Here is a 56,814-nt window from a genome sequence, read left to right as displayed (position 1 = left end):
TTGTCGATGGCCAGGTCGACGTCGGTGAAGATCTCCAGGGAGCCGTAGGACTTCGACAGACCCTCCGCCATGAGCGGGGTCTTGCCGCAGGGCGAGGGCTCCGGGAAGCGCAGCTTGGCGACCTTGTCGGAGACGCGTACCGCCTCCAGCCCGGCGAGCAGCCGGTCGGCACGCTTGGCCATGTTCTGCGCGGCGACCGTCTTGGTGGCCTTGGCGCGCATCTTGTCGGCCTGCGAGTGCAGGGCGGCGGCCTTCTTCTCGGCGTTCTGCCGCTCGCGCTTGCGGCGCTTCTCGTCGGCCTCGCGCTGCTGCTGGTAGAGCTTCCAGCCCATGTTGTAGACGTCGATCTGCGCGCGGTTGGCGTCCAGGTAGAACACCTTGTTGACGACGGTCTCCACGAGGTCGGCGTCGTGGGAGATCACGATGAAGCCGCCGCGGTACGTCTTCAGGTAGTCGCGCAGCCAGACGATCGAGTCGGCGTCGAGGTGGTTCGTGGGCTCGTCGAGCAGGAGCGTGTCCGCGTCGGAGAACAGGATGCGGGCCAGCTCGATACGGCGCCGCTGACCGCCGGAGAGCGTGTGCAGGGGCTGGCCGAGCACCCGGTCGGGCAGGTTGAGCGCGGCGGCGATGGTGGCGGCCTCGGCCTCGGCGGAGTAACCGCCCTTGGTGAGGAACTCGGTCTCCTGGCGCTCGTACTGGCGCATGGCCTTGTCGCGGGTGGCGCCGCTGCCGTTGGCGATGCGCTGTTCGTTCTCCCGCATCTTGCGGATCAGGGTGTCCAGGCCGCGCGCGGAGAGGATGCGATCGCTGGCGAGCACGTCCAGGTCGCCGGTGCGGGGGTCCTGCGGGAGGTAGCCGACCTCGCCGGAGCGAGTGACGGTGCCGCCGGCGGGCTGTCCCTCACCGGCCAGGACCTTGGTCAGGGTGGTCTTGCCGGCGCCGTTACGGCCGACCAGACCGATGCGGTCGCCCTTGGCGATGCGGAAGGTCGCGGACTCGATGAGGACACGGGCACCGGCGCGCAGCTCGATACCGGAGGCGGAGATCACGGTCAGACTCCAGAGCGGGGTCGTAGGCGGAAGGGGCGGCTGAGGACGTTCCCGCCGTCTAATGCGCGAGGAGAATGGCCATGGGCCAAGTCTAACGGGGCGATGCAAGCGCTTTTCCGGTGCGCGGGTGTGTTCGGCGCCACGAAGGGCGTCCCCCGTTCGGCCGCTCGCCCGGCGCCCCCGCGCGGGCTGCGGGCGAGGATGGGCGCCAGGGGGTCCACACGCGCGGAGAGCGGGGCCCATGCAGTTCGACGACGATGCCGATCTGGACACCTCCGAGGTGCAGGACGTGCGCGGCAGCCGGATTCCGGGCGGGCGCGCGACCGTGGGCGGGGGCCTCGCCGCGCTGATCGCACTCCTCCTGGGGCTGTTCTTCGGCGTCGGCCCCGACAACCTGGGGTTGTCGTCGGGCGGTGACGCGCCGGCGGCGACCGCGTCCTCGCTGGCCCAGGTGCAGTCGTCCTGCCGTACCGGACAGGACGCGAACACCAAGGAGGACTGCCGCATCGTGGCGGTGGTCAACAGCGTGCAGGACTTCTGGGCGCAGGAGTTCCAGCGGCGCAGCGGGACCTACACCCGCTCCCCCACGGTCTTCTTCAGCGGGCAGGTCGCCACCGCGTGCGGGACGGCGACCTCGGCGGTGGGGCCGTTCTACTGTCCCGGCGACCGGAAGGTCTATCTGGACTTGGGCTTCTTCGACGAGCTGCGGACGAAGTTCGGCTCCAGTGGCGGCCCGTTCGCGCAGGCGTATGTCGTGGCCCACGAGTACGGGCACCACGTGCAGGACCTGATGGGCACGCTGAGCAGGTCGCAGGACGGACGGACCGGCGCGAACAGCAACGCGGTGAAGGTGGAGCTACAGGCGGACTGCTACGCGGGGGTCTGGGCGCATCACGCGACGACCACGAAGGACGAGTCGACCGGACGGCCGCTGATCACCAGCCTCACGGAGGCCGACATCCGCGACGGCCTGGACGCGGCGGCGGCCGTGGGCGACGACCGGATCCAGGAGCGGTTCCAGGGCCGGGTCACGCCGGAGACCTGGACGCACGGATCGGCGGCGCAGCGCCAGCAGTGGTTCCACCAGGGTTACCAGACCGGGGACATGGCGCGGTGCGACACCTTCCGCTGACGGCCGGGAGGCCGGTGCGCGGGGCGTTGTCAGTGGCGGGTGCAAGACTCGTCGAAGCGGTCAAAGCAGCAGAAAAAAGCGAAAGCATCCGACGCACAAGGAAATGCACACGACACACAAGGAAGTGATCGGCATGGCAGGCAAGGACAGCGGGCGTCCCAGCATCTACCCGTCCCTGCTGTACACGGACGCGAAGGCGGCGATCCGGCAGCTCACGGAGGCCTTCGGCTTCACCGAACTCGCGGTGTACGAGGGCGAGGACGGCTCGGTGACGCACGCCGAGCTGGTGCAGGGCAACGGCGCGGTGATGCTCGGCTCCAAGGGCCGCGGCGGCCGTTTCGACGAGGCGATGAAGAGCGCGGGACCCGTCGGGGTGTACCTCGTCGTGGACGACGTCGACGCCCACCACCGACGGGCCGTGGAGCACGGCGCGGAGATCCTGACGCCCCCGACGGACCAGGACTACGGATCCCGGGACTACGTGGCCCGGGACATCGAGGGCAACATCTGGAGCTTCGGTACCTACGCCCCGGAGATACCGGGGCCGGCAGGCGCCTGACCCCTCCTAGCTGCCCCCTGTGTGCACCTGGAAGGCGGCCCGGCGCACGGCCTTGGCCAGCGCCGGGTCGGGGTGGGCCGCGGCGAGCGCGACCAGGACCTGCACGGTGCGCGGGTGGCCCACGGCACGCACCTCGTCGAGGAGCATGGGGACGGTCGGCTGGATCGCGGACTCCAGGTGGCGCACGAGCAGCGGGGCCTCACCGTGGTCGGCGACCGCGGCGGCGGTGTCGACCCACATCCAGGTGGCCTCTTCACGGGTGAGGACCTCGTGGGCGTCCTCCGGGTCGATCCCGTCGTGCTCCGCCAGCCACAGCAGGGCGTACGGCCGCAGTGTCGCCTCGTCCACCGCCGCGCGGACGTCGGGCTCGGCGGGGGCGCCGACGACGCGCAGCGCCTCGAAGGCGAGGCCGCGCAGCAGGGCGTCCTCACCGCGGGCGGCGTCGATCAGCTGGCCGACCGCGCTGCCCACGGTGCGGGCGGCGAGCCAGGCGCGGTACTCGGCGCGGGCGGCGTTCGGGCGGAGCTGGGAGCAGCCGCGGAGCATGTTCTCGGCGGACTGCTCGATGTTCCCGGCGGGGCTCTGCGCGGCCACGCAGATCTGCTCCAGCTTGACCCAGACCGCCCAGCTGCCGAGCGGGGTGAGGGTGGCCTGGGCGTCGCCGTAGGTGAGGGCACCGACGGAGGCGAGGGCGTGCAGGGCCCAGTCGAGGAGGGGGTCGAGAGGGGCATCGGCGGCGGCCGGCGGCTGCTGGACCGGCTCGGGCTGCGGGCCGTAGGGGATCTCGCAGCGCTCGGTGCGCAGTTCGGTGACGCGCTGTTCGAGGAGGTCGAGGAGCTGGGCGACGGGGACGGGCCCGGCGGACAGCTGGAGGAAGGAGAGCACCTGAGGCATGGCCGAGACGACCTCGGCGACGGCTGAGGGCTCGTGCTCCCGGGGTTCCGGGTGGGCGAGCGACCAGGCGTCGAAGAGGGCGACCCAGCCGCGCAGTACGGCGCTGTCGTCGCGGTCCCAGGCGCGCAGCCGCCAGCCGGGGCGGGCGCTGTCGCCGTGCACCTCGACGAGGCCGGCGAGGCGGGCGGTGTCCCAGTCGGCGCGGACCTGGGCCGGGGTCAGACCCAGGTCCTCGGCCGCGAGTTCGGCGGTCGCTTCGGAGAGGGTGCCTTTGCCGTCGGGGCTCGCGCCGTCACGGCCGGGTCGTAGTGCGGCGTCGGCCCAGTGGGCGACGCGGGCCGCTCCGGCGAGGCCGGAGCGTGCCATTCTGGCCAGTTCCGCGGGGGCCGGTGTGCCCTCCGGAGGGCGGGGTGCGGGGCGGCGCGAGCGCCGCTGGTTCATCGCTCGGGGGGCGGCGGCCAGGGGTCGCGGGCGGACGAGTCGAAGCCTGGAGTCGCGCGGGATACGGGACGTCACGGGTGCAGTCTTCCGGTTGACGGTCCGAAAACCCAAACGGAATGTCACGGCGGGCGACGGGGAGGGCCAAGGGAGGGGGTCCCGCGGGCTGCTGGGGGCCTGGTTCAGGCCAGTGGTACAGGGCTAAACGGAAGGTCGGAGGGGGGTGGGCCGGTGAGTGGGCCGGGGTCACATCAGCGGAGTCAGGAAGCGGCGCAGGATCTCCTCGTAGGTTGCCGGGTCGGCGTTCCACATGGCGCTGTGCGGGGCCCGGGCGACCGGCTGGAGGGTGATCAGGTCGGGGCGGCGGGCGGCGAGGCGGCGGGAGAGGGACCAGGGGGCGACGGTGTCGTCGGGTCCGTGGAAGATCAGGGTCGGGACGGTGAGCCGGGCGGGGTCGGCGGCCTCGGCGATGCGGTCGCCGTGCAGACCGGTGCGGCCCTGGGCGGCGCGGACCGCGAGCGGCAGCAGCGCGCCCGGGGTGTGCCGGGCGGTGGCGAGGGCGCGCAGCGTCGTCTCCCAGTCGAGCACCGGCGAGTCCAGCACCAGTCCGGAGACGCGGTCGCGCATCCCGGAGTGGGCGGCGGCGCGCAGCGCCATGGTGGCGCCGGTGGACCAGCCGTACAGGACGACGTGCTCGGCGCCGTAGCGCACGGCGTAGCGGATCGCGGCGTCCAGGTCGCGCCACTCGGTCTCGCCGAGATGGCCCAGGCCGTCGGGGTTGCGGGGTGCGCCGAGGTCGCCGCGGTAGGAGGGGGCGAGGACCGGGAAGCGGTTGCGGTGCAGGAACTCCATGACGTTCAGGGTGAGTTCGCGGGTGGCGGCCAGGCCGTGCACCGCGATCACCCAGGTGCCGCGCGCTCCGGGTACGAACCAGGCGGGCAGCGAGCCGAGTTCGCCGGGGATGTCGATGTCGGCGTGGTCGAGGCCGAGGGCGGCGCTCGGGTTGCCGATGTGGACGTTGGGGGTGAGCCACACCTTGTCGCGGGGGTGCAGGGTGCCGTGGGTGACGCGTTCGAGGCGGCGTACGACGGTGTCGGCGGAGTGGGACGCCGTGTCGATGACTGGGCCGACGACCGCGTGGGAGCCGTCACCGGCGAGGCCGTAGGTGCCGGGGCGCAGGGAGGCCAGGTCGCGGGTGAGGGTGATCTGTCCGGCGGCGGTGGCGTGCACCGTGAGCCGGGGTTCGGTCGGCAGGGGGCGGCCGGGCGGCGCCTTGAGTGCGGCGTCGCTGGCGTACCGGCCGGCGGCGACGCCCACCGCACCGGCCGCGAGGGCCACGGAGACGGCCGCGGCCGTCGCTTTGACTGTGCGCACGGCTCCAGTGTCCCGGCGGACCGGGCTACCGGCCAGCGGGAGGAGGCGCCCGGTGGACACGAGCCCTGGAGGAACCAGGGCGGGGCGGGAGCAGCCGCGTCGGCCGTCCCGGTTCGGTCGGCCCCGCCGACCCCGCCAGCCCGTCGACCGACCTCAGCCCACCACCCCCGGTCAGCGCACCCGACCCCGCCAACCCAGCCGCCTCGCCGACCCGCCGCCCCACCGCCCCGCCAACCCCACCGCCCCGTCAACCAACCTCAGCCCACCACCCCCGGCCAGCGCACCCCACTCACCCCGCGCACCCCACTCACCCCACTCACCCCGCTCACCCCGCTCACCCCACTCCCGTCACCCCCGCCGCTGCCCGTACCCCCGCAACCGCTCCCCCGCCTCAGCGACCTGCTCCCCCGACAGCAGCGTCGGCGACAGCCCCGGTACCGACGACGCCGTCAGCCACAGGCGGCACATCCACTCCAGCTGGGCCGTGCGGTCGAACGCCTGGTCCAGGGAGTCGCCGTAGGCGATCGTGCCGTGGTTCTGGAGGAGGCAGGCGGAGCGGTCGGCGAGGGCGTGGAGCATGTTCTCCGCCAACTCCTCGGTGCCGTATGTCGCATACGGGGCAACCCGGACCGGGCCGCCGAGGGCGCCGGACATGTAGTGGACCGAGGGGAGTTCGGGGACGAGGGTCGAGACGGCCGTCGCGTGGACGGCATGGGTGTGGACGACGGCCTGGGCGTCGGTGCTGCGGTAGACGGCGAGATGCATGGGCAGTTCGCTCGTCGGGAGGAGGGTGCCGAGGACCTGTCGGCCGTCGAGGTCGACGCCGACCGTGTCGTCGGGTGTCAGCCGGTCGTAGCGGACACCTGAGGGTGTGACCAGGACGATGTCGCCGACGCGCGCCGAGACGTTCCCGGAGGTGCCGACCACCAGGCCGTCGGACACCGTCCGGCGGGCCGTCACGACGAGTTCGTCCCAGGCGTCCGCCTCCTCGGCGTGCACCCGCCGCCGCCACGGCTCCCCCACAGCCCGTGCGTCCTCCCGGGCATCCGGCCCGCCCCGCTTGCCCCGCTCGTCCCGCCGCCGCTCAGCCATGCCGCGATCCTGCCAGCCGGTTCCCCAACACGCGCTCGGGCCGGGGCACTTTAAGCCGGAAGCCACACATCCGAAAGAGTACATATAGGCATGCAACACCCACTCAAGCCGCTTGGCTGGAGACCGATCGGCGTCGACAGATCTTCCAATAGCCTCTGGGGGATTTGTCGTGCACGTCGCCATTCCCGGGGGAAACATGGCCCGTGATCGCAAACCGCCCCGCCACCGCGCCCGCCTCACCGCGGTCTCCATGACCGCCCTGGCCGTCGCCGGAGTCGCACTCGTCGAGATCCCGGCCTCGGCCGCGCGCCCGGTCGCGGACCCCGCCAAGGGCCACGACGTCTCCTCGCACCAGAAGAACGTCGACTGGCCGAGCGCGAAGGCGAAGGGCGCCACGTTCGTCTACGTCAAGGCGACCGAGTCCACCGACTACGTCAACCCGTACTTCGCCCAGCAGTACGACGGCGCCCGCACCGCGGGCATCATCCGGGGCGCGTACCACTTCGCACTTCCGAACAAGTCGTCGGGCGCGACCCAGGCCGCGTACTTCGTGGCGCACGGCGGCGGCTGGAAGGCGGACGGCTGGACGCTGCCGCCGGCGCTCGACATCGAATACAACCCGTACAACGGGAGGCACGGCTGCTACGGCCTGAGCAAGGCGAAGATGGTCGGCTGGATCAAGGCCTTCAGCGCCGAGGTGAAGCGCGAGACCGGCCGCCGTCCGGTGATCTACACGACCGCCCACTGGTGGAACACCTGCACGGGTGGCAGCACCGCGCTGGCCTCGACACACGCGCTGTGGATCGCCCGCCACGAGTCGGCGGACGCGGGCTCGCTGCCCGCCGGCTGGTCGTACTGGACCTTCTGGCAGTACGGCAACAGCGGGAGCCTGCCGGGTGATCAGAATCTCTTCAACGGGACGACGAGCCAACTGAAGAAGTTCGCCCGGGGTTACTAGCCCGTACGGACACCCCAGAGACCCTCCTAGTTCACTTTCCGTTCATCCAGGTTGCCTACGGTCAACGCGCCAATGACCTCGAACGATTGCCTGGGTAAATGGAAAGCTTCTCGCTGATTCTCGCGATTGTGGTGATCACCGCACTCGCGTTCGATTTCACGAACGGTTTCCACGACACCGCCAACGCGATGGCCACCACCATCTCGACCGGTGCACTCAAGCCCAAGGTCGCGGTGGCCATGTCGGCCACCCTCAACCTGGTGGGCGCTCTTCTCTCCGTGGAGGTCGCCAACACGATCTCCAAGGGCCTGGTCGACGAGAGCGGCATCCGTCCCGAGGTCATCTTCGCCGCCCTGGTCGGCGCGATCCTCTGGAACCTGGTGACCTGGCTCGTCGGCCTGCCGTCCAGTTCCTCGCACGCCCTCATGGGCGGTCTGATCGGCGCCACCATCGCCTCGGCCGGCACCGGCGCGGTCCACGGCGACGTCCTGGTCACCAAGGTGCTGCTGCCCGCGGTCGCCGCCCCGATGGTCGCGGGCGTCGCGGCGCTGCTCGCCACCAGGTTCTCGTACGCACTGAGCAGGAACGCGGAGGGCGCGAACGGCAAGGCCGCCGACAAGGGCTTCCGTGTCGGCCAGATCGCCTCGGCGGGCCTGGTCTCGCTGGCCCACGGCACGAACGACGCGCAGAAGACGATGGGCATCATCACCCTCGCGCTGATCGCCGGCGGTTCCATCGCCCCCGACTCGGACCCGCCCACCTGGGTCATCCTCTCCGCGGGCCTCGCCATCGCGATGGGCACCTACATCGGTGGCTGGCGCATCATCCGCACCATGGGCAAGGGCCTGACCGACCTCCGGCCGCAGCAGGGCTTCGCCGCCCAGACCAGCGCCGCCGCGGTCATCCTGGCCTCCTCGCACATCGGCTTCTCCCTCTCCACCACGCACGCCGTCTCCGGCTCGGTGATGGGCGCGGGCCTGGGCCGCAAGGGCGGGGTCGTCCGCTGGTCGACCGCGACCCGGATGTTCGTCGCCTGGGGTCTGACGCTGCCGGCCGCCGCGCTGGTCGGCGCGCTCGCCGAGTCCGTGACCGACCTCGGCGACTGGGGCACCGCGCTGGTGGCCGTCTTCCTGGTCGCCTCCAGCACCGCGATCTGGCTGCTCTCCCGCCGCCAGGTGGTCGACGCCTCGAACGTCAACGAGTTCGAGGAGCCGGCCGGCGTGGTCACCACCGCGATCGCCGCCGTCACCCCGCCGCCCCCGTCGGTCGCCCTCTCCGAGGGCCTCACGGCGACGATCCCCTCGCCGCCCACCGCCGTGAAGTCCGACCCGGCGACCCCGGCGCCCCCGCCGGCCGCCGCCGTCTGAGCCGGACACCCGGTCCCCCGGCCCCCCGGTCACTCAAGGAAGCAGGAACATGGACATCGACTGGGCAGCCCTCGGCTCCGTCTTCGGCGTCAGCCTCGTGGCCACCGTGGCCCTGGTGGCCGTCTTCACCCTCGGCATCACCGCCCTCTCCCGCCGCGAACGGGCCACCGCCCAGGGCGACTCCGCGCCCCTCGCCCTGACCGGCGCGTACGCCTGCTTCGCGGCCTGCGCGGCGGCGGTGGCGTACGGGATCTACATCATCGTGGCCTGACCTGCCGTCAGCACCGACCGTGCCCCCTGGACATCACGTCCGGGGGGCACGGTTTTGTATTGCCGTCCCGACCCTTGGTCATCCTTGCTATGGTCTGCGTCACATTGGAACGTACCGAATCGACATGTGTCATACTGAGTACTACTCGACCGACAATCATCTATACGGATAGCAGCCAAAGAACGGGTATCTATCCGCCGCTGTCGCTTCGATGCCTTCCGATCCGCCCATGCATCGAGCAGCACGGAAGAAGGAAAGCCATGGCCAGGGAAGTCGATCCGAGCCTCAACCGCCGCAGGCTCCGCATCGAGCTACGCCGAGCCCGTGAAGCAGTCGGCTTGACCCAGCGCGACGCAGCCGAGGCCGTGGAATGGTCGTTGTCCAAGATCATCCGAATCGAGGCGGGCACCGTCAGCGTGTCCGTCACCGACCTGCGCGCACTGCTCCAGCAGTACGAGGTCACCGACGAGACCCTGATCGCCGAGCTGGAGGAGGCGGCACGCGGATCGAAGGGCCAGTCGTGGTGGGCGCCGTACGCCGACCTGGTCAGCCCGCAGTACGCCCAGTACCTGGGATACGAGAGTTCCGCGACCACTGTCCAGGCGTTCAACCCGCTGGTCGTACCCGCCCTGTTGCAGACAGAGGACTACGCCTCGGCGCTGATGAAGGGCCAGGCCGTCGAGTCCCAGGTCCGCCGGGCGGTCGAGCTCAGGACCGCCCGTCAGGAACGCATCTTCGAGCAACCCGACGGTCCACGGACCTACTTCATCGCCGACGAGTCCACGCTCCGTCGGTATGTCGGCGGTCCCTCCGTGATGCGGCGCCAACTGGAGCACGTCAAGGCGATGGCCCACCACCCCCAGGTGAGCCTGCAAGTCCTTCCGTTCACGGCGGGCTCCTTCTTCGGCACAACCGCGCCTTTCGTGCTCCTCGCGTTCAAGGACGACGACGACCTGCTCTACATCGAGGGCAGTACCGGCAGCGTGGCCAGCCGTGACGACCTCGAACTCATCGCCCGTTACCAGGAGAGCTACGCGGAGATCAGCAGCGCCGCGTACGAAGGTGATCAGGTCATCGAACTGATCGACGAGATCATCACAGGCATGCGTTCCAGCTGAGCCCGGGACGACGACGTCATCGGGCGGTGTCAAGGAGGGCCTATGTGGGTCTTCGACAGGTTTCGCGAGGGGTTGCGGTGGCACGACGCCGCGAGAGCCCTTCCCGGGACCGAAGAGCCACCTTCCGGCGCAGCCGAAGACCCCGAGGGCACCGAGCCGCCCGCTGACGACGTCGCCCTGCGGTCGGCCGCGATGCGCGACACCGGATGGACCCACAACCTGGCCCGTATCGAGGAGACCCGGGTCCAGCAGGACATACAGAAGGAACGCGCGGCCACCGACCAGCGGATCAGGCAGCGCACAGCGGGCTGGCTGCTGGGGTCGGGCACCGCTCTGCTCTTCCTGATCGCCGGCGTCCCGGTCGCGAAGGCCGTTCAGGGCCAGGCCGTCACGACCCTGGGCGTCTGGACGCTGCTGCTGCTTCTGGTGCTCGGGGCGGGCGTCGTGGTGGGCATCTTCTTCCTCATCGGCCGTCTGCTCCGGGACGGTGCGCAGCACACGGCGGACGGCCGGGTCAGCGACGCCACTGCCTGGTCAGATCCGCCGCGACTTCCCGATCAGCGGGCGGCTCCCGCCGGCTCTCCCGCACCCGGGGTCGATACCCAAGAGTCCGGAGGCGGTCGGTGAGTGGTGCGCTGCCCCACCACAGGCCGGCCGCCGCCGCCAGCACCAGCGTGACGCTCGCCCAGACCACCGCTCTTGTGTCGCGTCCCGGCGCCAGGAGCGCGGCCAGGGCCCCGCCCGCCACCGCTACCGCTCCCGACGTCAGACACACCAGTACCACCACGGCCGTCTCACGCCTCTTCGGATCCCTGGTGGAACGCCGGACCCGTGGTGACGAGACGCCTCTGGTCCACCCACCGTGCATCTGCCCACCCCTCCCGTCACACGGGACGACCTGTCAGAGGTCGTCCCGGCCCCGCGACACCAGCCGCTCCAGGAAAGCCGCCCAGGCCGTACGACCGACGGTCAGCCCGAGCCCCTGGCGCCGCTTCGAGTCACGGACTCGTACGGTTTCCGCGTCAACCGCCCACTCCACGCACTCCCCCGAAATTGACGTGGAGTAGCTGCTCTTGCACCAGTGCAGGTGCACCTGTCCCGGCTCGTTCGACTGTGTACGCCACGTGGATGGATACCCATCGACCACACCGACCTCCCCTACCGAGTGTCAGCGCCTCGACGTCGACCGGTCTCCGCGCAGCAGCGTATCGCTCCGCTGAGGGGCCGCGAAGGTGGCTCGTGACCGTCGCTCGAAACAGGGGGCGCCCGATCGCATCAGCTCTCGCCCCCGTCACGAAGTCACCCCACGTCGTTCCTCGGCGCTCTCCAATTGTCCTGACCGCTCGCTCTGTTCGCCGGTCCGCTGTGCGGCTCTCCCCGGTCTCTTTCCCACTCCACCGAGTGGGGACGCGTCATGCCCCGCGACATCCCTCCCCTATGAGCCTCGGCACACTCCTCCGCCCCAGGTCAACAGCAAGTTGACGCCCCTTCCAACACCGTGGTGGACTGCCGGAGCCATGTACGGCGGCAGGAGAGGAAGCCGGTGCGAATCCGGCGCGGTCCCGCCACTGTCACCGGGGTAGACAACCCCGGGAGCCAGGAACTCTCACCGCCGGTCTCGTCGAACCAGGGCGTGGACACCCTGAGTGAGGACATATCGCCATGCTCGGCTGCCGTTCGAGGTCCCGTACCAGCACAGTGCCCGACTCAGCGATCGGCTGACCCGATGCGTGCCGATCGCGTCTTCGCGTACGGCGCCGCCGCCGGCCTTCTCGGTGACCACCTGCTCGGCGATCCCCGCCGCGGGCATCCGGTCGCCGCGTTCGGCCGTGCCGCCGGTGCCGTGGAACAGCTGCTGTGGCGCGACCACCGAGGCTGGGGCGCCCTGCACACCGCCGTGTGCGTGGGCGGCACCGTCTCCCTGGCCGCCGTAGCCACTTCGGCCCTACGACCCTCCCGTACGGCCTCTGCCGCCCTCACCGCCGCCGCCACCTGGGCGGTCGTCGGCGGGACCTCCCTCGCGCGCGAGGCCGGGGTCATCGGGCGGGCGCTGGAGGCCGGTGACATCGAGGCCGCGCGGGCGCGCCTCCCGCACCTCTGCGGACGCGACCCGCAGGCCCTCGACGCCGACGGGATCGCCCGGGCGGTCGTCGAGTCCGTCGCCGAGAACACCTCCGACGCGGTGGTGGGCGCCCTGGTGTGGGGCGGCATCGCCGGTGTCCCGGGTCTGCTCGGCTTCCGCGCGGTGAACACCCTGGACGCCATGGTCGGCCACAAGTCGGCCAAGTACCGCCGCTACGGCTGGGCTTCGGCCCGCCTCGACGACGTGGCCGGCTGGCCGGGCGCCCGCCTCACCGCCGTCCTCGCCACCGTCGCGGGCGACGACCCGCGCGGAGCGGTACGCGCCTGGCGCACCGACGCCCCCAAGCACCCGAGCCCCAACGCCGGTCCCGTGGAAGCCGCTTTCGCGGGCGCCCTCGGCGTGCGACTGGGCGGCACGCTCTCCTACGGCGGCCGGGTCGAGCACCGGCCCGTACTCAACGGCGCCGGACGCGCCGTAGCCGTACCGGACATCGACCGTGCCGTACGACTGTCCCGGCGCGTCGGCTGGCTCGCGCTCGGAGTCAGTGTCGCCGGGCGGCTGTTGCTGCCGAAGGGACGGAAGTCATGAGCGGCGGCGGGCTGTTGGTCGCGGGCACCACCTCGGACGCCGGGAAGAGTGTCGTGACCGCCGGGATCTGCCGGTGGCTGGTGCGGCAGGGCGTGAAGGTGGCGCCCTTCAAGGCCCAGAACATGTCCCTGAATTCGTTCGTGACGCGCGAGGGCGCCGAGATCGGCCGGGCGCAGGCCATGCAGGCGCAGGCCTGCCGCATCGAGCCGACCGCGCTGATGAACCCCGTTCTCCTCAAGCCCGGCGGCGACCGCACCAGCCAAGTCGTCCTGATGGGCAGGCCAGTTGGCGAGATGAGCGCGCGCGGGTTCTTCGGGGGGTCTGGGGGGTCGTCCCCCGGGGAAGGGCTGCACGGCGGGCGACAAGAGGCGCTGCTCGGCACGGTGTTGGACTGTCTCGCCGAGTTGCGGGGCACGTATGACGCGGTGATCTGCGAGGGCGCGGGTTCGCCCGCCGAGATCAATCTGCGGCGGACCGACATCGTGAACATGGGCATCGCGCGCAACGCGCAACTGCCCGTTCTCGTCGTCGGCGACATCGACCGCGGGGGTGTCTTCGCCTCCTTCTTCGGGACGGTGGCGCTGCTCAGCCCTGAGGATCAGGCCCTCGTCGCCGGGTTCCTCGTCAACAAGTTCCGGGGCGATGTGTCGCTCCTGGAACCGGGGTTGGACATGCTGCACGGCCTGACCGGGCGGCGGACGTACGGCGTGCTGCCGTTCCAGCACGGGCTGGGGATCGACGAGGAGGACGGGCTGCGCATCTCGTTGCGCGGCACCGTGCGCGAGTCGAACACCGCGCCGCCGGTCGGCGAGGACGTGCTGCGGGTCGCGGTCTGCGCGATTCCCCTCATGTCCAACTTCACCGACGTGGACGCGCTGGCCGCCGAACCGGGCGTCGTGGTGCGGTTCGTGGACCGGCCGGAGGAACTGGCCGACGCCGACCTCGTCGTGATCCCCGGGACCCGGGGGACGGTGCAGGCGCTGGAGTGGCTGCGGGAGCGGGGACTCGCGGCCGCCCTCGTCCGCAGAGCCTCGGAGGAACGGCCGATCCTCGGCGTCTGCGGCGGCTTCCAGATCCTCGGCGAGCACATCGACGACGAGATCGAGAGCCGACGGGGCTCGGTCGACGGACTCGGAGTACTCCCCCTGCGCGTGCGCTTCGCGCGCGAGAAGACCCTCACCCGGCCGGTGGGCGAAGCCCTAGGCGAGCCGGTCGAGGGGTACGAGATCCACCACGGGGTTGCCGAAGTCCTGGGCGGAGAAGCCTTCTTGGACGGCTGCCGGGTCGGCCAGACCTGGGGCACGCACTGGCACGGCTCGCTGGAGTCGGACGGGTTCCGGCGGGCGTTCCTGCGCGAGGTGGCCGCCGCCGCGGGGCGCCGGTTCGTACCGGCCGCCGACACCTCGTTCGCCGCGCTGCGCGAGGAGCAGCTCGACCGGCTCGGCGACCTCATCGAACAGCACGCGGACACGGACGCGCTGTGGCGGCTCATCGAGTCCGGCGCGCCACAAGGACTGCCTTTCATTCCACCGGGAGCGCCCGCATGAGCACAGTGTTGTTGTTGTCGACCGCCGACACGGATCTGCTGGCGGCCCGCGCCTCCGGCGCCGGGTACCGGATCGGCAACCCGTCCCGCGTGGACGCCACCGACGAGTTGCCCGCGCTCATCGCGGCCTCGGACATCGCCGTCGTACGACTGCTCGGTGGCAAGCGGGCCTGGGAGGACGGGCTCGCCGTGCTCAAGGCCTCGGGCATCCCGACCGTGCTGCTCGGCGGAGAGACCGTCCCCGACGCGGAGTTGATGGCCGAGTCGTCGGTACCGGCCGGTGTCGTCGCCGAGGCGCTCAGGTACCTCGTCGAGGGCGGGCCGGACAACCTGACCGAACTCGCCCGCTTCCTCTCCGACACCGTGCTGCTCACGGGCGAGGGCTTCGAGGCGCCACAGCAGATGCCCGAGTACGGCGTCCACGGCGAACCCGAACTCGACACGGTCCGCCCGACGGTCGCCGTGCTCTTCTACCGCGCCCACGAACTGAGCGGAAACACCGCCTTCGTGGACACCCTGTGCGAGGCGATCGAGGCGAAGGGCGCCAACGCCCTTGCCGTGTACTGCGGTTCACTGCGCGGCGCCGCATCAGGTGTGTACGAGCTCCTCGACGGAGCGGACGCCCTGATCACCACCGTCCTCGCGGCCGGCGGCACGCACGCCTCGGAGGCGTCCGCGGGCGGCGAGGAAGGGGCATGGGACGTCGAGGCGCTCAGCATCCTCAACATCCCTGTCCTGCAAGGGCTTTGCCTCACCACTTCACAGGCTGCGTGGGAGGCGTCCGACGCCGCGCTCTCCCCCATGGACGCGGCGATGCAGGTCGCGATCCCCGAGTTCGACGGGCGGCTGATCACGGTCCCGTTCTCCTTCAAGGAGCAGGGACCGGACGATGTCGCGGTCTACGTCGCCGACCCCGAGCGGGCCGCGCGGGTCGCCGGAATCGCCGTACGGCACGCGAAGTTGAAGCACAAGCCGAACGCCGAGAAGAAGCTCGCGCTCGTCTTCACCGCCTACCCGACCAAGCACTCGCGCGTCGGCAACGCGGTCGGCCTTGACACCCCCGCCTCGGCGATCCGGGTGCTGGACGCGCTGCGGGACGCCGGTTACGGGGTCGACGGACACCCGGACAACGGGGACGAGTTGATCCACCGGCTCATCAACGCCGGTGGCCACGACGTGGAGTGGCTGACGGAGGAGCAGTTGGCCGCCGCGCCCGCGCGGGTGCCGCTCGCCGACTACCAGGCGTGGTTCGACAAGCTCGAACCGTCCCTCAGGCAGGGCATGTTGGACGCGTGGGGCGAGCCGCCGGGCAATCTCTACGTCGACGGCGACGACATCGTGCTGGCGTCCCTCCAGTTCGGGAACGTCGTCGTGATGATCCAGCCGCCGCGCGGCTTCGGCGAGAACCCGATCGCGATCTACCACGACCCCGACATGCCCCCGTCGCACCACTACATGGCCGCGTACCGCTGGCTGGACAACAGCTTCGGCGCGGACGCGATCGTCCACATGGGCAAGCACGGCACCATGGAATGGCTGCCCGGCAAGGGACTTGGGCTGAGCGGCGGCTGCGCGCCGGACGCCGTCCTCGGCGAACTCCCCCTGATCTACCCGTTCATCGTGAACGACCCGGGCGAGGGCACCCAGGCCAAGCGGCGCGGCCACGCCACGGTCGTCGACCACCTGGTGCCGCCGATGGCGCGTGCCGACACGTACGGCGACCTGGCGAAGCTGGAGCAACTCCTCGACGAGTACGCCCTGGTGTCCGACCTGGACCCGACGAAGGCACCGGCCGTGCGCGCGCAGATCTGGACGCTGGTGAAGGCGGCCGAGCTGCATCACGACCTGCATGTGGACGACCAGCCGGACGACGCGGCGTTCGACGAGTTCGTGATGCACATCGACGGCTATCTGTGCGAGATCAAGGACGTGCAGATCCGCGACGGTCTGCACATCCTCGGCGGCGGGCCGGTCGGCGAGGCACGCGTGAACCTCGTACTGGCCGTGCTGCGCGCCTCGCAGGTGTGGGGCGGACAGGCCAACGCGCTGCCCGGGCTGCGGGCCTCGCTGGCCGAGCATTTCGGGCTGGTCGAGAAGGAGTTGCTGGCCGAGCCGGGCGCGCCGGTGAAGGTCCCGGTGGAGCTGAGCGAGTTGGTCGAGGGACCGGCGCGTTCGGCGGCCGACGCGATCGACCTGCTGGAGCAGCTGTGCCGCCGGTTCGCGGAGGGCATGGAGTCCCAGGAGTGGGAGGTCACGGCCGTCCCGGCACTGGTCCGTGCCGTCATCGGAACCGAACTCCCGGCCGCCGTCGCGGTGTTGGAGTTCGCCTGCGACGAGGTGGTCCCCCGCCTCGCCCGCACCACCGACGAGATCGACCACATCCTCAAGGCGCTGGACGGCGGTTACGTCCCGGCGGGGCCCTCGGGCTCCCCGACCCGCGGTCTGGTCAACGTCCTGCCGACCGGCCGGAACTTCTACTCCGTCGACCCCAAGGCCATTCCGTCCAGGCTGAGTTGGGAGGTCGGGCAGTCCCTCGCGGACTCGCTCGTGCAGCGCTACCTCCAGGACAACGGCGAGTTCCCCAAGTCCGTCGGCCTCACGGTGTGGGGCACGTCCGCGATGCGCACCCAGGGCGACGACATCGCCGAGATCCTCGCGCTGCTGGGCTGCCGTCCGGTCTGGGACGACGCCTCGCGCCGGGTGACCGGCTTCGAGGTGGTCCCCGTAACGGAGTTGGGCCGCCCGCGCATCGACGTCACGGTGCGCATCTCCGGCTTCTTCCGGGACGCGTTCCCGCACGTCGTCGCACTGATCGACGACGCGGTACGGGCCGTGGCCGACCTGCCGGAACCGCCCGAGTCCAACTACGTCCGCGCACACGCCGACGAGGACACCGCCGAGCACGGCGACCGCCGTCGCGCCACGGCCCGTATCTTCGGCTCCAAGCCGGGCGCGTACGGCGCCGGTCTGCTGCCGCTGATCGACGCCCGCAACTGGCGCAGCGACGCGGACCTCGCCGAGGTGTACGCGGTGTGGGGCGGATACGCCTACGGTCGCGGCCTCGACGGGCGAGCGGCGCGCGGGGACATGGAGACGGCGTTCAAGCGAATTGCCGTGGCCGCCAAGAACGTTGACACCCGTGAGCACGATCTCGTCGACGCCGACGACTACTTCCAGTACCACGGCGGCATGGTCGCGATGGTCCGCCACCTGACGGGCACGAGCCCCGAGGCGTACGTCGGCGACTCCGCCACCCCGGACCAGGTGAAGACGCGCACTCTGGGCGAGGAGACGCACCGCGTCTTCCGCGCCCGGGTGGTCAACCCCCGCTGGATGGCGGCGATGCGGCGGCACGGCTATAAGGGCGCCTTCGAGATGGCGGCGACCGTCGACTACCTCTTCGGCTACGACGCGACGGCCGGGGTCGTGGACGACTGGATGTACGAGAAGCTCAGCGCCGAGTACGTCTTCGACCCGGAAAACCGCGACTTCATGAAGAAGTCCAACCCCTGGGCGCTGCGCGGCATCACGGAACGGCTCCTCGAAGCCGCCGAGCGCGGTCTGTGGGCCGAGCCGGACGCGGACACGCTGGAGCGACTGCGGGCCACCTATCTGGAGCTCGAAGGCGACCTGGAGGGCGACGACCAGTGACAACTCCCTTTCCGTTCACGGCCGTTGTCGGCCAGGACGATCTGCGGCTCGCGCTGCTGCTGAACGCCGTGTCGCCGGCGGTCGGCGGTGTGCTGGTGCGCGGCGAGAAGGGCACCGCCAAGTCGACGGCCGTACGCGCGCTTTCGGCGCTGCTGCCGGAGGTCGCCGTCGTGGCCGGGTGCCGTTTCTCCTGCGACCCCGCCGCCCCCGACCCGGCCTGCCCGGACGGCCCGCACGAGACCGGACCCGGCACCCAACGCCCGGCCCGCATGGTCGAGTTGCCGGTCGGCGCCTCCGAGGACCGGCTCGTCGGCGCGCTCGACATCGAGCGGGCACTCGCCGAGGGCGTCAAGGCCTTCGAGCCGGGTCTGCTGGCCGACGCGCACCGGGGGATCCTGTACGTCGACGAGGTCAATCTCCTTCACGACCACCTCGTGGACCTCCTGCTGGACGCCGCCGCGATGGGCGCGTCCTACGTCGAACGCGAGGGCGTCTCCGTCCGGCACGCCGCCCGCTTCCTCCTCGTCGGCACGATGAACCCCGAAGAGGGCGAACTGCGGCCCCAGTTGCTCGACCGGTTCGGGCTGACCGTCGAGGTGGCCGCCTCGCGGGAACCCGACCAGCGGGTCGAGGTCGTACGGCGCAGGCTCGCCTACGACGACGATCCGGCCGGTTTCACCGAGCGCTGGGCGGACGAGGAGTCCTCCGTACGGGCCCAAATCATCGCCGCGCGTGCCCTGTTGCCGTCCGTGCGGCTGGGCGACGGGGCGCTGCGACAGATCGCGGCGACCTGTGCCGCCTTCGAGGTCGACGGTATGCGCGCCGACATCGTGATGGCGCGTACGGCGACCGCGCTGGCCGCCTGGGCCGGACGGACCGACGTGCTCGCCGAGGACGTGCGGCAGGCCGCGCTGCTCGCGCTGCCGCACCGCAGGCGGCGAAATCCCTTCGACGCGCCGGGACTTGACGAGAACAAGCTCGACGACACGTTGGAGGAGTTCGCCGAGCAGGAGCCCGAGGACGACGGCCCCGGGCCGGACGGTCCCGATGACTCCGGTGGGGGTGGCGGGCAGCCGCCGGCCTCAGACTCCGACGGCCCGCAGGGCGGCGACACCGGCGCACAGCCGGAAGCCGGCGAGGGCGGGGAACCGCAGCCTTCCGGCGCGGGCTCCGGTGAGCAGCAGCCCGTACGCGCCTCCGAACCCTTCCGCACCAAGGCGTTGAGCGTGCCGGGGATCGGTGAGGGTGCCGCCGGGCGGCGTTCGCGGGCGCGGACCGAGCACGGGCGGACCACCGGGTCCCGGCGGCCTCAAGGGGCGCTCACCAAGCTGCACTTGGCGGCGACCGTACAGGCGGCGGCGCCGCATCAGCTGGCGCGCGGTCGGGCCGGGCGCGGGCTGGTCGTGCGCCGGGACGATCTGCGGCAGGCGACGCGGGAAGGGCGTGAGGGCAACCTCGTGCTGTTCGTCGTGGACGCCTCCGGGTCGATGGCGGCCCGGCAGCGGATGAGCGCGGTGAAGGGGGCTGTGCTGTCGCTGCTGCTGGACGCGTATCAACGGCGGGACAAGGTAGGGCTGGTGACCTTCCGGGGGTCGGCCGCGGATGTGGCCCTCCCTCCCACCTCCTCCGTGGACGCCGCCGCCGTACGGCTGGAGTCGTTGCCGACCGGTGGGCGGACACCGCTCGCGGCCGGGCTGCTCAAGGCGCGTGACGTGCTGCGGGTGGAGCGGCTGCGGGATCCGGCCCGGCGGGCGCTGGTGGTCGTGGTGACCGACGGGCGGGCCACCGGTGGTCCCGAGCCGGTCGCGCTGGCCGGGCGGGCGGCGCGGTTGTTCGCGGCGGACGGGGTCGCCTCCGTGGTCGTGGACTGCGAGTCGGGGCCCGTACGGCTGGGCCTGGCAAGGCAGTTGGCCGGTGAGCTGGACGGCACGGCGGTGACGCTCGACGAGTTGCGGGCCGACTCCATCGCCGGGCTGGTCAAGGACGTACAGAGGAGGGCCGCGTAATGCCGCAGGGGCAGCCAAGTGTCGTACCGGACGACGGTTTGACGACTCGTCAGCGGCGGAATCGGCCGCTGGTGATCGTGCACACCGGCATCGGCAAGGGCAAGTCCACCGCCGCGTTCGGGCTGGCGTTGCGCGCCTGGAACCAGGGGTGGCCGATCGGGGTGTTCCAGTTCGTCAAGTCGGCGAAGTGGAAGGTCGGGGAGGAGAACGCCCTCCGGGTGCTGGGCGCTTCCGGCGAGGGCGGGTCCGTCGACTGGCACAAGATGGGCGAGGGCTGGTCGTGGGTCCAGCGCGACTCCCAGATGGACAACGAGGAGAAGGCCCGCGAGGGCTGGGAGCAGGTCAAGCGGGACCTCGCCGCCGAGACGTACCAGCTGTACGTGCTGGACGAGTTCGCGTACCCGATGCACTGGGGCTGGGTCGACACCGATGAGGTCGTGTCCGTGCTGCGGGACCGGCCCGGGACCCAGCATGTCGTGATCACCGGTCGGAACGCGCCCGAGAAGCTGGTCGACTTCGCCGATCTCGTGACCGACATGTCGAAGGTCAAGCACCCGATGGACACGGGGCAGAAGGGGCAGAGGGGCATCGAGTGGTGAATCCGTGACGACTTCCTCGACCTCCGCGTCCTCCGTCCCTCGGCTGGTCATTGCCGCGCCCTCGTCGGGCAGCGGCAAGACCACCGTCGCCACGGGGCTGATGGCCGCGTTCGCCGCACGGGGGCTCGCCGTGTCCCCGCACAAGGTCGGGCCGGACTACATCGACCCCGGGTACCACGCGCTCGCCACCGGGCGCGTGGGGCGGAACCTCGACGCGTACCTGTGCGGACCGGAGTTGATCGGTCCGCTGTTCGCGCACGGGGCGCGCGGGTGTGAACTCGCCGTCGTCGAGGGCGTGATGGGGATGTACGACGGGGCCGCGGGCGAAGGGGAGTTGGCGTCGACGGCCCAGGTGGCGAAGCTGCTGCGGGCGCCGGTCGTGCTGGTCGTCGACGCGTCCGCGCAGTCCCGGTCCGTCGCCGCGCTGGTGCACGGGTTCGCGTCCTGGGATCCGGAGGTGCGGGTCGGGGGCGTGATCCTCAACAAGGTCGCGTCGGACCGCCACGAGGCGCTGCTGCGCGAGGCGTTGGACTCGGCCGGGGTGCCGGTGCTCGGTGTGCTGCGCCGGGCACCGCAAGTGGACACGCCGTCCCGGCACTTGGGGCTGGTACCGGTGGCGGAACGGCAATCGGCCGCCGTTGAAGCCGTCGCCGCGATGGCGGCGCAGGTACGCGAAGGATGCGACCTGGAGGCCCTGTTCGCCCTGGCACGCAGCGCGGGCGCGTTGACGGGCGAAGCGTGGGAAGCCCCGGTCGCCGGCACGACAGAGCGTGAAGTCGTCGCGGTCGCCGGAGGCCCCGCCTTCACCTTCTCCTACGCCGAGCACACCGAACTGCTCACCGCGGCCGGTGCCGAAGTCGTCGTATTCGATCCTCTCCGCGATGAACAACTCCCGGACGGGACACGCGGGTTGGTCATCGGAGGCGGGTTCCCCGAGGTGTACGCCGCGGAGTTGTCCGCCAACGAGCCGTTGAGGAAGGCCGTCTCAGCGCTCGCCGAGAGTGGCGCTCCCGTGGCCGCCGAATGCGCCGGACTGCTGTATCTGTGCCGGGAGTTGGACGGTCGGCCGATGTGCGGGGTGCTGGATGCCACCGCGCGGATGAGCGAACGGCTGACCCTGGGGTATCGGGACGCCGTCGCGCTGAGCGACAGTGTGCTGGCCGTGGCCGGGACGCGGATGCGCGGGCACGAGTTCCACCGGACCGTCGTCGAGCCCGGCTCGGGGGCGGCTCCCGCCTGGGGGGTGCGCGCCCCTGACCGGCGGGTCGAAGGTTTCGTACAACAGGGTGTGCACGCGAGTTATCTGCACACGCACTGGGCGGCCGAGCCCGGTGTGGCCCGTCGGTTCGTGGAGAGGTGCCGGACGTCATGAGCAGCAGCAGGTTGATCGGAGTCGGGGTGGGTCCCGGCGATCCGGAGCTGGTGACCGTCAAGGGCGTCAACGCTCTGCGCGCCGCCGATGTCGTCGTCGTACCTGTGATGGATACGGGTGAGCGGGGGCGCGCCGAGGCCACCGTGCTGCACTACGTACCCCAGGAGAAGGTCCTCCGGGTCGTGTTCGCGCTCAACGAGCGGACCGACCGGGCCCGGCGCGAGGCCGCCTGGGATGCCGCCGGGGCGAAGGTCGCCGAGCTGCTCGCCGCGCACGACGTCGTCGCGTTCGCGACCATCGGGGACCCGAACGTCTACTCCACCTTCACGTATCTCGCCCTGACCATCGGGGAGTTGGTGCCGGGGACGGTCGTCGAGACCGTGCCCGGGATCACCGCGATGCAGGATCTCGCCGCGCGTTCCGGGGCCGTACTCACCGAAGGGACCGAACCCCTCACCCTCGTGCCGGTGACGGCCGGGTCCGCCGTGCTCAAGGACGCGCTGGCGGGGCCGGGGACGGTCGTGGCGTACAAGTTCGGGCGGCAGGCGGCGGAGGTCGCCGAGGCGCTGCGGGAGACCGGGCGGATCGAGGACGCGGTGTGGGGGTCGGCGCTCGGGCTGCCCGAGGAGTCGATCCGGCCGGCCGCCGAACTGGACGGGGAGCCGTTGCCGTACCTGTCGACGCTGATCGCACCCGCGCGGCGCGAGGGCGGGCGGGGCGGGAAGTTGTGACCGGTCGTAGAGGACGTGGACATGGACGTGGCTCAGGCCGCGAGGCCTACCACCAGCCAGATGAACGCCGCTCCGGCGACCGTGCACAGCAGGGTCGCGGGGGCGGGGTGTTCGTGGTGGGCCTCGGGGAGGATCTCGGCGGCGGCGAGATAGAGGAGCACGCCGCCGAAGAAGCCGAGATAGCCGCCGAGCAGCCCCTGGGGGATGGTGAGGAACGCCGTCGAGGCGGCGCCTGCCACCGGGGCCGCCGCGTCCGCGAACAGCATCGCGATGGCCTTGCGGCGGGCGTTGCCGTACAGGCTCGTGATCGTGTACGTGTTGAAGCCGTCCGCGAAGTCATGGGCGATGACCGCGAGCGCGACCGCCGTGCCCATACCGCCGCCCACCTGGAACGCGGCGCCGATCGCGACCCCGTCCATGAAGCTGTGGCCGACCATCGCGGCGGCGGCCGTGAGGCCCACCTCGGGCGCGCGGCCGTTGTGCTCCTCGGCGCCGTGGGAGGCCTGGCGGGCGGCGAGCAGCCGTTCGACCAGATGGGCCACGAGGAAGCCGGCCACGAAGAGCAGCAGCGCGGCCGGTACGCCGAAGACCTCGCGGCCCGCCGCGCGCAGCGCCTCCGGCAGCAGATCGAGGCCCACGACACCCAGCATCAGGCCGCCGGCCAGGCCCAGGACGAGATGGCGACGGTCGGTCACCCGCTGTGCCGTCCAGCCGCCGGCCAGCGTCATCAGGAACGCGCCGAGCGCGACGAAGACCGCCATAGTCCCCTTGCTATCCGATCAACCCCTGTTCGCGCACATCCTGGGCCACTCCACCCCCACGTGCACTGACGTTCCCGTTCTATTTATTCCGTTTGAGAGGATCCGACCCCATGGCCGCTGCCGATACCGCCGCCGCCCCCACCGGCAAGGTGACCTTCGTCGGTGCCGGTCCCGGCGCCGCCGATCTGCTGACGTTCCGTGCCGCGCGCGCCATCGCCGAGGCCGACGTCGTGATCTGGGCGGCCAGCCTGGTGCAGGCGGAGGTCCTCGACCACGCGCGCGAGGGCGCCGAGATCCTGGACTCGGCGACGATGTCCCTGGAGGACGTCGTCGCCGTGTACGAGCGGGCGGTGACGGAAGGGCTGCGTGTCGCGCGCATCCACTCCGGCGACCCGGCCCTCTGGGGCGGCACGCAGGAGCAGCTCGACCGGTGTGCCGCGATCGGCATCGAGACCGAGATCGTGCCCGGTGTCTCCGCGTTCTCCGCCGTGGCCGCCCTCGCGCAGCGCGAGCTGACGATCCCCGAGGTCGCGCAGTCCGTCGTCCTCACCCGGCTCGGCGGCGGCAAGACACCGATGCCGCCCGGCGAGGAGGTGCGGGAGTTCGCGCGCCACGGCACGACCATGGCGATCTTCCTGTCGGCCGCCCGCAGCGGGCAGTTGGTGCGGGAGCTGCTGGAAGGTGGCTATCCGACGGACACCCCGGTCGTCGTCGCCTACCAGGCGACCTGGCCGGAGGAACTGATCGTCAAGTGCACGATCGCCACGCTGGAGGAGACGGTCAAGGAGCACAAGCTCTGGAAGCACACCCTCTTCCTGGTCGGCCCGGCCCTCGACGCCCACGGCACCCGCTCGCACCTCTACCACCCGGGCCACTTCCACGGCTACCGCAAGGCCGACCCGGAGGCCCGCAGGGAGCTGCGCTCGCGGGGTGCGAGCACATGATCACGGTCGTCGGTACGGGGACGGGCGCACGGGTTCCGGACGAGGTCCTGTCCGGCGCCCGCCTCGTCGTCGGCGGCCGGCGCCATCTGGCCTCCGCCACCGTCCCGGAGGACGCCGAACAGATCGTCCTCGGCCCGCTCGCGCCCGCCCTCGACACCATCGAGGCGTACATCGGGAAGGGCGAGCCGGTCGTGGTGCTGGCCTCGGGGGATCCCGGGTTCTTCGGGATCGTCCGGGCGCTGGCGGAACGCTTCGGCGCCGCTGCCCTCGACGTCCGCCCCGGTGTCTCCTCCGTCGCCACCGCCTTCGCCCGAACCGGCCTGACCTGGGACGACGCCGTCGTGGTCAGCGCGCACGGCCGCGATCTCCGTACGGCGGTCAACGCGTGCCGCGCGCATCCCAAGGTGGCCGTGCTGACCGGGCCGGGGGCCGGACCCGCCGAACTCGGCGCCGCCCTCACCCACCGCACCACCGGCCGCGTCCTCGTCGTCGCGTCCGCGCTCGGCTCCGGGGAGGAGCGGGTGGAACGGGTCACGCCCGCCGAGGCCGCCGTCCGCGACTGGGGTACGACGGTGAGTGTGGTCCTGTGTCTGGACGAGACCCGCGTTCTCAGTGCCGTGCGTACGGTCGCCGGTACCGCCGTAGGTCCCGCCCAATGGGCCCTGGACGAGCGGGAGTTCGAGCACCGGGACTCGATGATCACCAAGTTCGAGGTTCGGGCGCTGGCGCTGGCCCGGCTCGGGCCGCGGCTCGGTGAACTGGTCTGGGACATCGGCGCGGGCTCCGGCTCCGTGGCCGTCGAGTGCGCGCGGCTCGGCGCCGCCGTCACCGCCGTCGAGAAGACCCGGGACGGTGTCGAGCGGATCCGTGCCAACGCCGAGGCGCACGGCGTCGACGTGCACACCGTGCACGGGGCCGCGCCGACCGTGCTGTCCGATCTCGACGACCCCGACGCCGTGTTCATCGGCGGCGGCGGGCGCGAACTGCCCGCCATCGTCACCGCGTGCGCGCGCCGGGCCCGGCGGACCGTGGTCGTCGCGATGGCCGCGCTGGACCGGGTACCGGCGGTGCGCGAGGCACTCGGCGGTGCCGGGTTCGCGGTCGACGGCGTGTTGTTGCAGTCGTCCCGGCTCGCGCCGCTGCCGGGTGATGTGACCCGGCTGGCGGCGACCAATCCCGTTTTTCTGCTGTGGGGCGTCCGGCCTCCGGCATCTGTCGAAGGAGTTGCTCAGTGATCGGCCTCATCTCCGCCACCGCGGCGGGAGCGACGGCGCGCGACCGGCTGGCCGCCGCGTGGCCGGACCGTACGCGCGTGTACGAGGGTCCCGTCGGGGACGCCGTCCGGGCCGCGTTCGCGGAGTGCGAGCAGCTCGTCTGTTTCCTCGCAACGGGGGCCGTAGTACGGCTGATCGCCCCGCTGTTGGACGACAAGCGGACCGACCCCGGGGTCGTGTGCGTCGACGAGGGCGGCCGGTACGCCGTGTCGCTCGTCGGCGGGCACGGTGGCGGGGCCAATGAACTCGCGGTGGAGGTGGGCGAGTTGCTGGCCGCGCAGCCCGTCGTCACCACGGCCACGGACGCGGTCGGTGTGCCCGGCCTGGACACGCTCGGGTTCCCCGTGGAGGGGGATGTCGCGGGCGTCTCGCGGGCACTGCTCGACGGCGAACCGGTCGCCCTGGAAGCCGAGTTGGCGTGGCCGCTGCCGCCGCTGAAGGTGTCCGCCAACGGCTCCTACGTCATCAGGGTCACCGATCGCGCCCTCGTCACGCCCGCCGAGCGGGAGGTCGTACTCCGGCCGCCGTCGCTCGTCGTCGGGGTCGGCGCGTCCAAGGGTGCTCCGGTGGACGAGGTGGTGGCGCTCATCGAGGGCGCGGTGCGTGATGCGGGGCTTTCGTTGAAGTCCCTCGCCGAACTCGCCACCGTGGACGCCAAGTCGGACGAGCCCGGCATCGTCGAGGCGGCGCGGCGACTCGGTGTTCCTCTGGTGACCTACTCCGCCGAGGAGTTGGCGGCCGTGGAGGTGCCCAACCCCTCCGAGGCACCCCTCGCGGCCGTCGGCACACCGTCGGTGGCGGAGGCCGCGGCTCTCGCGCTGGGCGGCGAACTCCTCGTCCCCAAGCGGAAGTCGGTACGCGCCGACGGGCGGCCCGCGATGGCGACCTGTGCGGTCGTACGGCGGCTCGCGCGCGGTCGGCTCGCGGTGGTCGGGCTCGGGCCCGGCGCCCGGGACCTGCTCACGCCGCGCGCCAAGGCCGAACTCCGGCGCGCCGCCGTGCTGGTGGGGCTCGACCAGTACGTCGACCAGATCCGCGATCTGCTGCGGCCCGGGACGCTGGTCCTGGAGTCGGGGCTCGGCGCCGAGGAGGAGCGGGCCCGTACGGCCGTGGCCGAGGCGCGGAAGGGGCAGGCGGTCGCGCTGATCGGCAGCGGGGACGCCGGTGTGTACGCGATGGCCTCGCCCGCGCTCGCGGAGGCGTCGGACGACATCGACGTGGTCGGAGTCCCGGGCGTGACCGCCGCGTTGGCCGCCGCCGCGATCCTCGGGGCGCCGCTCGGCCACGACCATGTGTCGATCAGCCTCTCCGATCTGCACACTCCGTGGGAGATCATCGAGCGCCGGGTGCGGGCCGCGGCCGAGGCGGACATCGTGGTGACGTTCTACAACCCCCGCAGCCGGGGCCGTGATTGGCAGCTCCCGAAGGCCCTCGCGATCCTCGCCGAGCACCGGGAACCGGGCACGCCGGTCGGTGTCGTACGGAACGCCTCGCGGCCGGACGGATCCAGCCGACTGACGACACTGGCGGCGCTGGATCCGGCGACGGTCGACATGATGACTGTGGTGACCGTGGGCAACACGGCCACCCGGGACATCGCCGGACGCATGGTGACACCGCGCGGGTACCGCTGGCAGGAGGTGGCCGAATGATCCCCGTGGACCGGGTGGTTCATCCGATCGAGGTGGAGTCCTACCGGCGGATGCGCGCCCGCCTGGACACCTCGCACCTTCCGCCCCTGACCCGCACGGTCGTGGAGCGGGTCGTCCACTCCGCCGCCGATCTCGCGTACGCGTCCGATCTCGTCCTGGACGAGGGCGAGTTGGCGAAGGCGCACGGCGCGCTGCACGCGGGGGCGCCGGTGGTGGTGGACGTGGCAATGGTCGCGGCCGGTATCACCCGGCTCAAGACCGTGTGCCGACTCGCGGACGCCAAGTCCGGTCCCGGGCTCACGCGTTCGGCGCACGCGATCCGGCTCGCCTACGAGGAGGTCGGGCCCGGCGCCCTGTGGGTGATCGGCAACGCGCCGACCGCCCTTGAGGAGTTGCTAACCCTGGACGCCTCCCCCGCACTCGTCATCGGGCTGCCCGTCGGCTTCGTCGGCGCCGTCGAGTCCAAGGCCGCGTTGCGCGAGAGCGGGCTGCCCGCCGTGAGCAACGTGTCCGAGAAGGGCGGTTCGGCGGTCGCCGCGGCTGCCCTCAACGCCCTGCTCTACCACCCCGTTTCACATCTCAAGGAGAAATCGTGACCACCCCGCCGCCCGCCCTGCTCATCGCCGGACACGGCACCCGGGACGAGGCCGGAGCCGAGGCGTTCCGGTCCTTCGTACGGGAGTTGGGCCGCCGTCACCCCGAACTGCCCGTCGCGGGCGGGTTCATCGAGCTGTCGCCGCCGCCGCTGGGCGACGCGGTGACCGAGCTGGTGGAGCGCGGGGTGCGCCGGTTCGCCGCCGTACCGCTGATGCTGGTGTCCGCCGGGCACGCCAAGGGGGACATCCCGGCGGCGCTGGCCCGGGAGAAGGAGCGGCACGCGGGGATCTCCTACACGTACGGCCGTCCGCTGGGCCCGCACCCGTCGCTGCTGAAGGTGCTGGAGCGGCGGCTCGACGAGGCGCTCGGCGAGTCGGCGCGGACGCCCGAGGACCGGGCCGATGTGACCGTGCTGCTCGTGGGGCGCGGGTCGACGGACCCGGACGCCAACGCCGAGGTGCACAAGGCGGCGCGGCTGCTGTGGGAGGGGCGCGGCTACGCGGGCGTGGAACCGGCGTTCGTGTCGCTGGCGGCGCCGGACGTGCCGAGCGGTCTCGACCGGTGTGTGAAGCTGGGCGCGCGGCGGATAGTCGTGCTGCCGTACTTCCTGTTCACGGGCATCCTGCCGGAGCGGGTACGGCAGCAGACGGAGGGCTGGGCGGCGGCGCACCCGGAGACCGAGGTACGGTCGGCCGAAGTCATCGGTCCGGAGCCGGAGTTGCTCGACCTGGTGATGGAACGGTACCGGGAGGCGGTCAAGGGTGATCTGCGGATGAACTGCGACTCGTGTGTGTACCGCATCGCGCTGCCCGGTTTCGAGGACAAGGTGGGGCAGCCGCAGCAGCCGCACTTCCACCCCGACGACGACGGTCACGACCACGACGGTCACCATCACGGGCATCACCATCACGGTGGGCACGCCCATGCACACTGACAGAGCCCACGATCCCGCCCGCGACACCCATGATCTCCGTCATCACGGCGACGCCGAAGTCCGGGACGACGGCGCCCAGTTGACCGACTTCGCGGTGAACGTCCGCACGGACACGCCCCCCGCGTGGCTGCGCGAGCGCATAGCCGCCTCACTGACCGGTCTCGCCGCCTACCCCGACGGGCGGGCGGCGCGGGCGGCGGTCGCGGCGCGGCACGGGCTGCCGGTGGACCGGGTGCTGCTGACGGCGGGCGCGGCCGAGGCGTTCGTGCTGCTCGCCCGCGCGCTGAAGGTCCGTCAGCCGGTGGTCGTGCACCCGCAGTTCACGGAGCCGGAGGCGGCGCTGCGGGACGCGGGGCACGCGGTGGAGCGGGTGCTGCTGCGGGAGGCGGACGGTTTCCGGCTGACCCCGGGGGCCGTTCCCGAGGGCGCTGACCTGGTGCTGATCGGCAACCCGACGAACCCCACGTCCGTCCTCCACCCCGCGGCTTCGATCGCCCGACTCGCCCGCCCGGGGCGGACGTTGGTGGTGGACGAGGCGTTCATGGACGCGGTGCCGGGTGAGCGCGAGGCGCTCGCGGGCCGGACCGACATCCCCGGCCTGGTGGTGTTGCGCAGCCTCACCAAGACATGGGGTCTGGCGGGACTGCGGATCGGCTACGTCCTGGCCGCCCCCGAGACGATCGCCGAACTCGAACGGGCCCAGCCCCTGTGGCCGGTGTCCACGCCCGCGCTCGCCGCGGCGGAGGCGTGCATGGAGTCACCGGCCCTCGCGGAGGCCGCCCACGCGGCCCACCGCGTCGCCGCCGACCGGGCCCATCTCGTCGCCGGGCTCACCGAGTTCGCCCCCGACGGCCTCCAGGTCATGGAACCGGCCGAGGGCTCCTTCGTCCTCGTCCGTGTCCCCAACGCGGTTGCCGTACGCCGACATCTGCGCGACCTGGGCTTCGCGGTCCGCCGCGGGGACACGTTTCCGGGGCTGGGCGAGGAGTGGCTCCGCCTGGCGGTACGGGACCGGACGACGGTCAACAGGTTCTTGCAGGCGCTGGACCAGGCGGTGACGTTGTCGGGGAAGTGACAGGTGGGTGGGTGGGAAAGGTAGTTGGCTCAGCCACGACGGCGGCGCGCCATGGCCACCGTCCCCCCGCCGAGCGCCAGCAACAGCACCGCTCCACCCGCGACATACGGCGTCATGGAGCTGCCCCCCGTCTCGGCCAGCCCAGCCTCCACCGGAGCGCCCTGCGGCCTCACGTCGGGGGCCGGGTCGGCGGACGGCGTCGAGGCGACCTCGGGTGCCTCACACGTCGCCCCCGCCAGCGTCAACGTCCCCTCCACATCGGCCACGTTCAGCTTCAACGGGTTGACGGACACCTTGAGTTCAAGCGCGGTGGCCGCGGCTGTACGGGACGTGGTCGAGGTCTTGGACAGGTCGAGCCGCACCGACCCGACCCCCGGCACCTGAACCTCCGTAGGACCACTGGCGGTCACCGTGACCCGCTTGCCGAGCACTGTCACGGAACCCGGCAGATGCGACGTGGCGACCGGCGCCTTCCCCGCCTCGCACGTCGCCTTGGACGTGACCGCGTCGACCTCGATGAGCGAGAGCAACGGCAACCCGGGGACGTGGAGCCGGACATGGGCGAGGTTGGTGTACCCCTCGGCCTTCGTCGCGGACACCGTCGCCTTCGCCGTGGCGACGTCCGCGCCGAGCACACTGAACGGCTGTCCGCTGTTCACCCCGTCCAACTGGGCGGTGAGCGCGGTCTTTTCGGCGCTCTGCGGCGCCTGGACCTCGTTGAGGGAGACCGTGAGCGGGACGTCCACGGTCTTGTTGAGCAGGGACACGTCGAGCCCGGTACGCAGGACGACGGCGCTCGCGCGCCCCTCGTCGGTGGTCGCGTGGGCGGACCCCGCGCCGGCCAGCGTCGCGGGACCGGCGGCGAGGACGGTGGCCGTGGCCACGGTGGCCCAACGGCGTGCGGGCATGCGGAAGTTGGTGCCGTTCAAGGTGTGGGACCCCCAGAAGAGACATGCTTGGGACCCGGTAAGAATTACCCACGAAGGGTGAACCGTCAGCGATCCCGCGTCACTTCACCCCATCGTGGGTTTTCCGTGAACGCATTCGAATCGACTGGCGACTATTCGACCACCAGCCCGTTCAGCACCACTCGTCGTGGCGACGCCAGGACGCGGACATCGGCGCGCGGGTCCGCCTCGTACACGACGAAGTCCGCCGCCGCGCCCTCCTCAAGCCCGGGCCGCCCGAGCCACCCGCGCGCGCCCCACGCGGTCGCCGAGAGCGCCGCTACGGCCGGGATCCCGGCGGTGACGAGTTCGGCGACCTCGGCGGCGACCAGGCCGTGGGCCAGCGACCCCCCGGCGTCCGTGCCGACGTACACCGGGACGCCCGCGTCGTAGGCGGCGCGCACGGTGTCGTAGCGCCGCTCGTACAGTCGTCGCAGATGGGCGGACCAGCGTGGGTACTTGGCGTCGCCGCCCTCGGCGAGCTTCGGGAAGGTGGCGATGTTCACGAGGGTGGGGACGATCGCCACGCCCCGCGCGGCGAACAGCGGGATGACGTCCTCGGTGAGGCCGGTCGCGTGCTCGACGCAGTCGATGCCCGCCTCGACCAGGTCGCGCAACGCGTCCTCCGCGAAGCAGTGCGCGGTGACGCGCGCGCCGAGCCGGTGGGCCTCGGTGATCGCCGCCTCGACCGCCTCGCGCGGCCAGCAGGCGGACAGGTCGCCGAGGTCGCGGTCGATCCAGTCGCCGACCAACTTGACCCAGCCGTCGCCGCGTTGGGCCTCCTGGCCGACGTAGGCGACGAGTTCGTCCGGTTCGATCTCGTGGGCGAAGTCGCGGATGTAGCGGCGGGTGCGGGCGATGTGCCGGCCGGCGCGGATGATCTTCGGGAGGTCCTCACGGTCGTCGATCCAGCGGGTGTCGGACGGCGAGCCGGCGTCACGCAGCAGCAGCGTGCCGGCGTCACGGTCGGTGCGGGCCTGCGTCTCGGCGGTGGCCGCGTCTACGGGCCCGTGGGGGCCCAGTCCCACATGGCAGTGGGCGTCGACCAGGCCGGGGAGGGTCCAGCCGTCGACGGTCCGGATGTCACTGGCGCCGACGGGACGGTCGTAGGAGATGCGGCCGTCGATGACCCAGAGTTCGTCGCGGATGTCCTCGGGGCCCACCAGGACCCGGCCCTTTACGTGCAGGACGGCTTGATCGCTCATGCCACGCACGATAGTTCGTCGGGTGCGGGTCCTCTCAAGGTGCGCTGTCCTCGTCGTGTACTTCGGCCATCGCGGGATCCAGCAGGCGTGACAAGAAGTGGCGGGTGCGCTCGTGTGCGGGGTTGGCGATGACCCGGTCCGGCGTGCCGTCCTCGACGATCACCCCGCCGTCCATGAACACCACCCGGTCGGCCACCTCGCGCGCGAACGTCATCTCGTGAGTCACCACCATCATGGTCATGCCCTCGTTCGCGAGCATCCGCATCACCGCCAGTACGTCGCCCACCAGTTCCGGGTCGAGCGCCGAGGTCGGTTCGTCGAAGAGCATGACCTCGGGGTCCATCGCCAACGCCCGTGCGATCGCGACGCGTTGCTGCTGTCCGCCGGAGAGGGACGCGGGGTAGGCCGTGGCCTTCTCGGACAGGCCCACGCGTCGCAGGTTCTCCGCCGCGACCCTCTCCGCCGCCGCCTTGTCCCGGCGCAGGACCCGGCGCTGGGGCAGGGTGAGGTTCTCGGTGACGGTCAGGTGCGGGAAGAGGTTGAACTGCTGGAAGACCATGCCGATACGACGGCGTACGGCGTCGATGTCCACGTCCGGGTCGGTGACTTCGGTCCCGCCGACGAACACCCGCCCCTTCGTGGGTTCTTCGAGCAGGTTCACGCAGCGCAGCAGCGTCGACTTGCCGGAGCCGGACGGGCCGATGACGCACACCACCTCGCCCTGCCCGATCTCCAGGTCGATGCCCCGCAGTACCTCGTTCGTGCCGAACGACTTGTGCAGGCCGCGCACTTCGATCTCGGGGTCCCCGGGATTCCCTGGATTCCCTGACAGGGCGGTCATCGCACGGCCTCCCCGGTCTTCGTCTCCATGCGGCGCACCACGAAGCTCAGCGGGATCGTGACGAGGAGATAGCACAGGCCCGCGACCAGGATGGGCGTGGAGTTGGCGGTCGTACTCGCCAAGTCCCGTCCATATTTGGACAGTTCGCGCTCCTCCAGGGTGACGCCGAGGAACAGGACCAGGGAGGAGTCCTTGAAGAGGAGGACGAGTTCGTTGGTCAGGGGCGGCAGGATGATCCGGAACGCCTGCGGGACGACGATCGACACCATGGCCCGCGCCTGCGAGAAGCCGAGCGAACGGGCCGCCTCCAACTGCCCCTTGGGCACCGCCTGGATGCCGGCCCGGATCGTCTCCGCCATGTACGCGGCCGACACCAGGCCGAGCGCGAGGGCGACCTTGCCGTAGGTACCGCCGATGATCTCCGTGCCCGGGAAGGCCAGCGGCACGGCGACGCCGACGAAGATGAAGATCAGCAGGGCGGGCAGTCCCCGGAAGATCTCGATGTAGATCCCGGCGAGCCAGCGGTACGGTCCGACGGACGACAGCCGCATCAGCGCTACGACCATTCCCAGCACGAGCCCGAAGACGAAGCCGGAGAGGGTGTAGAGCACGGTGTTCTTCAACGCCAGCGTGATGACGTCGGGGAACATCTGCTTGGCGATGCTCCACTGCGCGAACTGGTTCTTCAGGCGCCCCCAGTCGGCCGTGACCGCGAAGGCGATCACCACGCCCAGGAACACGACGTACTGAACTCCCCTGGACAGCCTGCGCCGTTGACGACGCGTCAGGCCCTTTGCCGTCGGCTGGAGTTGCAGGTCGGTCATGAGGCCGAGGGTGAGGGCGAGGCGGCCGAGGCGTCGTACGGACCGATCCACTTCTCGTACAGCTTCTTGTACGTCCCGTCGGCCTTCGCGTCCTTGATCGCCTTGTTGATGGCGGCGAGGAGTTTCGTGTTGCCCTTCTTGACCGTGAAGCCGTACTGCTCACCGGTGTTGAGGTTGTCGACGACCTCGAAGGCGTCGGCGTTGGCCTTGGTCTTGAGCCAGCCCTGTACGACCGGGTAGTCGATGATGACCGCCTGGACCTGGCCGGTGCGCAGGCCGTTGAGGACGGCGTCGGAGGACTCGAAGGAGACGGGGTCGAAGCCCTTGCTCTTCGCGTAGTCCTCGCCGGTGGTCTGCGCCTGCGCGCCGAGCTTCTTGCCCTTGGTCCTGACGTCGGCGAGGGAGGTGATATCGCTCTTCTTGTCGACGAGGACGGCCTGGGTTGCGTCGAAGTAGGGGTCGGAGAAGTCGACGTTCTTCATGCGTTCGGCGGTGATGGTCATGCCGGCGGCGGCCAGGTCGCACTCGTCGGCGTTGAGGAAGGCGCCGGTCTTGAAGTTCTCGAACGGGGTGTCGAGGATCTCCTGCTTCACCCCGAGGTTCTTGGCTACGAGGTCGATGAGAGAGACGTCGAAGCCCTGCACCTTGCCGTCGATCTCGGACTGGAAGGGCGGGTAGGGCAGGTGGGTGCAGGTGGTGAGCTGACGGGCCTTGACGAGTTCGACGCCACCGGCGGCGGTCTTCGAACCGCTGCCGCCGCTGTCGCTCGACGTGCACCCGGCCACGAGGACGAGTGCGGCCGTCGCGGCCGTCGCGGTGGTGGCGGCCAGGGTGCGGGCCCGGCGGCCGAGGAGCGTGTTCACGGAGGCCTCCTGTGACGGAACTGTGGCTTCCGATTATTCGGAGGGGCGGGGCGCCCCGCTCGCGGTGAGGCGCCGCCCAGGGGGCCGTACGGGCTAAGAAGTCGCCGGTCAGAGGGGCCCGAGCGACGCCGGTTACCCTCGTTCCCATCGATCCCCAGGATCCCGTCGATCCCCGCGAGTGAAAGAGCACCGCCGTGACGCACCCCTTCCTCGACCTGGCCCCGCTGAGCGCCGCGCACTTCGCCTCGATCGAGGACCGGGTGGCCCGGCTGCTCGGCACCGAGCAGGATGTCGTGATCATGCAGGGCGAGGCGTTGCTGCCGCTGGAGGGGGCGATCCGTTCGACGGCCGGTCCGGGCACGGTCGCGCTGAACGTCATCACCGGCCCCTACGGGCAGACCTTCGGGAACTGGCTGCGGGACTGCGGCGCCGAGGTGATCGACCTGGCGGTCCCGTTCCACACGGCGGTCACGGCGGACCGGATCAGGGAGGCCTTCACGGAACACCCGGAGATCGACTTCGTCTCCCTGGTCCACGCGGAGGCGGCGACCGGCAACACCAACCCGGTCGCGGAGATCGGCGAGGTCGTACGCGCGCACGGCGCCCTCTTCTACCTCGACGCGGTGGCCTCCATCGGCGCGGAGCCGGTGCTGCCGGACGCGTGGGGTGTCGACCTGTGCGTGATCGGCGCACAGAAGGCGATGGGCGGCCCCGCGGGTGTCTCGGCGGTGTCGGTGAGCGCACGGGCATGGGCTCGTATGACGGCCAACCCCGGGGCCCCGCGCCACTCCTACCTCTCCCTCCTCGACTGGAAGGCCCGCTGGGTGGACGCGGGCCGCAAGACCCTGCTCCACGCCCCGGCCCAGTTGGAGATGCTGGCCCTGGAGGCGTGCGTCGAGCGGATCGAGTCGGAGGGCCTGGACACGGTGATGCGGCGCCATGCGGCGGCGGCCGCGGCGACACGGGCAGGTGCCCTGGCGCTGGGCGGCGGCCTGGAGCCCTACGTCCACAACGCGTCCGAGGCCGCCCCGGTCGCCACGACCCTCAGGACACCGCCGAACGTCATCGCCTCGGACCTGGTGACGAGCGCCCTCGCATCGAACCCGACCCTGCCCCTGGCAGCGGGCGGCGGCCCCCTGTCCAAGGAGATGATCCGGGTCAACCACTACGGGGTCGACGCGACGGTGGACGCGGTACAGAACTCTCTGACGGCACTGGGCACGGCGTTGGCCGAGCAGGGGGTGGCGGTGGACCTGGAGGGGGCTCGGGCGGCCGTAAATGGGGCATGGCTGTAACTCGCGTCCCGTCCAGCACCTCGCCGAGGTCGAACGGAACTGGTTCCAGCGGGTGTTCGGGCTCGACGTGCCGCCGGTGTACGGCACGGAGGTCGGGTACGCCCTCGACTCCGGGCGCGGCATCGAGGAGGCGTTGGACGATCTCGGCCGGATCCCCGACGGGCCGATGGCCGGGATCGAGGTCAGTCTGCGGTGGGTACTTATTCATATGGTCGAGGAGTACGCGCGACACAACGGTCACGCCGATATCTTGCGGGAAAGCATCGACGGCACGACCGGCGCCTAATTCAGATTCCCATCCGATCCAATCCGATCCGATTCCGGATGTAATTCCAGAATTCTTCTGCCCGATTTCCGTGCACCTAAACGCAAATAATTCGCGCAGATCTCGTGAGGGTCACACCCTTGTGACCCGTTACACAGGCAGCCCGTTTCACCCTTTATGCACGGGTCAAATCTACGCATACCTCACACACTCGCACGCGTGATAACACAGCACAGCCTCACACGTAACCCCATCCCTCCATGCAATTTCGAATTTCCCTCGGTAAATTCAATTTGCATGACCGCCACCCGAGCAGACCTGCACATAGACCGCCCCACGGTGGCCGACGGCGCCGCGCTCTGGCGTATCGCCAAGGACTCGAACGCCCTCGACCTGAACTCGTCGTACAGCTATCTGCTGTGGTGCCGGGACTTCGCCGGCACCTCCGCCGTCGTGCGGGACGAGCGCGGCGAACCGGTCGGTTTCGTCACCGGGTACGTGCCGCCGGACCGACCCGGCACCCTGCTCGTGTGGCAGGTCGCCGTCGACGCCGCGCAGCGTGGCCGCGGACTGGCCGCCCGACTCCTGGACGGCCTCACCGAGCGGGTCTCGGCCGAGTACGACGGACTGACCGCGATCGAGACCACGATCACGCCCGGCAACACCGCCTCCGAGCGCCTCTTCACCTCCTACGCCGAACGTCACGGCGCCACCGTCGAGCGCACGGTCCTCTTCGAGGCCGGTGACTTCCCGGACGGACCGCACGACCCCGAAGTGCTGTACCGGATCGGCCCGTTGAGTCTCTGAGCCCCCCACACATATTCCTTTAGGAGCGATTCGCGTGACCATCACCCAGCCCGATCTCAGCGTCTTCGAGACCCTGGAGTCCGAGGTCCGCAGCTACTGCCGCGGCTGGCCCACCGTCTTCGACCGGGCCCGGGGCAGCCGTATGTACGACGAGGACGGCCACGCCTACCTCGACTTCTTCGCGGGCGCCGGCTCGCTCAACTACGGCCACAACAACCCTGTCCTGAAACGCGCGTTGATCGACTACCTGGAACGCGACGGCGTCACCCACGGGCTCGACATGTCGACCAGCGCCAAGCGCGCGTTCCTGGAGACCTTCCAGGACCTGGTGCTACGGCCCCGCGACCTCCCGTACAAGGTGATGTTCCCGGGCCCGACCGGCACCAACGCCGTTGAGTCCGCACTGAAGTTGGCGCGGAAGGTGAAGGGGCAGGAAGCGATCGTCTCCTTCACCAACGCCTTCCACGGGATGTCGCTCGGCTCACTCGCCGTGACCGGCAACGCCTTCAAGCGGGCCGGTGCCGGTATCCCGCTGGTGCACGGCACCCCGATGCCGTTCGACAACTACTTCGACGGCCAGGTCCCCGACTTCCTGTGGTTCGAGCGGCTGTTGGAGGACCAGGGCTCCGGCCTCAACAAGCCCGCCGCCGTGATCGTCGAGACCGTGCAGGGCGAGGGCGGCATCAACGCCGCCCGCCCCGAATGGCTGCGCGCCCTCGCCGAGTTGTGCGAACGCCAGGACATGCTGCTCATCGTCGACGACATCCAGATGGGCTGCGGCCGCACCGGCGCGTTCTTCTCCTTCGAGGAGTCGGGCATCGTGCCCGACATCGTCACCGTCTCCAAGTCCATCAGCGGCTACGGCCTTCCGATGTCCCTGTGCCTGTTCAAGCCCGAGCTGGACATCTGGGAGCCGGGCGAGCACAACGGCACGTTCCGCGGCAACAACCCGGCGTTCGTCACCGCCACCGCCGCCCTGGAGACGTACTGGGCGGACGGCTCCGCGATGGAGAAGCAGACCCGGACCCGCGGCGAACAGGTCGAGCAGGGGCTGATCTCCATCACCGAGGAGAACCTCGCCGACATCAAGGAGTACCGGGGCCGCGGACTGGTCTGGGGCATCGAGTTCAAGGACCCCGAGCGCGCCGGACGGATCTGCGCCCGCGCCTTCGAACTCGGCCTGCTCGTCGAGACGTCGGGCCCGCAGGGCGAGGTCGTGAAACTCCTCCCCGCGCTGACCATCACCCCGGAGGAGCTGGACGAGGGCCTGAGCATCCTCGCCCGCGCGGTACGCGAAACCGCGTAAGCACAGCCCCGACCATCTGACACCACATCAAGGAGGCGTCACAGCACCGTGATTGTCCGTTCGTTCAAGGAACTCGAAGGCACCGACCGGCACATCAAGTCCGCGTCCGGCACCTGGGAGAGCAAGCGCATCGTCCTCGCCAAGGAGCGGGTCGGCTTCTCGCTCCACGAGACCGTCCTCTACGCGGGCACCGAGACGTCGATGTGGTACGCGAACCACATCGAGGCCGTCGTCTGCGTCGAGGGCGAGGCCGAACTCACCGACAACGAGACCGGGATGACGTACACGATCACGCCCGGGACCATGTACCTCCTCGACGGGCACGAGCGGCACACGATGCGGATCAAGGAGGACTTCCGCTGCATCTGTGTCTTCAACCCGCCCGTCACCGGACGGGAGGATCACGACGAGAACGGCGTCTACCCGCTGCTCACCGAGCCCGAGGAGGTCTGAAGAGCATGACCACCGCCACCGACATCACCGACCTGTACCCCAGCCGCAGCACCACCGAGGTGTCCGTCCCGCGCAAGGACCCCGTCGTCTGGGGCTCCCCCGACACCCCCGGACCGATCCCGACCGCCGACCTCCACTCCTTCGAGCGCGACGGCTTCCTCGCCATGCCGGAACTCCTCCGGGACGACGAAGTCGACGTCTACCGGCGGGAGTTGGAACGCCTGGTCGTCGACCCCGCGATCCGGGCCGACGAGCGGTCGATCGTCGAGCCGAAGTCGAAGGAGATCCGGTCCGTCTTCGAAGTGCACCGGATCAGCGAGGTGTTCGCGCGGCTCGTGCGGGACGAGCGGGTCGTCGGGCGGGCCCGGCAGATCCTCGGCTCGGACGTGTACGTCCACCAGTCGCGGATCAACGTCAAGCCGGGCTTCGGCGCGAGCGGCTTCTACTGGCACTCGGACTTCGAGACCTGGCACGCCGAGGACGGTCTGCCGAACATGCGGACCGTGTCCGTGTCGATCGCGCTCACCGAGAACCACGACACCAACGGCGGCCTCATGATCATGCCGGGCTCGCACCGCACGTTCCTCGGCTGCGCGGGCGCGACCCCCGAGGACAACTACCGCCAGTCGCTCCAGATGCAGGACGCGGGCACCCCGTCCGACGAGGCGTTGACCGGCATGGCCTCGCAGTACGGCATCAAGTTGTTCACGGGCAGGGCCGGTTCGGCGACCTGGTTCGACTGCAACTGCATGCACGGCTCCGGCGACAACATCACGCCGTTCCCGCGCAGCAACGTCTTCATCGTCTTCAACAGCGTGGAGAACAAGGCGGTCGAGCCGTTCGCGGCGCCGGTACGACGGCCGGAGTTCATCGGGGCGCGGGACTTCACTCCGGTGCGGTGACCCGCCCCCTCAGACCTCACCCCGCAAGGACGTCCAGCAGCCGGTCGACGTCCTCCGGTGCGTTGTAGAGGTGGAAGGCCGCACGCAAGTTTCCCGCCCGGTTGGAGACTTCGACTCCCGCCGCGCTCAACTCCCCCTGCCTACCGCCGAGTCCGGGCACCGCCACGATCGGGGACCCCGGGGACGCGACGGGCTCGTGCCCGAGGGTGGCGAGGCCCGCGCGGAAGCGGTCGGCCAGGTCGAGGTCGTGGGTGCGTACGGCGGCCACGCCCAACTCCTCCAGCAGCGCGAGGGAGTGGCGGGCACCGGCGTAGGAGAAGAGGGCGGGGCTCTCGTCGAACCGGCGGGCGGAGTGGGCGAGTTCGGCGACCGGGCCGTAGCAGCTGTCCCACGGGGCCTCGCCCGCGACCCAGCCGGCGAAAACCGGGTTGAGGCCGCCGAGGTCCTGCGGGGTGACCAGGAAGGCGACCCCGCGCGGGCAGAACAGCCACTTGAAGCCGACGGCGGCGACATAGTCGTAGGCATCCGCGTCGAGGTCCAGCCAGCCGACGGCCTGCGAGGCGTCGACGTACGTACGCGCCCCGTGTTCGTGTGCCGCCGCCCGGAGCGCGGGCAGGTCGGCGATGCGGCCGTCGGCGGACTGGGCGGCGCTGACCGCGACGAGCGCGGTGCCGGGGCGTACCGACTCGGCGATCCGCTCCAGCGGGACGGCGCGCACCTTGAGGTCGGTGCGCATGTGGAAGGGGTTCACGACGGAGCTGAAGTCGGCCTCGGCGGTGAGGACTTCGGCGCCGGGCGGGAGCGAGGCGGCGATCAGTCCGCTGTAGACCGCCACCGAGGCCCCGGCCGCCACCCGGTCGACCGGTACCCGGGTCAGGCGGGCGAAGGCGGCGCGGGACGCCTCGACGTCGTCGAACATGTCGGTCGGTGTGCCGATCGAGGCCGCCTCGACGGCGGTGTGCATGGCGGTGACGGTGCGCCTCGGGAGGAGGCCGGTGCTCGCCGTGTTGAGGTAGGTGTTCTTCGGGGCGAACTCGGCGCGGACGAGGCTCTCGAAGGTCTCCATGGCACCACTCTGCGGTGCCGTGCGCCCCTCGTCCATTGCGCGTTTTTGCGTGAATCCTCTAAGCGATGCTTATGCGTCGCCCCTGACCTGCCGCTTTCAGGCCTGCGGCACCGCGCAGCCGTCGGGACCACAGGCCTCCGCGTCACCGTTGTCGATCAGCTTGAGCGGGGAGTGCTCGCCCCACGCCTGGGTCAGGGCCTGGGCGAAGACCTCGGCGGGCTGGGCGCCCGAGACGCCGTACTTGCGGTCGAGGACGAAGAAGGGCACGCCGTTCGCGCCCAGTTCGGCGGCCTCGCGCTCGTCGGCGCGGACGTCGTCGGCGTAGGCGTTCGGGTCGGCCAGTACCTTGCGGATCTCGTCGGCGTCCAGTCCGACGCCGACGGCCAGTTCGACCAGACGCTCGTCGTCGCCGAACACGGACCGCTCCTCGGCGAAGTTCGCCTTGTACAGCGCCTGGATCAGCTCGTCCTGGCGGCCTCGCTCCTTGGCGAAGTGGAGGAGGCGGTGCATGTCGAAGGTGTTGCCGTGATCACGGTCACGGGTGCGGTAGTCGAGGCCCTCGGCCGCGGCCTGCGCGCCGAGGTTGTCCTCGCCCGCCTGCGCCTGTACCTCGCTCATGCCGTACTTCTTGGTGAGCATCTTCAGCACGGGCTGGATGTCGCTCTTGGCGCGGCCCGGGTCGAGTTCGAAGGACCGGTGGACGACCTCGACGCCGTCGCGGTGCGGAAACGCGTCGAGCGCCTTCTCGAAGCGGGCCTTGCCCACGTAGCACCAGGGACAGGCGATGTCCGACCAGATCTCGACGCGCATTCTTCGGCTCTTTCCAGGACGTGTGCGGTTGACGGAGAGTCCCTCCGTTTCCCCCGTGAACGTTCCTTCCGTCCGCTTCATTCCCCGGCGAGGTCCAGCCGCATCCCCAGATGGTGACCGCCGTCGGCCGAGTCGGCGACCCAGCCCTGACGGACGTAGAAGGCCTGTGCCCGTTCGTTGTCGACAAGCACGTCCAGTACGGCGGTCCGCCGGGCGTCGGCCCGCCACTGCTCGACGCAGGCCGTGTGCAGGGCCGTACCGAGGCCGGAGCGCCAGCGGTCGGGGTCGACGTGGAACTGGAACAGCGTGATGGTGTCCGCCGGGTCGCCCTCCGCGATGCGGAAGACGGCGACGGCGACGATACGGCCGTCCTCGACCGCGCACAGCACATGGCCGTCCGGACGTTCGACGGAACGCAGCCAGGCGGCGCGCCAGTCGAAGTCGGACGGTGGGAGACCGTCCGGGTAGTAGGTCGACCGGGCCCGCAGGTGCAGGTCGGCGATGGCGTCGACCTCGGCCGGCAGGGCCGCGCGGATCATCAGGGTGTCGGTGTCGCGATCACTCGTCATGCGACCGATGACGTGAGGTCCGCGGCTTCGGTTCCGAGGTGGCTGAACTGGGTCCGGTAGGCGCTCGGGGTCAGTCCGGTGCGGCGGACGAGGTGGCCGCGCAGGGAGTCCGCCGTGCCCAGGCCGCAGGCGCGGGCCACCTGGTCCATGGGGAGGGTGGTGGTCTCCAGGAGTTCCTTGGCGCGTTCGACGCGCTGGTGAAGCAGCCACTGCAAGGGGCTCACCCCGCTCTCGGCATGGAAGCGGCGGGTGAGGGTGCGGACGCTCACGCCCGCGTGCCGGGCCAGGTCGGTGAGGGTGAGCGGCTTGTCGAGGTTGCGCATGGCCCAGCCCCGGGTGTCGGCGCAGGCGGTGCCGCGTTCGGGCGGCAGCGGGGTCTGGGTGAACTGCGTCTGGCCGCCCGGCCGTACGGGTGCGACGAGGGCGAGGCGGGCGACCTCGTTGGCGACGGCGGCGCCGTAGTCGGTGCGGATGATGTGCAGACAGAGGTCGATGCCGGCGGCGTATCCGGAGGCCGTCAGGACCTGGCCGTCCTGGACGTAGAGGACGTCTCCCCTGAGGTCGAGGGCCGGATAGCGCTCGCGCAGCTCGTCGGCCATTCCCCAGTACGTGGTGGCGCTGCGGCCGTCGAGCAGCCCGGCCTCGGCGAGTACGAAGGCGCCACTACAGATGGAGGCGATGCGCTTGCCCGCTACGGCGGCCCGGCGGACGGCGGCGACCGCGACCGGATCGGGTTCGTACCGCTCACCGGTGCCCGCGATGACCACGGTGTCGGCGGTGCCCAGGACGTCCAGACCCCGGCCCACCTGGAGGTGCAGCCCGCCGGTCGTGACCACCGGCCCGCCGTCCGAACTACAGATGGTCACCTCGTAGCCGGGATCGCCGTCGACCTCGACCTTGGCGAAGAGCATCTCCGGGACGGCCAGGTTGAACATCGAGACGGGGGACGGCGCGACGATCGCGACGCGGTGCGGGGGCCGTTTCCTCGGCATGGCCAGAACCTCCGGCTGTATGGCGTTCCGGCCACTACTCTATGCCGTCGCCGTTCCGCAGCATGGGTACATGCCACCGACCACCACCCAACTCACGCCCCGCACCGGCGATTTGACCCCGTCGTCCCCCGCGCTCACCCTCACCGCCGCCCTCCTCGGCTTCGCGCTGATCACCCTCGACGCGTCGGTGGTGAACGTAGCGCTGCCGTCGATCGGACAGGCGCTGGGCGGCGGGATGTCGGGCCTGCAGTGGGTGGTGGACGCCTACACGCTCTCCTTCGCCGCCCTCATGCTGTCCACCGGCGCCTTCGCGGACCGGGCCGGGGCGAGCCGTGCGTACGCGATCGGCGTCGCGGTGTTCACCCTCGCCTCGGCGGCCTGCGGCCTGGCCCCGAACCTGCCCGCGCTGATCGCCGCCCGCGTGCTCCAGGGCGTGGCCGCCGCGGTGGTCCTCCCGGCCTCGCTGTCCCTCGTCCGGCAGGCCTACCCCGAACCGGCCAAACGGGCCCGGGCGGTGGCCACTTGGGCGGCGGGCGGCTCGATCGCGGTGGCCCTCGGCCCGGTGGCCGGAGGCGCGCTGACCACGGCCTGGGACTGGCGCGGCATCTTCTTCATCAACCTGCCCCTGGGCGCGGTGGCGTTGATACTGCTGGTCCGGTCACCACGCTCGGAACGCCGACCCGCGCCGCTCGACCTGCCGGGCCAGGTGCTGGCGGTGGTGGCGCTCACGGCCACGACCTTCGCGGTGATCGAGGGCGGAACAACGGGAGTTGTGGCGTTGCTGATCGCCCTCGTCGCGGGCGCGCTCTTCATCCGGGTCGAACTCCGCCAGGCACACCCCGTGGTGCCGCTCGGCCTGTTCCGCAGTCGTACGGTGTCCGTGGCGGTCGCGGCGGGTGCGGCGTGCAGCGTCGCCTTCTACGGCGTGGTCTTCCTCTTCTCGCTCTTCTTCCAGCAGGTGCAGGGCCGTTCGGCGCTGTACGCCGGGCTGATGTTCCTGCCGATGGCCGGCCTGATCTCGGTGACGAACGTCGTGTCCGGCAAGCTCGCGGGCCGCTACGGAGCCCGACTCCCCATGCTGATAGGGCAGTTGCTGGCCGGAGCGGGCGCGCTCGGCCTGCTCTACGTCGACGAGCGCACGCCTCCGCTCCTGGTGGCCGTGCTGCTCGTGCCGATGGCCCTCGGCTGCGCCCTGACGGTCCCGCCGCTGACCGCCGTGATGATGGACGCGGTACCGGCCGAGCGGGCGGGGCTGGCGGCCGGGGTCCTCAACTCGGCGCGGCAGGTGGCCGGCGGGCTGGGCATCGCCGTGTTCGGAGCGCTGGTCTCCGACGGATTCACGACGGGCCTGCGGGAGAGCCTCGCGATCAGCGCGGCCCTCTTCGCGGTGACGGCCTCGCTCAGCTTCCGTCTCTCAGGTCGTCCGGCCAACTCGCCCTGAACTCAAGGTGGTCGTACGTCACGACACACCCCTCCCCCATCGGCGACTGCGTCATGAACCCGACCAGCGCCGCGTCCGTCTCCTTCTCGTCCCCGAGCGTGAACAGCCGCACGAAGGTCCAGCGCTTTCCGTCACGGGAGGCATGAAAGGCGAAGGCACGCCCGGTACGACTGACCCGCAGCCACACCGAACTCCCGTCAACGGTGAAGGAGTTGGCGTCGTCGGAGTGTCCTCGGGTGACCACCGTGCAGACGGTAGGCACATCGGGCGAGTACTCCAGACACAACTTGGCCCAGGCCCGCTCCCCGACATGGACGTAGAGGACACCCGCGTCGAACGACCCCGCGAACCCGACGGTGACACGAGCGATGAGCTGAAAGTCCCCATGCGGCGCCCCGAGCAACCGGGGCGCGTCGGAGGCAGGGTCCAACCCTTCCCCGGTAGGCGGCACAAACCGATCCTGCCGGGGCCCGGCCCACCCGGTGAGCACACCGTCCTCGTAGGACCAATGCCCGTCGGGCCCGTAAGTACGGAGGGGGAAGGGTAGTTGGGAGAGTTCAAAGTCCATCCACTAATCATCTCAGGCGCAGTGGACTTACCAAGGGGCGCGGGGAACTGCGCGACCAGCCACAGCGGACCGTCAGACCGCACTCAACCGCACCCCAACGGCGCTACCGCTCCAACCGCCCGTCATAACGCCGAGGCAGCCCAAGAGAGTTCTCGTCCCTCAACTCCAACGGCAGCAACGCTTCAGGCGTGTTCTGATAAGCAACAGGCCGCAGCCACCGCTCAATAGCCGTACCACCAACAGAAGTTGACGTAGATGTGGTCGCCGGGTACGGCCCCCCGTGATGCTGAGCCGCCGCCACCGCAACCCCCGTAGGCCACGCGTTCACCAACACCCGCCCGGCCAAAGGCGTAAGCTCCGCCAAAATCTCAGCCCCACGCCCCTCCCCGGCCGCTTCCTCCGCCGACAGATGAACCGTCGCCGTAAGATTCCCGGGCAGCCGCGACAGCACGGCGTTCGCCTGCGCGTCATCGTCGTAGCGGGCCACCACAGTGACCGGCCCGAAGCACTCTTCGAGCAGCAGGTCGTACGCGCCTTCAGCCGCGAGCTTCTCCGCCGGAACCGTCAGGAACCCGGGGCTCACGGTGTGCTCGCTGCCCGCGCCGGGCGTCACCGGCGAGTCCACATCGGGGAGTTGGGCCCGCTCGGCGACACCGGCGAGGAAGTTGTCCCGCATCCGGTGGTCGAGCAGCACCCCGGAGTCCGTGTCGCTGACGGCATCGGTGAGGGACTTGACCAGCCCGTCCCCGGCGGAGCTGGCCGGCACGAGCACAAGACCCGGCTTCACACAGAACTGCCCGACGCCCAGGGTCATCGACCCCGCGAGCCCCGTACCGATCGCTTCGGCCCGCTCGGCCGCGGCCGCCTCCGTGATGAACACCGGGTTGAGGGAGCCGAGTTCGCCGTGGAAGGGGATCGGGACGGGTCGGGACGCGGCCGCGTCGAAGAGGGCGCGGCCACCCCGTACCGACCCGGTGAACCCGGCAGCCGAGACCAGCGGGTGCTTGACCAGCTCCACGCCCGCCTCGAAGCCGTGGACCAGGCCGAGGACGCCGGCCGGGATGCCCTGTTCGGCGGCGGCCCGGCGCAGCACGCTCGCGACCAGTTCGGACAGGCCGGGGTGGTCGGGGTGGGCCTTGACGACGACCGGGCAGCCGGCGGCCAGCGCGCTCGCGGTGTCGCCGCCGGGGACGGAGAAGGCGAAGGGGAAGTTGGAGGCCGAGTAGACGGCGACGACGCCCAGCGGCACCTTGTAGCGGCGCAGGTCCGGGATCGGCGGGGTGGCCGTGTCGTCGGGGTGGTTGATGACGACGTCGAGGAAGGCGCCCTCGTCGACGATGTCCGCGAAGGCGCGCAACTGGTAGCAGGTGCGGGCGAGTTCGCCGTTGAGCCGGACCGGGCCGAGCGCGGTCTCCGCGTCGGCGACCTCGACCAACTGGTTCTTGGCCGCTTCGAGCTGGTCGGCGGCGCCGCGCAGGAAGGCCGCGCGGACCGTGCGGTCGGCGAGCGAGCCGCGCGCGGCGTGGGCGGCGCGGACGGCGGTGTCCACCTCCTGGGCTGTGGCCTCCACCGCAACCTGTTCCCGCTGCTTCCCGGTTCGGGGGTCGACACTCCAGACTGGTGCTGCTGCCACCGCGGGTCCCTCCACATGTAATGCCGCAGTTCTGGGTCATTCACCAGGTTCGTTCGATATGCTGAACGCTGTCTCTGATGATGAATATGCTCGTGGAGACGATAACTCAAGGTTCTCGTCGAACGAAGGGGTCAAGGGCGATGCCGGCAGGCGAGACAGGCGGCGGGGCACAGGTCAAGTCCGCGGTGCGGACGGTGGAGCTGCTCGAATATTTCGCGGGCCGACCCGGTATGCACTCCCTCGCGGCGGTCCAGGAGGCCGTCGGCTATCCCAAGTCCAGCCTCTACATGCTGCTGCGCACGCTGGTGGAGCTGGGCTGGGTGGAGACGGACGCGACGGGCACGCGGTACGGCATCGGCGTACGGGCGCTGCTCGTGGGCACGTCGTACATCGACGGCGACGAGGTCGTGGCGGCGGCCCGCCCCACCCTGGACCGGCTCTCGGACGACACCACGGAGACCATCCACCTCGCCCGCCTCGACGGCACGAACGTGGTCTACCTGGCCACCCGCCAGTCGCAGCACTATCTACGGCCCTTCACGCGCGTCGGCCGCCGCCTCCCGGCGCACTCGACCTCGCTGGGCAAGGCGCTGCTGAGCACCTACTCGGACGAGCAGGTCCGCAAGATGCTCCCGGAGACGCTGCCCGCGCTCACCGAGCACACGATCACCGACCGCGAGAAGCTCATCGAGGAACTGCACACGGTCCGTGAGCAGGGCTTCGCCGTGGACCGCGAGGAGAACACGCTCGGGCTGCGCTGCTTCGGTGTCGCGATCCCGTACCGCACCCCCGCGCGGGATGCGATCAGCTGCTCGGTGCCGGTGGCCCGGCTGACGCCGGCGCACGAACAGATGGTGAAGGACGCCCTGTTCGACGCCCGCGACCGGCTGACCCTCGCCACCCGCAGGCTCTGACCCGTGACGTCACGCATGGAGGTACTCATGGAGGTCGCGCTCCGTCCTGTCCACGACAGCGATCTACCGGTCTTCTTCCGGCAGACGAACGACCCCGAGTCGCTGCGCATGGCCGCCTTCACACACAAGGACCCGGCCGACCGGGACGCCTTCGACGCCCACTGGAAGCGCATCCGCGCCTTGGCCGGCGTGGTGAACCGCACGGTCCTCGTGGACGGTGACGTCGTGGGCAGCGCGGCGGTGTACGGCGAGCCGGGCGAGCGCGAGGTGACGTACTGGATCGACCGCGCCTACTGGGGCAAGGGCATCGCGACGGCCGCGCTGCGCGACCTGCTGGCCGAGGTGCCCGAACGCCCGCTGCACGCGCGCGTGGCGGCCGACAACGCGGGTTCGCGGCGCGTGCTGGAGAAGTGCGGGTTCATCGTCACCGGGCACGACCGGGGGTTCGCGAACGCGCGCGGCGAGGAGATCGACGAGCTCCTCCTGACGCTGACTTCATGAGCGGTCGATGAGAAAAGCGGCGTAAGGGAACGATTCCGTCCCGTCCGCTCGTCCTCCATGCGGGATGAACAAGACGATCAGGCGCGCCTCCGTCTTCGCGCTGCTCCTGGTGCTCACCCTCCTGGTGAGGGCGACCTGGGTGCAGTTCTACGACGGCCAGGCGCTGGCGGACGACAAGGACAACCGGCGCAACGCGATCGCGACGTACGCGGACCCGCTCGGGAACATCATCGTGGCCGGGAACGCGATCACCGGCTCGACGCGGACTGGGGGCGACAGCGACCTCGCGTACAGACGCACCTACACGGACGGCAAGCTCTACGCGGCGGTGACGGGCTACGCCTCGCAGAGTTACGCGCCGACGCAGTTGGAGGGGATCTACGCGGATCTCCTCGACGGCACGGACAGCGGCCTGAAGACCGTCATGGACACGGTCACCGGCGAGCGGGCGGCCCCGGGCAACGTGGTCACGACGATCGACCCGGATGTGCAGAAGGCCGCGTACAACGCGCTCGGTGACAAGAAGGGCGCCGCGGTCGCGATCGATCCGACGACCGGGAAGATCCTCGCCGTGGTCTCGACCCCGTCCTACGACCCCTCGTCGCTGACCGACGCGAACACCGCCGCCGCTGCCTGGAAGCAGCTCAACGCGGACTCCGACAAGCCGCTGACCAACCGCGCGCTGCGCCAGCCGCTGCCGCCGGGCTCCACGTTCAAGCTGGTCGTGGCGGCGGCGGCCCTGGAGGACGGGCTCTACTCCTCGGTGGACGAGAACACGACCAGCCCCTCGCCGTACACGCTGCCGGGCACGGTCACCCCGCTGAAGAACGAGAGTTCGTCCGCGCCCTGCACGAACGCCTCGATCCGGGTGGCGCTCCAGTACTCGTGCAACACCGTGTTCGCGAAGATGGCCGTGGACCTGGGACAGGACAAGGTCAAGGCGATGGCCGAGAAGTTCGGCTTCAACGACGACAAGCTGGACATCCCGGTGCGGGCGTACCCGAGCGTGTACCCGTCGAACATGAACAAGTCGTCCACGGCCCTGACCGGCATCGGCCAGTACGACGTGACGGCCACCCCGCTCCAGATGGCCATGGTGTCGGCCGCCATAGCCAACGACGGCAAGCTGGTCTCGCCGCACATGGTGTCGGAGACCACCGACAGCGGCGGCGATGTGGTCCACAACTACGACGACAGCACGACGACGAAGGAGATCGTCAGCTCGCGCACCGCGCAGCAACTCCAGTCGGCGATGCAGACGGTCATCACCGACGGCACCGGCACGAACGCCCGGATCGCGGGCGTGACCGTGGGCGGCAAGACGGGCACGGCCCAGCACGGCGAGAACAACGACCAGTCCCCGTACGCCTGGTTCACGTCCTACGGCAAGTCCGACGACACCGGGAAGGAAGTCGCCGTGGCTGTCGTGGTCGAGCAGTCGGACGCGGCAAGGTCCGAGATCAGCGGCAACGGTCTGGCGGCCCCGGTGGCCAAGGCGATGATGAAGGCGGCGCTGAAGAGTTGAGGCGGCGCTGAAGAGTCGGCGAGCGGCCCCGGCCGGGTGGCCGGGGCCGTCGTTCACTTGACGCCCAGGATCTGCTCCACCGGATCGATCGCGAAGTACACGAGGAACAACGCGGACACCCCCCACAGCAGCCAGTTGACCTCCTTCGCCTTGCCGAGCACCGCCTTGATCACGACGTACGAGATGAAGCCCGCGCCGATCCCGTCGGTGATCGAGTACGTGAACGGCATCGCGGCGATGGTGAGGAACGCCGGGATCGCGATCTCGTACTTGTCCCAGTCGATGTGCTTGACGTGGGTCATCATCAGGAATCCGACGGCGATCAGCGCGGGCGCGGCGGCCTGCAACGGCACGATCGTCAGCAACGGCGTAAGGAACAGCGCGAGCCCGAACAGCCCACCGGTGATCAGGTTCGAGAACCCGGTGCGCGACCCCTCGCCGACACCCGAAGCAGACTCGATGTAGGCGGTGTTGGAGGACGCGGAGCCGATCCCACCGGCGACGGCGGCGGCACCGTCGATGAACAGGACGCGGCCGATGTTCGGCACCTGCCCCTCCTCGTCCAGCAGTCCGGCCTCCGCGCTGATCCCCACGATCGTGCCCATGGCGTCGAAGAAGTCCGACAGGATCAGCGTGAAGATCAGCAGGATCACGGTGATCGCGCTGGTCTCGCCGAACGCGCCGAACAGGCTGAAGTGACCGATGAGTCCGAAGTCGGGCGTGTCCACGATCTTGTCCGGCACCTTGGGGGTCATCAGGCCCCAACTCTTGATGTCGGCGGCCGAGTTGATGATGATCGCGAGGACGGTCATCGTGACGATGCTGATCAGGATCGCGCCCTTCACCCTGCGGGCGACCAGCGCGATGGTCAGCAGTACGCCGAGACAGAACACCAGGACGGGCCAGCCGGCGAGATGGCCGACGGCACCGAGCTGCACGGGGACCGTGGTCTGCGCGGCGTCCGGTATACGACTGACGAAGCCTGCGTCGACGAAGCCGATGAACGCGATGAACAGCCCGATGCCGACGCCGATGGCCTGCTTGAGCTGTTGCGGGATCGCGTTCATGATCGCCTCGCGCAGCCCGGTGAGGACCAGGACGCAGATCAGGACGCCCTCGATGACGACGAGACCCATCGCGTCGGGCCAGCTCATCAGCGGCGCCAACTGGAAGGCGACGACGGCGTTGAGGCCGAGGCCCGCGGCGATGGCGAGGGGCAGGTTGCCGCCGACGCCCATGATGACCGTCATCACACAGGCCACCAGGGCGGTGGCGGTGACCAGTTGGCCGGTGTCGAGCGTGTGCCCGAACTTGTCCTTGGCGCTGCCGAGGATGATCGGGTTCAGTACGAGGATGTAGGCCATCGTGAAGAACGTGGCGAAGCCGCCGCGTATCTCACGACCGAAGGTGGATCCCCGTTCGGAGATCTTGAAGAACCGGTCGACACCGTTCGCCGCCGGTGGTTCGGCACTTGGCCGGTCGGCCACCTTCTGTGACTCGGACATGCGGGTACTCCTCGTTTGCCTCAGTGATCGGTGCGCGGATGCTGGCTGGATTGTTCCCGCGTTGAACCTGTTTCAGGTTTTCCCCGTGTTACGGAATCAGGGTCGACGGGTCAGCCCCTGGTCGACCCGTCAAACAGCATTCGAAGGCCTGTACCAATCCAGCCAGTTGATCACTGCTACGCTTCCGGATCTCGCCGGGGTCACCCCCGGATGATCACGTGTCATCTACACGACACACACAACCACGCAGCGAGGAGAGGTCCGCCGTGGGCACAGTCGTCGACGACGCCGCCTCCGTGGAGTTCCACGCCTTCTTCGAACGCCACTACGCCGAACTGTCGCGTCTCGCCCACCTGTTGACGGGCGAGGCGGACGCCGCCGACGATCTCGCGGCCGACGCGCTGCTCGCGCTCTGGCACCGCTGGGACCGCGTACGCGCCGCCGACCATCCTGCGGCCTACGCCCGTGGCGTCGTCGCCAACCTGGCCCGCACCCGGATCCGCAGCGCGGTCCGCGAGCGGCGACGGGTCGCCCTGTTCTGGTCGCAGCGCGAGGAGAAGACCGAGAACCCGGACGTGGCCGGCGTGGTCGACGTCCAAGAGGCTCTGCGCAGACTGCCGTTCCGCAAGCGGGCCTGTGTGGTGCTGCGGCACGCGTTCGATCTGTCGGAGAAGGACACCGCGCTCGCGCTCGGTGTTTCCGTCGGTACGGTTAAGAGTCAAACGTCAAAGGGCATGGCCGAGTTGCAGCGTCTGCTCGGCCCGCAGAGCCCTCCGCTGCGGATGCACGCGGCGATGGCGCGCGGCGGCGAGACCGGAGGGAGGAACCGATGAGGCACCAGGACGTCCACGACGACGAGTTGAGCGCCCGGCTGCACGAGGCGGCCGAGGGCCACGAGCCCGACCGGGCACGCATCCTGGCGCGGCTCGAACGCGGCATGGCCGCGCAGTCGCGTCCCGACCACCGGGCCACCCGGCCGCCGGTGTTCGGCTGGGTGCGGGTCGTCAGCGCGACGGCGGCGGTCGCGAGCGTCCTCGCGATCGGCGGCTACGCGGTGGCGTCCGCGGTGAAGAGCAACTCCCCCGCCGAACAGACGGTGTCCGTCTCACCGACCCCGACCCCCACGCCGTCCCCGGACGCGACGAGCCGCACCTCGGTCAAACCGGTCACCCCGACGCACAGTTCGGGCTCCGGCGACACCTCGCACAGCTCCCCGAAGTCCAGCACCTCGCCGACGGCGAAGTCCCCGACCGCGTCCGCTTCCACACCCGTACTCCCGCCGGCCTCCGGTACGCAGGACGGCCCGCTGTGGTCGGACGGTTCGATCGACCCCGGCAGCAACGACTTCTGGGCCCAGAGCGACGTCACCCTGAAGACAACGAAACAACTCACCTCCCTCACCGTCCAGTTGAAGGTCAAGCTGACCGGCGGGGTCACCTCCGCGGGCGCCTGGCGCTCGCTGCCCGAGCAGGACTTCACGCAGACGGTGACCGAGCAGGACGGGTTCCTGGTCTACACCTGGGTGCTCAAGGAGGGCCGTACGGTCGCGGTCGGCGAGTGGGTCTTCGCCGGGCAGTACAACCACGACCGCGGCGGCCGGGACGCCAAGGACGACAGCTACTCGGCGGCGGGCACGGCGGCCGGCCGACAGCTGTCCGTGAAGGGCGACTTCGCGGCGCAGAAGTCGTAGTCAGAAATCTCGGGGCAGGCGGCAACCCTTTCTCCGCCCGTGGCGACAAGGAAGCGCAAGGTTCCTCTCGCACGGAGCACACGGAGCAAGTCGCTTGAGCACGCACAAGAAGCACCTCACCCGCAGGCGGGTGCTCGGGGCCTCCGCGATCGGTGTCGCCGCCACCGGCGCGGCCGTCGCGGGCGGCACCGGTCTCCTCCCGTCCGCCTCCGCCGCAGCGTTCGGCTACACCGACGACGGCTCCAACTACGTGATCACCACGGGCGCTTCACTCGTCCTCAAGATCTCCAAGTCGACGGGCGACATCACGTCCCTCGCCTACAAGGGCAAGGAGTACGAGGGCTACGGCGGCAAGCACTCGCACGTCGAGTCCGGGCTGGGCGCCTCCACGGTCACCATCAGGCAGTCGGGTTCGACGATCCTGGTGAAGGTGGTCCACGGCCCGATCACCCAGTGGTACGCGGCCCGCAGCGGCGAGAACAACGTCTACCTGTGGACGAACAAGACGGACGCCTCCTTCACGGCGACCCGCTACATAGTGCGGGTGAAGCCGGGGCTGTTCCCCAACTCGGGCTCCGACGCCTGGAATTCGACCACGGACACGATCATCGAGGCGGGTGACGTCTGGAAGCACCCGGACGGCACGACCCGCTCCAAGCACTACTCGGGCAAGCGGACCATCGACTACGACCACGTCGGCTTCACAACGGGCTCGGTCGGTCTGTGGGTCGTCCGCTCCAACCACGAGAAGGCGTCCGGCGGCCCGTTCTACCGCTCCCTGCTGCGCCACTCGAACGAGGGCGGCGCGGGCCTGTACGAGATCCTGCACTACAACGAGGCCCAGACAGAGCCCGAACGCTTCGGCCTCCAGGGCCCGTTCGTGGTGACGTTCACGGACGGCGGCACACCCGCGTCCTCCCTCTTCGCGGCGAACCTCGACACGTCGTGGGTGGACGCGCTGGGCATCACGGGCTGGGTGGGCAAGGCGGGCCGAGGGAAGGTGGCGGGGGTAGGCCTGAAGGGCATGGACCCCAAATACCCCTACACGGTGGGCTTTTCCAACCCGGCCGCCCAGTACTGGACGAAGGCCGCGCCCGGCACCGGCGCGTTCTCCTGCAAGGGGATGCTGCCGGGGACGTACACACTGACGGTCTTCAAGGGCGAACTCGCGGTGCACACAGCGCAGTCGGTGACGGTGACGGCGGGCGGTACGACGTCGCTGCACACGATGAGCATCACCGGTGACCCGTCCGCTGCGGCGACGGTGTGGCGCTTGGGCAACTGGGACGGCACACCAGGGGAGTTCAAGAACGCGGAACTGATGACGTACGCGCATCCGTCCGACGCGCGGGCGTCGAAGTGGACGGGAAACGTCACGATCGGGACCGGAGACGAGGCCGCGTCCTTCCCGGCGTATCTGTGGAAGGACATCAACGACGGCGTCCTGATCTACTTCAAACTGACGGCGGCGCAGGCAGCGGCCGCTCACGCACTGCGGGTGGGCGTCACAACGGCGTACATCAACGCCCGCCCCCAAGTCACAGTGAACAACTGGGGCTCCGCCATCCCCACGCCTCCTACGCAGCCCTCCACGCGCGATCTCACCACGGGTTCCTACCGTGGAAACAACCACACGTTCGTTTTCAACGTCCCTTCCAGTGCGTGGAGTTCGGACACGACGAAGTACAACGTCCTGAAGATCAACGTGGTCAGTGGTTCGACGGGCTCGGCGTTCCTCAGCCCAGGCACGTCGTTCGACTGCATCGACCTGCTGACCTGAGCCCCCCTCGGTCAGCAGAGCGACGCCCCCGCCGGTGACGACCGGCGGGGGCGTTGTCCATCCGACGGCTCGGGGGAGACTCAGCCACTCGTACGCCGTATGTGCAGGTGAGCATTACGGGGAAAGGCGGGAGGCGTCGCCCACCCCCGCACCCACCGCGCCCCGTCAACCTCGTTGTCGACGACGGAAGTTATCCACCTTCGCCGCAAGACGGGATCCCGGCCCGCCCGAGCAGTCATGAACTGACCCTGGTTAGCGGCAGTTTCACCCTGCCGTGCCTCCCATCTCGTGTCTGCCCTGTCATCGCGGTGTCCGGACGCGCAGCGCCTGCACGGACCAGTCGAGCGCAGGAGCCAGACTCTCCGGGGCGGGCCAGCCGTTGACCACGGCGAGCAGTTGGAGATACCGCTCCCTGCGGGGGTCGTTGACGCGCTCCAGCCGAGCGGTCAGCCGACGGCGGAGATCGATGTCGTCGGGGCGGTCGGAGAGGTACGCGTAGTCCGCCGTGAAGGCCGCAACGAACGGATCGGCCCGAGGCGAGGTCGGTTCGATACCGGCGGCGAGGGCCGGCCCGACCTGATCACGCACGACTGCGGCGATATCGCGACGCGGGACCGTCGTCGCATCGCTTCGAACCTGTTCGGCGGCCTGCTCTTCGGCCAACTGCCGCACGGAGGAGCGGAATTCCGGGTCCAGGGACAGCTCGGCCAACTCCACCCACGCCTGGACCTGTTCCGCATCCGGGTTGTCGGGCAGCTCGGGGGTCATCGAGCGCATGACCCCGGCGAACGCGGGGGTGGCGGCGTCAAGACCGCCGAAGACTGCATCGAGAAACTCGCCGACCAGACGTCGTCGTTCGTCCTCGGATAGCTGGGCAAGCCGGTGCATGAGTTCCGTCTCCTCAGGTGTAGACCCACGCTCGGCCACCGCCGCCAACACCGCGTGCCGCAGACGCAAGACCCGAATCTGCACCGCCAACGCTTCGGCATGCGCTGCGGCAACCTCGGGGAGCGAGAGCTCCCGCTCCACGACCTTGCGGATCGTGGAGAGGTCAAGTCCCAGCTCCCGGAGTGTCCTTACGAGGTCCAGGCGTGCGACGGCGTCGATGTCGTAAAGGCGGTAACCGGCGGGGCTGCGGTCCGTCGGCGCCACGATTCCGCGATCGGAGTAGAACCGAATGGTCTTGACCGTGAGACCGGTCCGCCGAGCGAGTTCACCGATCGGGTAGAGCGTGTCGCCGTCCATGCCTCCACCTTTGCGTCTCCCCCTACTGGAGACTCAAGTCCCGTTGTTTGCAGAAAGCCAACCATGTCGAAGGTCCGCAAGGACTGGGTTTTGGCTGGTCAGGACATCGCTGCGACGTGTCTGAGCCGGTTGTCATTGGTCACCCTTGGCCATTGTGGAGCGACCTCAGACCGCCCAAGGACGGCACAGCATGGACCCGTGGAGGGTCGATGGCACTGTGCCTCCGCTGGCTTCAGCCTTGCTGCCAGCGTTGTCGACACCGAGCAGGCCCGCGTTGGTTGAATTCGGCGGGTCTACGGATCGTCCGGTGCAGGGCTCCAGAGTGGTCGATGCCTGTTCTTCGGTAGGATCCGGGCGGCGTCATCACTCTTGCTGTGGGGGCTCGGCCTGGGGTTGCGTGGCGTACATGACCGTCGTCGCCACATCGTCCGGCAGCAGGTCGGCAATGATGGATCGGAAGCCGTCGTCGCCGATAAGGGCCCTCTGCCGGCCGAGCCAGCGAAGGGACAGGTCGGGCGGACTCCCGATCTCCAGTTGAAGGGTCAGCGCCCGCAGTGTGTAAGGCACGGCTTCTGCTGGGCGCTGTTGCGCAGTACGGAGTACGCCCAGCTGACCGTAGCTCTTGGCGATACCGGAGCGGTCTCCCAACTCCTCCAAGATGGCGAGAGAAGCCCGGTAACGTTCCTCCGCCTGCACATAGTCCCCCCGCGCTTCCGCGATGATGCCCAGCTGGTGATAGCTGGTGGAAATGCCAGACCGGTTGCCCAACTCCTCCTTGATGGCCAGAGAAGCCCGGTAACGT

52 protein-coding genes, 1 pseudogene and 1 riboswitch (1 of these 54 running past the window's edge) are annotated in these 56,814 nt (G+C 70.3%); of the genes and pseudogenes, 33 read left to right on the top strand and 20 right to left on the bottom strand.

Annotated elements, in window-relative coordinates; translation table 11 throughout:
* Positions 1 to 1,049, bottom strand: partial view of an ABC-F family ATP-binding cassette domain-containing protein gene (locus ACWIHT_RS18805; protein WP_262061918.1) — the 5' portion only. 550 nt of this gene lie to the left of the window's left edge; the window shows 1,049 of its 1,599 coding nt (coding positions 1-1,049); its start codon is at positions 1,047 to 1,049; the stop codon falls past the left edge of the window.
* A 241-nt stretch (positions 1,050 to 1,290) separates the two neighbouring features.
* On the opposite strand from ACWIHT_RS18805, the gene ypfJ reads away from it, so the two are divergent.
* Complete coding sequence (gene ypfJ / locus ACWIHT_RS18800) at positions 1,291 to 2,181, top strand: KPN_02809 family neutral zinc metallopeptidase (RefSeq protein WP_456169217.1); 891 nt, start codon at positions 1,291 to 1,293, stop codon at positions 2,179 to 2,181.
* A gap of 133 nt (positions 2,182 to 2,314) precedes the next feature.
* Complete coding sequence (locus ACWIHT_RS18795; RefSeq protein WP_456169216.1) at positions 2,315 to 2,740, top strand: VOC family protein; 426 nt, start codon at positions 2,315 to 2,317, stop codon at positions 2,738 to 2,740.
* 6 nt (positions 2,741 to 2,746) lie between these two features.
* Here ACWIHT_RS18795 and ACWIHT_RS18790 read toward each other — a convergent pair whose 3' ends face one another.
* From ACWIHT_RS18790 to ACWIHT_RS18780, 3 genes are all read right to left on the bottom strand, one after another.
* Entirely contained in the window at positions 2,747 to 4,150 is a 1,404-nt protein-coding gene (locus ACWIHT_RS18790; RefSeq protein WP_456169215.1) for a hypothetical protein, read from the bottom strand.
* Between the two features lie 168 nt (positions 4,151 to 4,318).
* Complete coding sequence (locus ACWIHT_RS18785) at positions 4,319 to 5,446, bottom strand: alpha/beta hydrolase family protein (protein WP_456169214.1); 1,128 nt, start codon at positions 5,444 to 5,446, stop codon at positions 4,319 to 4,321.
* Between the two features lie 348 nt (positions 5,447 to 5,794).
* Positions 5,795 to 6,538 (bottom strand): class II aldolase/adducin family protein, encoded by a 744-nt coding sequence (locus ACWIHT_RS18780; RefSeq protein ID WP_456169213.1) that lies wholly within the window; start codon positions 6,536 to 6,538, stop codon positions 5,795 to 5,797.
* Between the two features lie 196 nt (positions 6,539 to 6,734).
* On the opposite strand from ACWIHT_RS18780, the gene ACWIHT_RS18775 reads away from it, so the two are divergent.
* From ACWIHT_RS18775 to ACWIHT_RS18755, 5 genes are all read left to right on the top strand, one after another.
* Positions 6,735 to 7,496, top strand: a complete 762-nt coding sequence (locus tag ACWIHT_RS18775) for a lysozyme (protein WP_456169212.1) — start codon at positions 6,735 to 6,737, stop codon at positions 7,494 to 7,496.
* Positions 7,497 to 7,594: 98 nt separating this feature from the next.
* A complete protein-coding gene (locus tag ACWIHT_RS18770) occupies positions 7,595 to 8,863 on the top strand; it encodes an anion permease (RefSeq protein ID WP_456169211.1) in 1,269 nt (422 codons plus the stop codon).
* Positions 8,864 to 8,912: 49 nt separating this feature from the next.
* Entirely contained in the window at positions 8,913 to 9,134 is a 222-nt protein-coding gene (locus ACWIHT_RS18765; RefSeq protein ID WP_456169210.1) for a hypothetical protein, read from the top strand.
* Positions 9,135 to 9,394: 260 nt separating this feature from the next.
* On the top strand, positions 9,395 to 10,252 hold the full coding sequence (locus ACWIHT_RS18760; protein WP_456169209.1) for a helix-turn-helix domain-containing protein: 858 nt from the start codon (positions 9,395 to 9,397) through the stop codon (positions 10,250 to 10,252).
* 192 nt (positions 10,253 to 10,444) lie between these two features.
* The gene (locus ACWIHT_RS18755) at positions 10,445 to 10,879 is read left to right on the top strand and encodes a hypothetical protein (RefSeq protein ID WP_456169208.1); all 435 of its coding nucleotides are present in this window, start codon (positions 10,445 to 10,447) and stop codon (positions 10,877 to 10,879) included.
* A 274-nt stretch (positions 10,880 to 11,153) separates the two neighbouring features.
* On the opposite strand, the gene ACWIHT_RS18750 is transcribed toward ACWIHT_RS18755, so the two are convergent.
* Positions 11,154 to 11,345 (bottom strand): DUF397 domain-containing protein, encoded by a 192-nt coding sequence (locus ACWIHT_RS18750; protein WP_456169207.1) that lies wholly within the window; start codon positions 11,343 to 11,345, stop codon positions 11,154 to 11,156.
* A 392-nt stretch (positions 11,346 to 11,737) separates the two neighbouring features.
* Positions 11,738 to 11,877: riboswitch (cobalamin riboswitch) on the top strand.
* A gap of 101 nt (positions 11,878 to 11,978) precedes the next feature.
* On the opposite strand from ACWIHT_RS18750, the gene ACWIHT_RS18745 reads away from it, so the two are divergent.
* Genes ACWIHT_RS18745 through cobI form a run of 7 tightly spaced genes read left to right on the top strand, consistent with a single transcriptional unit; the run spans position 11,979 to position 22,828 of the window.
* Entirely contained in the window at positions 11,979 to 12,923 is a 945-nt protein-coding gene (locus ACWIHT_RS18745; RefSeq protein ID WP_456169206.1) for a cobalamin biosynthesis protein, read from the top strand.
* Positions 12,920 to 14,470 (top strand): cobyric acid synthase, encoded by a 1,551-nt coding sequence (locus ACWIHT_RS18740; protein WP_456169205.1) that lies wholly within the window; start codon positions 12,920 to 12,922, stop codon positions 14,468 to 14,470. The genes ACWIHT_RS18745 and ACWIHT_RS18740 overlap by 4 nt, the downstream gene beginning before the upstream one ends.
* Entirely contained in the window at positions 14,467 to 18,120 is a 3,654-nt protein-coding gene (gene cobN / locus ACWIHT_RS18735; protein ID WP_456169204.1) for a cobaltochelatase subunit CobN, read from the top strand. The genes ACWIHT_RS18740 and cobN overlap by 4 nt, the downstream gene beginning before the upstream one ends.
* On the top strand, positions 18,117 to 20,126 hold the full coding sequence (locus ACWIHT_RS18730; protein WP_456169203.1) for a putative cobaltochelatase: 2,010 nt from the start codon (positions 18,117 to 18,119) through the stop codon (positions 20,124 to 20,126). Before cobN ends, ACWIHT_RS18730 begins: the two co-directional genes overlap by 4 nt.
* Positions 20,126 to 20,725: a cob(I)yrinic acid a,c-diamide adenosyltransferase gene (gene cobO, locus ACWIHT_RS18725; RefSeq protein WP_456169202.1), complete on the top strand. Its 600-nt coding sequence runs from the start codon at positions 20,126 to 20,128 to the stop codon at positions 20,723 to 20,725. Before ACWIHT_RS18730 ends, cobO begins: the two co-directional genes overlap by 1 nt.
* Positions 20,726 to 20,729: 4 nt before the next feature.
* The gene (locus ACWIHT_RS18720; RefSeq protein WP_456169201.1) at positions 20,730 to 22,097 is read left to right on the top strand and encodes a cobyrinate a,c-diamide synthase; all 1,368 of its coding nucleotides are present in this window, start codon (positions 20,730 to 20,732) and stop codon (positions 22,095 to 22,097) included.
* The gene (gene cobI / locus ACWIHT_RS18715; protein ID WP_456169200.1) at positions 22,082 to 22,828 is read left to right on the top strand and encodes a precorrin-2 C(20)-methyltransferase; all 747 of its coding nucleotides are present in this window, start codon (positions 22,082 to 22,084) and stop codon (positions 22,826 to 22,828) included. The genes ACWIHT_RS18720 and cobI overlap by 16 nt, the downstream gene beginning before the upstream one ends.
* 32 nt (positions 22,829 to 22,860) lie before the next feature.
* Here the strand turns inward: cobI and ACWIHT_RS18710 are convergent, their stop codons facing one another.
* Positions 22,861 to 23,589 carry a ZIP family metal transporter gene (locus tag ACWIHT_RS18710; protein ID WP_403982860.1) on the bottom strand — a complete coding sequence of 243 codons (729 nt, stop codon included), beginning with the start codon at positions 23,587 to 23,589 and terminating at the stop codon, positions 22,861 to 22,863.
* A gap of 110 nt (positions 23,590 to 23,699) precedes the next feature.
* On the opposite strand from ACWIHT_RS18710, the gene cobM reads away from it, so the two are divergent.
* The 6 genes from cobM to cobC are packed head-to-tail and all read left to right on the top strand — an operon-like array spanning position 23,700 to position 30,065.
* A complete protein-coding gene (gene cobM, locus ACWIHT_RS18705) occupies positions 23,700 to 24,533 on the top strand; it encodes a precorrin-4 C(11)-methyltransferase (protein ID WP_456169199.1) in 834 nt (277 codons plus the stop codon).
* Entirely contained in the window at positions 24,530 to 25,768 is a 1,239-nt protein-coding gene (cbiE, locus tag ACWIHT_RS18700; RefSeq protein ID WP_456169198.1) for a precorrin-6y C5,15-methyltransferase (decarboxylating) subunit CbiE, read from the top strand. Before cobM ends, cbiE begins: the two co-directional genes overlap by 4 nt.
* Entirely contained in the window at positions 25,765 to 27,459 is a 1,695-nt protein-coding gene (gene cobJ, locus ACWIHT_RS18695; RefSeq protein WP_456169197.1) for a precorrin-3B C(17)-methyltransferase, read from the top strand. Before cbiE ends, cobJ begins: the two co-directional genes overlap by 4 nt.
* Before the next feature lie 5 nt (positions 27,460 to 27,464).
* Positions 27,465 to 28,055: a precorrin-8X methylmutase gene (locus ACWIHT_RS18690; protein ID WP_456169285.1), complete on the top strand. Its 591-nt coding sequence runs from the start codon at positions 27,465 to 27,467 to the stop codon at positions 28,053 to 28,055.
* Positions 28,052 to 28,990 carry a sirohydrochlorin chelatase gene (locus tag ACWIHT_RS18685; protein WP_456169196.1) on the top strand — a complete coding sequence of 313 codons (939 nt, stop codon included), beginning with the start codon at positions 28,052 to 28,054 and terminating at the stop codon, positions 28,988 to 28,990. The genes ACWIHT_RS18690 and ACWIHT_RS18685 overlap by 4 nt, the downstream gene beginning before the upstream one ends.
* Positions 28,980 to 30,065, top strand: a complete 1,086-nt coding sequence (cobC, locus tag ACWIHT_RS18680) for an Rv2231c family pyridoxal phosphate-dependent protein CobC (RefSeq protein ID WP_456169195.1) — start codon at positions 28,980 to 28,982, stop codon at positions 30,063 to 30,065. Before ACWIHT_RS18685 ends, cobC begins: the two co-directional genes overlap by 11 nt.
* A gap of 29 nt (positions 30,066 to 30,094) precedes the next feature.
* Here cobC and ACWIHT_RS18675 read toward each other — a convergent pair whose 3' ends face one another.
* The 5 genes from ACWIHT_RS18675 to ACWIHT_RS18655 form a co-directional block, all read right to left on the bottom strand.
* Positions 30,095 to 30,994 carry an SCO1860 family LAETG-anchored protein gene (locus tag ACWIHT_RS18675; RefSeq protein ID WP_456169194.1) on the bottom strand — a complete coding sequence of 300 codons (900 nt, stop codon included), beginning with the start codon at positions 30,992 to 30,994 and terminating at the stop codon, positions 30,095 to 30,097.
* A gap of 131 nt (positions 30,995 to 31,125) precedes the next feature.
* Positions 31,126 to 32,217 carry an amidohydrolase family protein gene (locus tag ACWIHT_RS18670; RefSeq protein ID WP_456169193.1) on the bottom strand — a complete coding sequence of 364 codons (1,092 nt, stop codon included), beginning with the start codon at positions 32,215 to 32,217 and terminating at the stop codon, positions 31,126 to 31,128.
* A gap of 34 nt (positions 32,218 to 32,251) precedes the next feature.
* On the bottom strand, positions 32,252 to 33,058 hold the full coding sequence (locus tag ACWIHT_RS18665) for an amino acid ABC transporter ATP-binding protein (protein WP_456169192.1): 807 nt from the start codon (positions 33,056 to 33,058) through the stop codon (positions 32,252 to 32,254).
* Positions 33,055 to 33,882 carry an amino acid ABC transporter permease gene (locus ACWIHT_RS18660; protein WP_456169191.1) on the bottom strand — a complete coding sequence of 276 codons (828 nt, stop codon included), beginning with the start codon at positions 33,880 to 33,882 and terminating at the stop codon, positions 33,055 to 33,057. Before ACWIHT_RS18660 ends, ACWIHT_RS18665 begins: the two co-directional genes overlap by 4 nt.
* On the bottom strand, positions 33,879 to 34,745 hold the full coding sequence (locus ACWIHT_RS18655) for a transporter substrate-binding domain-containing protein (protein ID WP_456169190.1): 867 nt from the start codon (positions 34,743 to 34,745) through the stop codon (positions 33,879 to 33,881). Before ACWIHT_RS18655 ends, ACWIHT_RS18660 begins: the two co-directional genes overlap by 4 nt.
* A 194-nt stretch (positions 34,746 to 34,939) precedes the next feature.
* On the opposite strand from ACWIHT_RS18655, the gene ACWIHT_RS18650 reads away from it, so the two are divergent.
* The 6 genes and pseudogenes from ACWIHT_RS18650 (at position 34,940) to thpD (ending at position 39,773) form a co-directional block, all read left to right on the top strand.
* Complete coding sequence (locus ACWIHT_RS18650) at positions 34,940 to 36,040, top strand: pyridoxal-phosphate-dependent aminotransferase family protein (protein WP_456169189.1); 1,101 nt, start codon at positions 34,940 to 34,942, stop codon at positions 36,038 to 36,040.
* A gap of 10 nt (positions 36,041 to 36,050) precedes the next feature.
* Positions 36,051 to 36,326, top strand: a pseudogene (locus tag ACWIHT_RS18645) (mycothiol transferase); the annotation flags it as partial.
* A 276-nt stretch (positions 36,327 to 36,602) separates the two neighbouring features.
* On the top strand, positions 36,603 to 37,112 hold the full coding sequence (gene ectA / locus ACWIHT_RS18640) for a diaminobutyrate acetyltransferase (protein ID WP_456169188.1): 510 nt from the start codon (positions 36,603 to 36,605) through the stop codon (positions 37,110 to 37,112).
* 34 nt (positions 37,113 to 37,146) lie between these two features.
* Positions 37,147 to 38,418 (top strand): diaminobutyrate--2-oxoglutarate transaminase, encoded by a 1,272-nt coding sequence (ectB, locus tag ACWIHT_RS18635; protein WP_456169187.1) that lies wholly within the window; start codon positions 37,147 to 37,149, stop codon positions 38,416 to 38,418.
* Between the two features lie 48 nt (positions 38,419 to 38,466).
* The gene (locus tag ACWIHT_RS18630) at positions 38,467 to 38,871 is read left to right on the top strand and encodes an ectoine synthase (protein WP_456169186.1); all 405 of its coding nucleotides are present in this window, start codon (positions 38,467 to 38,469) and stop codon (positions 38,869 to 38,871) included.
* Between the two features lie 5 nt (positions 38,872 to 38,876).
* Positions 38,877 to 39,773, top strand: a complete 897-nt coding sequence (gene thpD, locus ACWIHT_RS18625; RefSeq protein WP_456169185.1) for an ectoine hydroxylase — start codon at positions 38,877 to 38,879, stop codon at positions 39,771 to 39,773.
* Between the two features lie 16 nt (positions 39,774 to 39,789).
* Here thpD and ACWIHT_RS18620 read toward each other — a convergent pair whose 3' ends face one another.
* The 4 genes from ACWIHT_RS18620 to ACWIHT_RS18605 form a co-directional block, all read right to left on the bottom strand.
* The gene (locus tag ACWIHT_RS18620) at positions 39,790 to 40,839 is read right to left on the bottom strand and encodes an aminotransferase class V-fold PLP-dependent enzyme (protein ID WP_456169184.1); all 1,050 of its coding nucleotides are present in this window, start codon (positions 40,837 to 40,839) and stop codon (positions 39,790 to 39,792) included.
* Positions 40,840 to 40,935: 96 nt separating this feature from the next.
* On the bottom strand, positions 40,936 to 41,649 hold the full coding sequence (locus ACWIHT_RS18615) for a DsbA family oxidoreductase (protein WP_456169183.1): 714 nt from the start codon (positions 41,647 to 41,649) through the stop codon (positions 40,936 to 40,938).
* Positions 41,650 to 41,726: 77 nt separating this feature from the next.
* Positions 41,727 to 42,218 carry an N-acetyltransferase family protein gene (locus tag ACWIHT_RS18610; protein WP_456169182.1) on the bottom strand — a complete coding sequence of 164 codons (492 nt, stop codon included), beginning with the start codon at positions 42,216 to 42,218 and terminating at the stop codon, positions 41,727 to 41,729.
* Positions 42,215 to 43,210, bottom strand: coding sequence for a GlxA family transcriptional regulator (locus ACWIHT_RS18605; protein WP_456169181.1), 996 nt, complete (start codon positions 43,208 to 43,210; stop codon positions 42,215 to 42,217). Before ACWIHT_RS18605 ends, ACWIHT_RS18610 begins: the two co-directional genes overlap by 4 nt.
* A 70-nt stretch (positions 43,211 to 43,280) precedes the next feature.
* Here ACWIHT_RS18605 and ACWIHT_RS18600 point away from each other — a divergent pair, with 70 nt between their 5' ends.
* Complete coding sequence (locus tag ACWIHT_RS18600; protein WP_456169180.1) at positions 43,281 to 44,651, top strand: MFS transporter; 1,371 nt, start codon at positions 43,281 to 43,283, stop codon at positions 44,649 to 44,651.
* Here the strand turns inward: ACWIHT_RS18600 and ACWIHT_RS18595 are convergent.
* Positions 44,611 to 45,219 carry a DUF1349 domain-containing protein gene (locus ACWIHT_RS18595; RefSeq protein WP_456169179.1) on the bottom strand — a complete coding sequence of 203 codons (609 nt, stop codon included), beginning with the start codon at positions 45,217 to 45,219 and terminating at the stop codon, positions 44,611 to 44,613. The genes ACWIHT_RS18600 and ACWIHT_RS18595 overlap by 41 nt on opposite strands.
* A gap of 103 nt (positions 45,220 to 45,322) precedes the next feature.
* Positions 45,323 to 46,852, bottom strand: a complete 1,530-nt coding sequence (locus tag ACWIHT_RS18590; RefSeq protein ID WP_456169178.1) for an aldehyde dehydrogenase (NADP(+)) — start codon at positions 46,850 to 46,852, stop codon at positions 45,323 to 45,325.
* Between the two features lie 140 nt (positions 46,853 to 46,992).
* Here ACWIHT_RS18590 and ACWIHT_RS18585 point away from each other — a divergent pair, with 140 nt between their 5' ends.
* From ACWIHT_RS18585 to ACWIHT_RS18575, 3 genes are all read left to right on the top strand, one after another.
* The gene (locus ACWIHT_RS18585; RefSeq protein ID WP_456169177.1) at positions 46,993 to 47,766 is read left to right on the top strand and encodes an IclR family transcriptional regulator; all 774 of its coding nucleotides are present in this window, start codon (positions 46,993 to 46,995) and stop codon (positions 47,764 to 47,766) included.
* Positions 47,767 to 47,793: 27 nt separating this feature from the next.
* Entirely contained in the window at positions 47,794 to 48,267 is a 474-nt protein-coding gene (locus ACWIHT_RS18580) for a GNAT family N-acetyltransferase (protein ID WP_456169284.1), read from the top strand.
* Positions 48,268 to 48,331: 64 nt separating this feature from the next.
* Positions 48,332 to 49,792 carry a peptidoglycan D,D-transpeptidase FtsI family protein gene (locus tag ACWIHT_RS18575; RefSeq protein WP_456169176.1) on the top strand — a complete coding sequence of 487 codons (1,461 nt, stop codon included), beginning with the start codon at positions 48,332 to 48,334 and terminating at the stop codon, positions 49,790 to 49,792.
* A gap of 53 nt (positions 49,793 to 49,845) precedes the next feature.
* Here the strand turns inward: ACWIHT_RS18575 and ACWIHT_RS18570 are convergent, their stop codons facing one another.
* A complete protein-coding gene (locus ACWIHT_RS18570; RefSeq protein WP_456169175.1) occupies positions 49,846 to 51,297 on the bottom strand; it encodes an NCS2 family permease in 1,452 nt (483 codons plus the stop codon).
* A 266-nt stretch (positions 51,298 to 51,563) separates the two neighbouring features.
* Here ACWIHT_RS18570 and ACWIHT_RS18565 point away from each other — a divergent pair, with 266 nt between their 5' ends.
* The 3 genes from ACWIHT_RS18565 (at position 51,564) to ACWIHT_RS18555 (ending at position 54,767) form a co-directional block, all read left to right on the top strand.
* Positions 51,564 to 52,130, top strand: coding sequence for a SigE family RNA polymerase sigma factor (locus ACWIHT_RS18565; RefSeq protein WP_362978848.1), 567 nt, complete (start codon positions 51,564 to 51,566; stop codon positions 52,128 to 52,130).
* The gene (locus ACWIHT_RS18560; RefSeq protein ID WP_456169174.1) at positions 52,127 to 52,987 is read left to right on the top strand and encodes a hypothetical protein; all 861 of its coding nucleotides are present in this window, start codon (positions 52,127 to 52,129) and stop codon (positions 52,985 to 52,987) included. The genes ACWIHT_RS18565 and ACWIHT_RS18560 overlap by 4 nt, the downstream gene beginning before the upstream one ends.
* A gap of 94 nt (positions 52,988 to 53,081) precedes the next feature.
* Complete coding sequence (locus ACWIHT_RS18555) at positions 53,082 to 54,767, top strand: rhamnogalacturonan lyase B N-terminal domain-containing protein (protein ID WP_456169173.1); 1,686 nt, start codon at positions 53,082 to 53,084, stop codon at positions 54,765 to 54,767.
* A 300-nt stretch (positions 54,768 to 55,067) separates the two neighbouring features.
* Here the strand turns inward: ACWIHT_RS18555 and ACWIHT_RS18550 are convergent, their stop codons facing one another.
* Positions 55,068 to 56,012, bottom strand: coding sequence for a MerR family transcriptional regulator (locus ACWIHT_RS18550; protein ID WP_456169172.1), 945 nt, complete (start codon positions 56,010 to 56,012; stop codon positions 55,068 to 55,070).
* A gap of 363 nt (positions 56,013 to 56,375) precedes the next feature.
* Positions 56,376 to 56,814: tetratricopeptide repeat protein (locus tag ACWIHT_RS18545; RefSeq protein WP_456169171.1), on the bottom strand; the 439-nt coding region annotated here is incomplete at its 5' end.

Source organism: Streptomyces sp. NPDC002276, assembly GCF_053891435.1.
Note: the sequence above shows the minus strand (reverse complement) of the source record. Positions and strands in the feature narration are given on the sequence as shown.

Bases quoted from the DNA above. Each gene is read 5' to 3' on its own strand.
- ypfJ (WP_456169217.1), top strand. From the start codon at position 1,291: ATGCAGTTCGACGACGATGCCGATCTGGACACCTCCGAGGTGCAGGAC.
- ACWIHT_RS18795 (WP_456169216.1), top strand. From the start codon at position 2,315: ATGGCAGGCAAGGACAGCGGGCGTCCCAGCATCTACCCGTCCCTGCTG.
- ACWIHT_RS18780 (WP_456169213.1), bottom strand. From the start codon at position 6,538: ATGGCTGAGCGGCGGCGGGACGAGCGGGGCAAGCGGGGCGGGCCGGAT.
- ACWIHT_RS18775 (WP_456169212.1), top strand. From the start codon at position 6,735: ATGGCCCGTGATCGCAAACCGCCCCGCCACCGCGCCCGCCTCACCGCG.
- ACWIHT_RS18770 (WP_456169211.1), top strand. From the start codon at position 7,595: ATGGAAAGCTTCTCGCTGATTCTCGCGATTGTGGTGATCACCGCACTC.
- ACWIHT_RS18765 (WP_456169210.1), top strand. From the start codon at position 8,913: ATGGACATCGACTGGGCAGCCCTCGGCTCCGTCTTCGGCGTCAGCCTC.
- ACWIHT_RS18760 (WP_456169209.1), top strand. From the start codon at position 9,395: ATGGCCAGGGAAGTCGATCCGAGCCTCAACCGCCGCAGGCTCCGCATC.
- ACWIHT_RS18755 (WP_456169208.1), top strand. From the start codon at position 10,445: ATGCGCGACACCGGATGGACCCACAACCTGGCCCGTATCGAGGAGACC.
- ACWIHT_RS18745 (WP_456169206.1), top strand. From the start codon at position 11,979: ATGCGTGCCGATCGCGTCTTCGCGTACGGCGCCGCCGCCGGCCTTCTC.
- ACWIHT_RS18740 (WP_456169205.1), top strand. From the start codon at position 12,920: ATGAGCGGCGGCGGGCTGTTGGTCGCGGGCACCACCTCGGACGCCGGG.
- cobN (WP_456169204.1), top strand. From the start codon at position 14,467: ATGAGCACAGTGTTGTTGTTGTCGACCGCCGACACGGATCTGCTGGCG.
- cobO (WP_456169202.1), top strand. From the start codon at position 20,126: ATGCCGCAGGGGCAGCCAAGTGTCGTACCGGACGACGGTTTGACGACT.
- ACWIHT_RS18710 (WP_403982860.1), bottom strand. From the start codon at position 23,589: ATGGCGGTCTTCGTCGCGCTCGGCGCGTTCCTGATGACGCTGGCCGGC.
- cobM (WP_456169199.1), top strand. From the start codon at position 23,700: ATGGCCGCTGCCGATACCGCCGCCGCCCCCACCGGCAAGGTGACCTTC.
- cbiE (WP_456169198.1), top strand. From the start codon at position 24,530: ATGATCACGGTCGTCGGTACGGGGACGGGCGCACGGGTTCCGGACGAG.
- cobC (WP_456169195.1), top strand. From the start codon at position 28,980: ATGCACACTGACAGAGCCCACGATCCCGCCCGCGACACCCATGATCTC.
- ACWIHT_RS18670 (WP_456169193.1), bottom strand. From the start codon at position 32,217: ATGAGCGATCAAGCCGTCCTGCACGTAAAGGGCCGGGTCCTGGTGGGC.
- ACWIHT_RS18665 (WP_456169192.1), bottom strand. From the start codon at position 33,058: ATGACCGCCCTGTCAGGGAATCCAGGGAATCCCGGGGACCCCGAGATC.
- ACWIHT_RS18660 (WP_456169191.1), bottom strand. From the start codon at position 33,882: ATGACCGACCTGCAACTCCAGCCGACGGCAAAGGGCCTGACGCGTCGT.
- ectA (WP_456169188.1), top strand. From the start codon at position 36,603: ATGACCGCCACCCGAGCAGACCTGCACATAGACCGCCCCACGGTGGCC.
- thpD (WP_456169185.1), top strand. From the start codon at position 38,877: ATGACCACCGCCACCGACATCACCGACCTGTACCCCAGCCGCAGCACC.
- ACWIHT_RS18620 (WP_456169184.1), bottom strand. From the start codon at position 40,839: ATGGAGACCTTCGAGAGCCTCGTCCGCGCCGAGTTCGCCCCGAAGAAC.
- ACWIHT_RS18615 (WP_456169183.1), bottom strand. From the start codon at position 41,649: ATGCGCGTCGAGATCTGGTCGGACATCGCCTGTCCCTGGTGCTACGTG.
- ACWIHT_RS18610 (WP_456169182.1), bottom strand. From the start codon at position 42,218: ATGACGAGTGATCGCGACACCGACACCCTGATGATCCGCGCGGCCCTG.
- ACWIHT_RS18605 (WP_456169181.1), bottom strand. From the start codon at position 43,210: ATGCCGAGGAAACGGCCCCCGCACCGCGTCGCGATCGTCGCGCCGTCC.
- ACWIHT_RS18600 (WP_456169180.1), top strand. From the start codon at position 43,281: ATGCCACCGACCACCACCCAACTCACGCCCCGCACCGGCGATTTGACC.
- ACWIHT_RS18595 (WP_456169179.1), bottom strand. From the start codon at position 45,219: ATGGACTTTGAACTCTCCCAACTACCCTTCCCCCTCCGTACTTACGGG.
- ACWIHT_RS18585 (WP_456169177.1), top strand. From the start codon at position 46,993: ATGCCGGCAGGCGAGACAGGCGGCGGGGCACAGGTCAAGTCCGCGGTG.
- ACWIHT_RS18580 (WP_456169284.1), top strand. From the start codon at position 47,794: ATGGAGGTCGCGCTCCGTCCTGTCCACGACAGCGATCTACCGGTCTTC.
- ACWIHT_RS18575 (WP_456169176.1), top strand. From the start codon at position 48,332: ATGAACAAGACGATCAGGCGCGCCTCCGTCTTCGCGCTGCTCCTGGTG.
- ACWIHT_RS18570 (WP_456169175.1), bottom strand. From the start codon at position 51,297: ATGTCCGAGTCACAGAAGGTGGCCGACCGGCCAAGTGCCGAACCACCG.
- ACWIHT_RS18560 (WP_456169174.1), top strand. From the start codon at position 52,127: ATGAGGCACCAGGACGTCCACGACGACGAGTTGAGCGCCCGGCTGCAC.
- ACWIHT_RS18550 (WP_456169172.1), bottom strand. From the start codon at position 56,012: ATGGACGGCGACACGCTCTACCCGATCGGTGAACTCGCTCGGCGGACC.